The organism is Halobacteriovorax sp. YZS-3-1 (assembly GCF_047084945.1).
Lineage (GTDB): Bacteria > Bdellovibrionota > Bacteriovoracia > Bacteriovoracales > Bacteriovoracaceae > Halobacteriovorax_A > Halobacteriovorax_A vibrionivorans.
Genome location: NZ_JBKIYI010000001.1, coordinates 518,509 through 576,179 on the forward strand (window position 1 = coordinate 518,509; position 57,671 = coordinate 576,179).

Here is a 57,671-nt window from a genome sequence, read left to right on the forward strand (position 1 = left end):
ATGCTGACTCATTTGATACTGCTAAGGAATTTATGACAAGTGATTCGGACCTTGAGGACTTTTCGTCATACGAATTGTCTACTATGTTAACAAGTCATTATGATACCCAGACAATTTATGGAATCGACTTTGAAGAAATGGTTTGGAATAATGGTATAACTGCTGCTAAACGCTCAAATGGACTCATCTATGCATATATTCAGTCATCAATCGGATTTCAATTCTAGGTTTTTTATGAAAAAGATACTACTTTTAATTACTTTTTTACTTTCATTAAATATCAATGCGCAAACCATTAAGGATTTTACTCTTCCTATATATGACAAGAAAGAAAGTTTTCAACTAAAGTCTGCAACTAAGAAATATAAAAAGATTTATCTAAACTTTTGGGCATCATGGTGTACGGCGTGTATCCAAGAATTAGATGAACTCGAGGCCTTAAAGAAAAAATACGAATCTAAAGGTATCCTCTTTGTTGCAGTTAATGCAGGAGAGAAGAAAAAGAAAATAAAGAGATTTATGAAAAAATATCAATTCTCTTTTTTGATTCTTGAAGATCGCGATCGCAGTACTTCAAAGATGTTAAATGTAACAGAGCTTCCACGCTCTATTGTGATTGATAATAATATGAATATACTTTATAGCTCAGATAAGCCACCCAAGGATTTATAGTGTCACTAAAAATTGAAGGGGAAAGTGCCATTCGCTGTGAGCATAAATTTAGAGCAATGGGAGGCGAGTTTCAATTACTCTGTTTTCCTCAAACTCATTTATCTAAGCATGATGTTATAAGCATCTTTAAAAAAGCTGAAGAGGAAGTACATCGGATCCAAGCTAAGTTAACTGACTTTTGTGACAGTCCATTCAATAGGGTCAATGATTTTGCTGGAATAAAACCAGTAAAGGTTGATAATGAAATATTTAATCTAGTAAAAAGATCCCTTCAAATATCGAAAGCTTCGAAAGGTGTTTTCGATATCTCTTTTGCAAGTGTGGGACATATATGGAGAAAAGCAAAAAATGATGGAAGGACTCTATCTTTTTTAGAGAGAACACAGGCTCAAGCACACATCGATTATCGAAAAATTAAATTAAACCATCTAACAAAGACTATCTATCTACCACATGAACAAATGCGTATTGGGCTTGGCGGTATTGGGAAAGGGTATGCGGTAGACTGTGTTTATGAATTTCTTAAAAAAGAAGGAATTATTAATTTCTATGTAAATGGTTCTGGTGATATTCGGGTTCATTCACATAATAGTGCTCCAAGGTCATGGCGAATCGGAATTCGAAACCCCTTGTCTAAAGATAGTTCAAAATCAATTGGCGTAATTCAATTATCAAAAGGAAGTGTTGCTTCCTCTGGTGGATATATTCATTTTAATGAACATGAAAAGAACCAAGCTGACCACCATATAATTAATCCTAAGAATGGATGTAGTAATGATGAAATTATTGCTACTACAGTAATTGCTGATGATGCAATTACATCTGATACAACGGCCACTATTTTAATGAATCTTTGTGTTAAAGATGCTCTTCTTTATCTCAATAAACATAAATTTATTGGATTTATCATAGACAAGTATGGCCAATCCCATCTATCGCAAAAAGCTTTGAAATCATTTGGACTTTAGTGATCGTGCAAAACTGAGTTGGCAGAATGGATGTTTTCCCAAACTAGCTAATGTTAATAAATAATAGTTATTACATAATTAATTCAATCTCTTACAAAGTTGTCTATAAAAGTCGTTTGTGAAAATGAGTCACGAATATATTCTGTTTATTAGGGAAGGGTTTATTTAGTAAGTGCTTGTAATTATGCTTTCTTCATTGAAGTTTTTTCGACTGTATAGCCTAAATATTCTTTTTTTGTAAATAAAATGTTTTTTTCTCGCCGAGATGTAAAAACAGATCTTGTGAGTGAAAAAATTGGAGTGAGAGTTTATGTTTGCCAACCTAAGTTTTAAGAAAAAACTGGTATTATTATGTGTATTTATGTCTTGTGTAAGTTTAATCATTGGGGGAGTTGCTCTCTATGGTTTTATAACTTTTTCAAAAGTTTCAGATGATGTAGCAAAGAGAGTTATTCCTAGAACTGCTCTTCTTAATACAATGGATGTTAATTATCAGAAAATACGAATTCAAGTTAGAACATTAGGGCTTGAGAATCTCAGTTTAGATAATCGTACCAGCGCAATTAATAATGCTTTGAAATATGTTAATAATTATGAAAATGCTTCAAAAGAGCTTAAATCATATGTAACAAGCAAAGAAGAGTTAGAGCTTTATAATAGGCTCGACAGGCAGTGGGAAGATTTTAAAAGTGTTGGTGTTAAGGCGATTGAATTAGGAAAGGTTTATGATGCAGATGCACGAGCAAAGCTATTAGAAATCTTTTTAGTTCATTGCCCAGAAGCCGCAGCTAATTTTCAACAAGCCTTAGATGAATATACTGATAGTATTAAAATTGAATTAAAGAATGCTGTTGCTCTTTCAAATGATGTCTCTAAAGAAATTGAATTCATTGATATGTTACTTGTTGTTGTTATGATTTTAGGAACTGGAATTGGATTAACTGTGGGAGTAACATTTGCAAATAGAATGTCTAATTCAATTCGCGAAACAATAGATAGTCTTACAAAGAGTTCTTCTGTTTTAACTTCTAATGCTTCTGATATTTCAAAAACATCTTCAGAGTTATCAGAGGCCAGTCAGGAACAGGATGCTGCATTACATGAGTCTTCAGCATCATTAGAAGAAATTGGCTCAATGGTTAAAATGACTGCTGATAATGCAATGAAGTCATCTCAGCTTGCGACGGAAAGCTATGACCGTGCTTCTAAAGGTAAGAATATTGTTGTGGATATGAATCTATCGATGAGTTCAATTAATACAAGTATTGATACGATTGTGAATGAACTTGATTTAAATAACGATAAAATGAAAGAGATTGCTTCTCTCATAAGTAGTATTGATGAGAAAACTCAAGTCATTAATGACATTGTTTTTCAAACAAAGCTTCTCTCTTTTAATGCATCTGTTGAAGCGGCAAGGGCCGGTGAAGCAGGTAAGGGATTTGCTGTTGTTGCAGAGGAAGTAGGTAAACTTGCCCAGATGAGTGGTGGTGCAGCTGTTGAAATCACTGAAATGCTTTCTTCAAGTGTTACACAAGTTAATAATATCATCGAAGATACAAAGAATCGTTTTTCTAAAGTAGTTGATGAGGCAAGATCAAGCGTCACAACGGGAACGGATATTGCAAAAGAATGTGAAGAGATTCTAGAAAGTATTGTTACTAGTGTTGAAGGAGTTTCTTCTTCTGTAGGTGAGATCTCATCGGCGACACAGGAACAATCAAGTGGAATCAATCAGCTACAAACTGCGCTTTCACATGTCGATGTTCTTTCAAAGTCAAATACTGGTATTGCTCAAGATTCATCATTGGTCTCAACTCAACTTCAAGGGCAAGTCTCGATTTTAAATAAGTCTATCGGTGATATTAAAGGCCTTATCCTAGGTGTAAATGATACGAAAGCGAAAGTCGTATCATTGGAAAAGAAGGTTTCTAGTATTCAAATTCCAGATAGTGAAGACTTTATTAAAAAGGCTGCCTAATATAAGTCAGTAACTTAACTTTGTTTATATACTGCCGATAAGTTTTAAGTGAGGGAGACAAAAAGCTACATTCTTTTACTGAGCTTATTACTTTCGGTAGTTTACGCATCAGAGCATTGTCTTAATAGTCCAAATGAAATTCGGGATAAGATTAATTATCTGAAGGCCCAAGTTATTTGTTCTAATTCAGATGATTTAGCTCAATGCCATAGCTTATTTGATGATAGTAATTTTCAAGAGAATGAAGATTTATCACCTAATGACTTATCTATAGGTGTTTGCTCCCAAAGTGAAACTTCTGCAAAGATTCCTTATACACTGATCTTTTCAACTCAATATCAAAATGTACAGGCCATCGCTCAAAGATTATCAGGACGTGTTAATGTTAATGATGCACTCGACTTTCACGAGCATATGTCCAAGCATAAAAAGAGAATTGTGGACTTGGGAGTAAAGCTACTTGAACGATATCCAGAACGTTTTAAAGAAATTGATAAGGAGACATTAAAAATCGTTTTAGAGGCCCACGATAATGCTAAGGTTACACCTTCTAGTCAATATAATGGACGGCCATTTTATAAGGTTCTTTTTGAAGAAGGTTATGGAAGAAAATTAAATAGAGAAATTGTAGATTCTCTAAATGATGTTGATGGAAAATGGACAGAGGATGCATTTAAAAAAGCAGGACTTTCTCTTGAGGGACTTACTGGCAAAAGAAAGCAGAATGTTTTAAAAAAACGAAAGTTAATACTAAAGATTGAAAAGATAGCAGACTTTGTTGATCGTGGAATGAGTCCGGTCACAAAAGAAGAATTTGGACGAAAAGTAGTTAAAGCAAGTGATAGTAAATTCTTTTTAAAGAATAAGAAAGACCGATTAGCTGCTGAGTTTTTAGAACAAAATTATAATGAATTTACAAAAGGCCATGAATATCGCCCGCTCTCTGCCTTTGATAAGGCTCGTCTTCACAAACGACTTCTCATACAGGAAAACTTCCATAAAATAACACCTAGTAACGTAGCAAAAGCTAGGCTGAGTTCTCGTGCCATTGCAAGTCAAGTGAAGAATAAAACACGAGATGGCCTCGGTCTTATGTCGAAGATACTTTCAAGTACAAAGTTTTTAAAAGCAGCAAATGCAGTCGAATTAATGGGGTACTCACCCTCTACGGCCTGTGCAACACTTGGCTACCACGATTGGATCAAAGATCCACAATGTAAACCTCTTTTGGCATTAAGCCCCAAAGTCATTTCTTTCTTAGGTGAAGATTGGCCAAGACAAAAACAGGCCCTAATTAATGGTGAACATATGTGTCGTGTTGTGGAAACAATCTATGATGATCTACAAACAAATCGATATTCTAATATCTCATGCTCTCAAGATCGATCAGTTGATATCAGTGGAATCGATGGTAAGAGCTTAAAGCTTAATAAGTCCAATGAGGGAGTCATTGATTCGGTCGAATTTTCTTCAAAGGGTAGGCATCGTGGAAGAAGTCTATCAAGTATCGTAAAGTCGATTGATTTTGGAGATGATGGTACTCCTCAAAAGATATGCTTTGAAAAAAAGAAATCTGCACGTCGTGCACAACTTGTTCAAACCTGTTATTCAGACTTCTCTAATCTAAATAATCATCAAGAAGTTTTATTCGAGCGTGCAAAAGAGTTCCTTCATAAGAATTCATTTGATCTTACTCGTGCTTCTTTGTGTTGTGGCACTCCTTCAACTAATAAACATATTCAAGACTTCTGCACCAGTGGTTCTCGTTTACAGTAGAGCAAAGATATCTATTTGATTTCCATCTGGATCTTTGACTGAAGCATATCGTTGGCCCCAAAAAGCATCCCAAGGCTCTTTTTCAATAATTACATCTTTATCTTTTAGCTTATTAACTAAGTTATCAACACTTTGTGGATTGTCTTGTTCAAAACAAAGAGTAATACCAGGAAAGATTGGCCTCTCCCAACTTGAATTGATTTTTTTCATTAGATCATACGAATCGAGCATAAGGCGAAGTCCTGACTTTGTTGTGGCCTCATAATGTTCATCCCCAATTTGGGTAAAATTTAATCCAAAGTTTTCGTAGAATTTTATAGAGTCTTCGAGACTTTCACATGCAATTCCAATAGCACTAAGATTCATAATGGTATCCTCTAACTAGTTGATTTAATTATTTTAACTCATGAACATAGTTAAGGAAAACCATAGTTTAGCCGATAAAATTGCTATGATAACAGAACGCCAAAAAGTTATTCGAAGCTTTGCAGCTATTGCCATTTCCTTTACAGCTGTATGGTATTCAACAAATTATAATCCTACGTCTTCTCGTTCAACAGCTTCATTTTTCCAAATTGGCAATTGCTTTAGTGCACTTAAGAAAATCATAAAAAATTATGAAGTAAGAGTCGGTGGTGATGTGTCTATTATCAATATGAAAGGTGATAATATCCAAGGAAAGATACATAGCTATGCACGTGGTGGCCTTCAAATTAATAATTCTAAAGGTGCATACCTCATTAGCTATAGTGATATACAAAGTATAAATGATGAAGTTTTAGGTGAAATTGAAATTTATAAAAAACTCTTAGAAGGGGAAGTGGAAAATCTAAAGAATAAAGATGTTAATGTTCACTTCTATAATGGAACCAATCATACTTCAATTGCTGGCCGTGATCTCGAAATTGGTGATGAAACACTTAACTTCACCTCTATTGAAGACGGACGACGCATGACATTTGCTTATGAGAAAATTTACGGCCTTGATGTCATTGATGCGGCAAAGGAAACTAAGAAGATCAGAAAAGATGTTAAACTACTTGAAGGTGAATTTGTTACCGTTGAATTAAAAAGTGGTGAAAACTTAGATGGTACAATTTCTCTTTCTCTTGATGGTAGTCGCGTTGAAATAACAGACGTGGATGATGCTGATGAAGTGATGGCCATTCCTATTACTGATATCAAATCTATTTATCAGTAAATCCATAACAACTGGGCTTTATGGACTTTAAAATACATCAACTAAAAGGCTATATCCAAACAATCTATCTCGTAGAAGAAAACGGCTCGTTTCTTCTTCTGGATGGTTGTTGTCGGCCTGATGTTGAAGTTGTGGAATCATATCTTGAAAGCAAATTAAATAGAAATTTAAGCGATATTAAATTAGTTATAACAACACACGCTCATCCTGATCACATGGGAGGAGTAGAACTTTTTAAAAAAAGAGGAATTCCCATCGCTGGCCCTCGAGATCTTAATCTAATGTACTCTGGCCTCTTTGGTATCGTTACTTATTGGGTTGATATCCTACTTACTTATCTTGTGGCCTTAAATAAGAAGAGAGGATTTAAAAATATTCTTTTTTCACGCAAAGTTAAGCTCGACTATATCCTAACTGATCTAATGGAAGTTCCATTCTTTAAAAACTGGAAAGTCTTAGAGTGTCCAGGGCACACAATAATGGACTTAAGTATCTTTCATGAAGAACAAAAGCTTGCATATATTGCTGATAATTTCGTCAGTACCAAAACTAATGTCTTTAGGCCTTATCCAATCTGGAAACCACAAGAGTATCGAAGCTCACTTCAGCGCTATATCGATCTTGGTATCAATGACTTTCTTATCGCCCATTATGGACAAGTCAAAGTAAGTCACGAACGTATTAAAGAATTAATTGATTCAACACCGGATATCCCACGAAAGCACCATAATAGTTTACCTGCTATTTTGATGAAGTTATTAAAGTCTGTATTCAAATAGTATTTAACGATCTAAGATGAATTATCTGATAAATGAGGGTTCTTAAATGCAAAAGAAAGAGATGAAGATTTGGGTCGATGCTGATGCATGCCCTAAGGTTATTAAAGAGATACTTTTTAAAACATCCATTCGTTTACAAATCCCACTCATACTTGTTGCTAACTCCTATATGAATATCCCACATCACGAGTTAATCTCTTTTGTTAAAGTTGATAGCGGAGATGATGTCGCTGATATGTATATTGCTGAACATGTTGAAGTAAATGATCTCGTCATTACAGCTGACATTCCATTGGCCGCTGAAGTTGTTGGAAGAGGAACTCTTGCTATTAATCCTCGCGGTGAACTCTACGATGAAGAGAATATAGGAGAGCGACTATCAATGCGAGACTTTATGAAGGAGCTTCGTGATGGAGGAGTCGTTACAGGAGGCCCTGACTCATTTAATGCTAAAGATAAGCAAAACTTTGCAAATTCACTGAACAAAATACTCTCTAAGAAGGGATATCACTAATATACTTTACATAAACGCGATTAAAGGTTGACTTGTATCCTAATACAAGAGATGAAGGGGATTGATCTAGATACATTTTAAATATTCGCCTGTGCTAGTATTTGGATTAAGCATTGGCATTAACGCTTATTGAGCAAGGATATTTATTATGTCATCAATCAATTCATTTGATTCCCTAAAACTATTACCTGAAATTCTCTCAAGCCTAAATAAAAAAGGCTATAAGAAACCAACTCCTATCCAGGCACAATCAATCCCACACTTATTAACAGGTGGAGATATTCTTGGAATTGCACAAACTGGAACTGGAAAAACTGCTGCGTTCTCATTACCAATTTTAAATAATCTAGGCTCAAATAAAATTAAAACTAAGCCAAGACATATGAGAACTTTAATTCTTACACCTACAAGAGAGTTAGCATCTCAGATTAATGAAAATATTGAAGAATATGGAAAAGGCCTAGGCATAAAAAGTACGGTTATTTTCGGTGGAGTTAAACCAAGGCCACAAATCCTACAGCTTAAAAAAGGGATGGATGTAATTGTTGCTACTCCTGGTCGTTTCTTAGATCTTATGAGTAATGACCAAATTCAATTTGGCCAACTTGAAACCTTTGTCCTCGATGAAGCGGATCGCATGCTTGATATGGGATTCATTCGCGATGTGAATAAGATCATTGCGAGACTACCAAAGAAGAGGCAAACGTTACTTTTTTCTGCGACGATGCCACAAGATATTGTAAACCTTTCTAAAAAGCTTCTAGTAAAGCCTAAGAAGGTTGAAGTAACACCTGAATCAACAACTGTCGAAAAGATTGATCAGAAAATCAATTTTGTCCACAAGACAAATAAACCAAAACTCTTAATTAATATTCTAGAAGACCAATCAATTGAGCACGTACTTGTTTTTACAAAGACAAAACACGGCGCTAATCGAGTTGTTAAGCATCTTGATCAGGTTGGAATAACATCTGCTGCTATTCATGGAAATAAATCTCAAGGTGCACGTGAAAAGGCCCTTGGTGGTTTTAAAAAGGGAACAATCAGAGTCCTCGTTGCAACTGATATTGCTGCTCGTGGAATTGATGTTTCTCATATCACTCACGTTATCAATTATAACCTTCCAGATGATCCTAAAAGTTATGTTCACCGTATCGGAAGAACGGCCCGAGCTGGACGTGATGGAATCGCTATTTCATTTTGCGATGACACAGAAAAGAAACTTTTAAAAGATATTGAAAAAACGATTAAGTATCAGATCCCACAAGATAAGGATCATCCTTTTCATGGAGTTGCTGGAGCACCTGCTCAACCTCAAAATCACAGGCGCCCAAGTAAGAAAGCATCTGCTAATAAAAGCCGTAATGGAAATAATCAGCAACGAAGTGCTCGACGTAGGCCTGCTAAGAAGAAGCCTACTACTTAAGATGTAAGTGAAGATGCAGAGTTGGTGACCCCGCTTTGCGGCCATCGTGGCTATTTGCTTAAGATGAGATCGATACAAGTGCGAGGGCTCCTCCTCATGCTTTCGCGTCACGCTCAAGCAATCGTCGCCGGTTCACTCGCTTCCGCTGGCCGTCCGGGCCAGCTCTTCGCTAACGCGCGCTCGTTCACTTCTCGCCCCATCGGTCTCTTTATGCATAAATTTGGATTTCAGGAATACAGAAGTTTCTCTAGGTGCTTTTTCACGACACGTAGTCAATGAAAAAACACCTGGAACCTAAACTAATGACACACTACCTAATTTTCTTTTAAAAGGTAACAGTACTCAAAATAGTAAAAATCCTTTAACATCAATTTATGAAAATATTTACTTACTTTATATCAATCGCTCTAAGTTATAACGTATTTGCTTCTGGTTGCATGGGGGCTCGTTTAAAAGGAACAGTACCAAGTTGGAATAAACCAGCAGTAGCTTCCTCTCTCTTTACATCATTGTCAGCGCTCGTACTTTCAGAGGAGTCTGACATAACTGATAAGCAGGATAAGATCGCTAAAGAATCTTACATTGTGCCTGCAATATATTTTTACTTATCTGTAATGACGACCTGTCATGCAGTGTCCTTAGAAAAATATAAAGAGCTTAAAAAAGAGAATGATAAGAAAGGACCTAAAGCAGCTTGGATGTATCCGCCTGTACCTACTAAAGCACAATTAGAAGATAGTATAAAATCTTGGAGAAAGCTTTCAAAAATAACGATAGCAACTGTTGGAGGGGTAAACCTTTATTCTCTCTCTAGGATTTATGATGTAGCTAGCGAGCAATCCACTAAAAATATTGCTCTCGCATCGGCTATATTAACTATTGCTACAACTGTTTATGATTATGATAATGTTTTTAGTAATAAACCACCACCATGGGCCGACTTTGATATTGTAACAACAGAAATAGGTAATTCATTAGTTCCTTCAGTTCGATACACTTACAACTTCTAGTTTACTAAGGTTATTATTTTTCATCGTTAAATTCTTTTATTCATTTAAATAATCTTTAGAAAATATAAAGTTAGTTCTACTAAGTCACTGAAAATAAGCATTTGAAATTTCTTTCCAATTTTTTCTTAATATGTCGATAAGTTAAGTAATATCAGACGTTTATGTAAGGATTGTGGGGTAATGGAAGAGAAGTTACTGAAGACATATGAGTATGCCACTCAAAAGTTGATGCTTGTAATTAGTGTGTTAGTTTTTGGAGGACTTGGAGTCTTCACCTTATACAGGGCTGCAACGGAAGCAAATATTTCACTTATTTTTGTATCCCTAGTATTTTTTGGATTTGTCTTAATTGCATTCATAGGTTCTAGGATAAAGAAAAAGATTGAAGTCTACGAAGACAAGATGATTATCCCAAAACTTCTCTTTTCTAAAAAAGTTCACGTCGTTTTAGTAAATGAAATTGTTAATGTCACTGAGATAACAGGAAGTGGAATTCCGTCAATTAGAATAGATCTTAGCAATGGAAAGAATGTTGAAATTCCATCTACAGTAATGAAAGAAAAAGAGTTTTATGACCTCCTAGTTTATCTTGAAGGATTACTTCAAATAAGACCAAAGGAATATGTTGCACCTGATGTTATTGAAAAAAAGAAGTCGAAGCAGAAGATTTTCAACTTCGTAATTGCTGCAATTGTACCATTCCTTATTATTGCCCCAAGGCTTTACAACGATGAATTAAAAACGATTGGTGATTGGTCTCTTGTACTAACTCTTATCGCTATTATTTACTTTGGTGGCTATATACAAAGTAAAATAGCAAAATCTTCATCCAAGCATGCAAAAGAAAATAGAGAATCACTTTCTAGGCCCGAAATGAAAAAAGCTAAGAGAAAGTGGACGCTAATTGTTAATATACCCACGGTATGTTCTATCTTTGGTATGGTTGCACTAGTAAATGTACAAATTGATGGGGTAATCAATTTTATTCCATTATTTAGCTACGCTCTCACTATTACATTTGTTTTCTACTATATTTACTTGAACTTTATTCCTGATGACAAAGGATCAATATCTCCTACCGAGAAAAAAGCTACGATAGTCATGTCTGGGATTTTATCCGTTTTTGTAGTCACTGGAGCACTTCTGGCTTTGAATATTAATATGGATGATACCGAAGGAGTAAAAAAACACTCTTATTTAACTGGTATGTTTGTTCCGCATAAGAATAAAAATCACAAGTGTTATTACATTGCAGACTGGGAGACAGGTGAGAGCCTCGGAATTGGTAGTTCTACATATTGTACTTATACCTACCCTAGAATCAAAGAGGGAGATGAAGTATCTTTCTCCCTAAAAGAAGGCGCTCTAGGCTCTCCTTGGATTGGACAAGTTGAAATTTTAAAATATCGTTCTATTGATGATCTAATTGCAAGCCTCGCTAAGCCCCAAGATTTAAAAAGTGTTGATATTATCTCTTTTAGTAATCTCTACGAAAAATCTGTATTAGATACTTATTTTCAAAAATGGAAAAACACATGTTTGAATGAAGATACTAGTTACTGTCGTTTAGCTTCTTATATTTCATACGTTAATAATAAATATCAGGAGCAGAAGGAGCTCATTTCACTCGGTTGTGAGAATGGAGACTTTAGAGCTTGTTATAACTACTTCTATATAAAAGAGTTTAAGAAAGAAGAGAAGGCCATTGCGAAGTCTCGAATCCTTAAGGAGTGTCCGAAGTTTCGTGGTGGTGATGAGAAATATATTTGTGATTATGTGAAGTCAGTAAAACTGTGAGGGAATAATATGGGGAAGTTTTTAAAATTTGTAGGAATCGTATCGTTAATAATGTTCACATTAGTCACCGTTGGTCTTGTTTATTTGTTTTCAACAGGATCAGGCTTAGATGATAGCTCTCAAAAATATGCAGATAGTATTATAGAGAACAATGTAAAGGGGTGGAAGACACCCATTCCGTATGATCAATTAAGTCTCGAGTTTAAAGAATCCATGTCCGAGGAAGATCTTAAAAAGTTTTGGACAAAGCTTTCAACTGTTGGTGATGCCACAAATATAACTGAAGGTATTGGTGAGGCTAAAGTTAATTATATTTTTGATAAAGGAAAAAGTGTTACGGCAAGTTATAAATACGTCGCAGATTATGAAAGCTGCAAGGCAAATATATACGTAAATTTAAAGCAAGAGTCGGAGATTTGGAAAGTCTATGGATTCAAGTTCATGTCTGTGAATAATTTGGATTGTTTTTAAGTGTATTTGAAAAAGTAAAATTAATAATGTTCTCAGGTGGCTTTTTTTGACTTTGCGTAATGAAAAAGCACCTGGCACGGCGTTGAAAAACTCAAAGAGGGGAATAGGATACAAGGAAAATTTATCAAATTTTAAATAAGCACTAAGGTAAAAACTTTTACTTGTCTTGATTCCTGATTTTTCTATAAGTATCAAGTCCATAACTTTAATAAATAAAAAAATAAAACTGTAGTGAGATTCAGCGTTTTATTTTGAGGAGATGTCTATGGGAATCCGAAAAGAAGTCGAAAGCTTTATTTTAAAAAATAATAAAGCTCTTTCTAAATTAGAGAGAGACTCGAAGATAATATTACATTACTTTGGGATGGGTGAAGAACAACTACCAACACTTCAATCAACTGCTGATTTTTTTGACGCAGGAACAAGAGAGAATGTACGACAAATAGTAAAAAAAAAGTTTACGCAGAAACTAATAGACTCAAATAGCACAATTTCAAATCTCGAAAGTATTTACCGTTATATTAATGAGAAAAAGCATATTGAATACGAAAAGTTAAACTCAGGGCTGATGAAAGAGGGATTGATAACAGAAGATATCTTTATACAAGGTATTCTAAACTTGTGTGAGGATATCGGAATTGGTGATGGTTACCTTATTGTTAATTCTAATTTCGATAAAGCTGGAAAGTCTGAATATGAGGCAGGTGATCCTCTTTATATCACGAGGAAAGATTCTTTAAATTACTTAAAAGGTGTGTGGAAGCAAGTTAAAACAGCACCAGGTCAGGTTGGCTTGGCTCCCGTAGAGTATTCTCTATCTGGTATTAGTGACGAATATAAAACCGTCATCAGGGAGCATATATATTCATCGACTGACTCATTGGTTATTTCTTTTGATAATCAGGAGTACTACATTTTTGAATCTCGCGATAACTTTTTAGAAAATAATCTAGAAAAGATGTTCTCGTTAAAAGACTCTTATTCCATCGAAGCACTTCTGCATGGTATTTCTTTAGTAATGAAAAAGCGTACTCAAAGAGAGCCACCTTATCCTAGCTTGAAAATTGTTGATAAGTATTTCATGACAACAGATAAACTTATTGTGGAAGATAGGGGGAGGGTACTTTTTCATAAGGATGTTGAGGCAAGCATTTTATCAGCCGAAGAAAGTAAATTAGTTGAATACCTACGTGAACATAAGAAAGTGAAGTATCCTGAGATAAGGGAAATGTTTAATGAAAAGTCGAAGGCTTTTGCCTCTGTTCTTCTCAAGTCACCCTTCTTATATAAAGATATTTCAGCCGGAAGGAAAGGATATGAATACTATCTATTGAAAGACTTCCCAATCGCTAATGAGTCTACGGGTTCAATATCACGGATTGATGTTTTAATTAATAAATTAAAAGCATTAAAAGGAAAGGGGACGGATCGCCTAGTGGATTCGAGAAGTCGTAAAGAGCATAAAATCTTAAGTGACATAATATTCTCGGGAAAGTCATCAGAGGTATGTGCTATTTGTTTAAAAAAATTACCAGTGGAACTTTTGTGTTGTGCTCACAAGAAAAAAAGGTCTGATGCTACTGAGGATGAAAGACTTAATCCAAACATAGTTATGCCTTTATGCTATCTAGGCTGTGATAAGTTGTATGAGAATGACTTTATCAGAGTAGAAGATGGGCAAGTCGTTAGAGGGGAGAATATGAATCACTCTGAGCTTCTCCAGGATGCTTTGGATAAAGTATTAGGTAATGAGTTAGATTCAAGATGGCTTACAAATAGTGAGTTTTTTAAACGCTAAGAATGTTAAAATATTCTTTCAGGTACTTTTTCACGACACGTCGTCAACGAAAACACCTGGAATCTAAGCTTTTGCCTAAATGCTAATTAGGTGAGTGTTTAGACCTTCAAACTTAGAGCCGTCGTAGTCGGTTTATATGGTACGCTACTAACTAACGAGACTCATTAACGTATTAAAAGGATCCATTATTAATACCTGAAAAATGGACAAACAAATAGGGCAACGAAATCAAGAAATGGGGTAACACGTCTACATATTACCCCATTTAGAAATTACGACAGTAGGTTGTCTACACCTTCAGTGAGTTTATTCATCATTGATTTGGCGGGAACATACTCTTTAAATACTTCCCATTTTTCTTTCATCTCATCAGAAGATTCTTTTGACTTTTTGAAGACTTCCCTCTTCTCAATAATTGAGGGATTATCAATTAACTTTGCTTTTTTTAGATTAGCTAAAATATTAGTTAAGTTTTCTTTTTTTATATCTTTAGTTATTTTTTTAGAAATTTTTCTTGTTAAGATTTGTATCTGCGATGAGTTTAGATCAAAAGAAATAGCTTCTAAAGAACTACTTAGTATCACAATGTCGTTTATAGCTCCGTTCGAAAGCATTGAAAAAAAATTGTTAATATTTGAACTTTCCTTTTTTGCCCATTTAGTAGTAAACTTAGAAATTGGGATATCTGTCTGATTATTCCAATCATCTGCAAGCCTTTCAAATAATTTTTCAGAAAGTTTTTCCAAATACTCTTGACTACAACTTGTATTAATTTGTTCGAGATAACTATTTAGGCAATCATTGTACTTTCTGGCCAGTTGAATAATCGTTTCAGCCTGTTCATCAATTTTTACTGAATTATTTTGCAAGCTTATCTCACTATAAAGGTTTGTGATATCATGATTCGTGTAAAGTGATATCAGTTCTAGTCTTTGATTTTCGTTTAGATGAGGCCATATAATGTTAGTATGCTTAATAGAGTCTTGAGGATGTGCTTTTGTTAAGTTGAACAAGTTTATTAAAATACTAGAAAATTCTTCACTTTGAACAACTTTGTTCCAGGTCTTTTTATACAAGGAGGCGATATCTATATTTGCAGGATGTTTGTAATGCGCCCAAAGTCTTGTTATTTCTGAGATTGATTTTTTTATTATTTCGTCTGACTGATCGCAAATAAATTCAGAATATAGTGTTGATGCCCCCGATATCCAACTTGTTTGTGCATGATGAGTCACGAGATAAGTATTTATTTGTTCAGAGCATTTTGTAAAAAAACCTTCAGATAAACTATTTTTGAATGAAAGGATGATGTCGACTTTCGCCTCGTATTTGTCCCAAGACTGGCTAGTTGCAATATCACTTAACTTTTCTTCTAGCATATATTGCGTATTTTTTTCCCACGAGGGGGTCTTTAGGAAGTTTTGAATTATTTCCTTGTCTTTATCTATGAGTGTTGTATTTTCATCAATAGGAGATAAGAAAAATGCAATTGTAGATTTCTGCGTCTCTTCATCGAAATTATTATTTAGAAAGAATGGAATAATTGTTTCTTGGCTCTCTTTAAGAGAATCGTATTTATCGTTTTTATTATAGCGAATAGATAATTTTTCTCCCATTGTTTTCCAGGAAAGAGATAAGCCTGTTGATGAATTTTGTTCTAGAAAGTTTTTCAAGGCATCTATGGTCCCTTTTTTTATACTAAAACTTTTTGGCGAGAGACTTCTTTTAAAAGAGCTATCTAACTTCGAAATCTGTGCTTCTGTAAGGGAGAGATCTTTTTCTTTCGATAGTTTTAAAGCTAGATCGATTTTTTCAGTTGTATCACTAACGTACTTTTCTTCTATTGATTGCTCGATAAGCTTAGAGTTTATCTGACTAATAGTGTTGCTGCTCATGTCAGCAATATTGTTCTCTATGAATTGTAGTTCTTGCGTCTTAAGTAATCGAGCTTGAAATAATTTTAACAACATCAAGGTTCTATTTTCTATTGTAAATGAACTCCAAAGTTTCTCAATTAAATTAATCCTTAGTTCTAAAAATTGTTCAACTTTGACTTGAATCGATGATTCTTCATTCTCTTCAGGCTCAGAGGTATTCTCAACAATAGTATTGAAGCGATTTATTAATGATGTATTAAACATAGCTAATGTTTTTTGGGAATAATCATTTTCAATGATTTGATTTGCCCAAAATATTATTTCATCTAGCTCCTCATCCTCCTCTTCTAATGGAATTGTAAAATGAGTTTTTAAATAATCAACGCCCTTTCCAACTTGTAAAACTTCATCCTCGTCAATTATAGAGAGAAGTTGGTCGTTTGATAAATTAACTAAACCTTGCTCATCGGTTCTTATTAGTAAGGATAATACTTTTTGGGTAGTTTCAGATAAACTCACGTACTTTAATATATCAACAATCTTCTTAATGTTTTCGTGTTCATCAACAAGTTCATTATCATGCAAATATTTAAGACATAGACTTGCCCACTTGTTTGCGATTACACTTTTATATTTTTCTGATAACTTCGAAAATATATTAACAACGGTATGAATAATATTTCTATTGCTGAGTGTAGAGAGTGATCTTTCTTCAAAGATATCTGAAATATAGCTTGATATAAGGTTTAGTCTGTCTTCATCTTCCTCAGAGTCTTTAAGTGTGGAATTTATTTGAGCAGCTTGTCCAGAAGTCAATGAAGAGTACATTAGTCGATAGAGTGCATCTCCACCAAGACCTCCTTCTGCATATTCATTTAGGAAAATAAATGGCCTTGATGATGTTGTCGAATAGAAGTACGTTTTTGATACAAAGGTAATAAACTTCTCATAATCTTGGTGTGGTTTTTCATTTTCATAGAATTGTTCACAAGCTTCAAGTTCCTCTGGCTCTAATGATTTTCTACCATCTCTTTCAATCGTTGCAATCCAAGAGAGTAAATCAGGATTATTCTGAATGTGTGGAATGGACCATGAAAAGTCCATTTTTAAAACAGTTATTCTTGCAAGAAACCATGGATTAGAGGTCACAGTTCCCTTGTTGAGTCGATGAGTTTTCTCCATCTCAAAAGCCGATAAGACAGAATTACAAAATTCATTAACTAATCGGCCAACTTGCCTAGGGGTTTTAACACCATCATGGATTAAAACATCAATAATTTCTTCAAGAGGGAACTTGTTTTCTATCTCTAACTTTCTCAATATATGATTGTTTTTTTCGTTTCTAATAGCTCTAATCGCAAAACCTTTCATGTCTCGCTTTTCAAAAGGAGGTAATCTGTAGGAGTGAGGAAAGTATCTTTGGACAAAGTCATCAAAACTTGTTGGTCCAGGGACATTATCCTTATAATCAATTTGTTTTAATTCGGCTAAGGACTTTTTAATTTTTCTTTCATCACATGTAACGACAAAAAGACAGTCGCCGACCTCCATGAAAGAGCGTAAAGAGTTTAAGCTATGAATAATCTCAGTGGATTGAAGACGATCTATATCATCAATAAAAAACACGGGGGATTTTTTTGTACTATTGAACCATGTTGAAACCATATCATGAAATACAACTTCGAGCGCTTCTGATGAGTGGTTGGGTTTTTGACTTTTTGTTTTTTTAGGAGGAACACTCCACTGTTTAATTTGTTCTTCAAAAAAGATAGGCATTTTTTTATATAAGAAGAAAAGAAAAATTAATGTAAGAGAAATATTTCCAATGATTACTTGAGACTCTAGTATTAATCCGAAGAGTTTTAAAGCCTGTGTTAGAAGCAGAATTAATACTATATAAATACCGAAAGCGATCAATACAGTAATGAAAGTACCCTTTAGCGCAGCAATGTTGTTCTTAAATGCGTTAGCAAATGAGTAGTCATCTGGAGAAACTTTTGTTGTACTCGTAGCCTTGAATAGCCTTTCTTCAAAATCATTATTAATCTCAGAAATCTTCTTCTGATCAATTTTATTGTTATCCCAGCCCTTGGTTCTGCAATACATAAGAAGATGAATTTTTCTTAGTAATGCTATCCTTAAGTCACCAGATTCATATTTCCAAGCAGTGAGATGAACTAGATCTAAATTTGAAGATGAAATACTGTTATCTTTTAATAACAGGCTATGAATTGACGATTTACCAACGCCATAGTCTCCAAGAAGAGCTATCGTATTATTTTTTTGTTTGGAGTTGTCTGTTTGGCCCTGATTAGAATTTAATACTTGAACAAGAAGTTTCGCAAAGTTTTTTGAGTGGATATTATGGTGTAACTCATCTTGTGAGGAATCCTGAATAGGAGCGGACGGTAAATGCCAGTTTGAGTCATTCGGGATTTCATTTGGAAATTGATACTTTGAGTTCTTCATACATACCTACTAATTTTTATTTATAACCTTAATAAGATGGTTGCTAAATAAATAATGTCAAGGCGAGTTAATTAATTTTTTTTAATAAATTGGTAGACAGCATGTAAACGGATTGTAGACATGCTTAGCAAGTTTGTGTTTCTGGAGAATTGGGCTTTTTATACTTGAGGTATAGAGATGCAGAGTTGGTGACCCCGCTTTGCGGCCATCGTGGCTATTTGCTTAAGATGAGATCGATACAAGTGCGAGGGCTCCTCCTCATGCTTTCGCGTCACGCTCAAGCAATCGTCGCCGGTTCACTCGCTTCCGCTGGCCGTCCGGGCCAGCTCTTCGCTAACGCGCGCTCGTTCACTTCTCGCCCCATCGGTCTCTTTATGCATAAATTTGGATTTCAGGAATAAAAAAAGCCTTCGCAAAGGAAGGCTTTTTTAAATGGGGTGACCGATGGGGCTCGAACCCACGACAACCAGAATCACAATCTGGCGCTCTACCAACTGAACTACGGTCACCATAAGAATGTGGAATTATTTATAATTGATTAGGCCTTATGAGTCAACCTGTAATTCTTTTGTGTGTAAGGATTGTGCGAAGTGTCTTAGGAATTCCTTGCATATAGTTAGGACAAGGCATTAAAATGATTAAAGAGTTTACTAAAAACTAGGAAGGAATATATGAAAAAGGCGTTTCTATCATTAATGATGCTGTCACAAGCTTCAATCTTCGCTTACGGGATCGGACAATCGACAATGCCAATGCTAAGCGGATCAAAGACAATTGCTACAGAACTTACTGGAATTACATCAGATAAGGGTGGAATGGGGATGCAAGTTCGCTACACTCATAAATTAGACGAGAAATTAATCGTAGATGGTGGTCTAGGGATTTCTGGTGGTGATCGTTCACAAAGACTATTTGTTGGTGCGGACTATGAACTGTATCCAGATTATATGCAACAACCTCGTGTTTCTGTAAAAGGGATGATTGAGCGTTCTACAGAGTTTGATGAAGGTGTTACAAAGCTTTCAATTGCTCCAACAGTAACGAAGGGATTCTCTTTTTGGGGTAAAGAAGCTTATCCATATGCTTCAATTCCTCTAGGACTATCACTAAATGGTGATACTCAGAGATATGAAACAACAATGAGTCTTAACACGGGGATTAACGGACAATTACCAATTGAAGGCTTCAAGCACCTAAACGGTACAATGGAAGTTCAAGTTGGCCTAAAGGATTCATTTACAGCTTTCTTAGCTGGTGTTTCTTTTCCTCTATAATTACTTACAAAAATTTTATATAAGAAAGGGCGGCTTAATGGCCGCCTTTTTTACATGAGGCATTCGATGACAACTCCAAAGATTATACTTTCAGACTTTGACGGTACGCTAACTCACCATACAGAAATGAGCAGTGAGCTTTTTGATATTTTAAATCTTGCTGAGAGTAAAAAGATCCCATTTGTTATCGTAACAGGCCGAAGTATCTCTTGGGCACATTTTCTAATCACTCACTTTTCAACACTTCCTATCGTTATCTCAGAAGGCGGAGGAGCTCTTAGTTGGCGTGATAAGAATGGACTTATTCAAAATGAATTCTTAGTTCCAGAAAGTGAGCTTGCAAAGCTTGAAGCTTTTTGTGTAAAGCTTAAAGAGAAGTATCCTAATTTAAATTTAACAAGTGATTCTTTGGGGCGAGTATCTGATCGCGCGATTGAATTATGTGATCTTGAAGATGAGAAATTTAAAAATGAAATTTGTCACCTTATGGATGAAGAGGGGATTAATTACTCAACATCTAATGTTCACTTAAACTTTTGGTGTGGAAACCTATCAAAGGCAAATGCAACAAAGGTTCTCTTTAATAAGTTCTTTTCACATCTAAATATGGAAGAAGAATCTATCTACTTTGGTGATAGTCTAAATGATCAATCAATGTTTGATAAGGTTAAGACTTCAATTGGTGTTTCTAATATTGATTCAGTTATGGATCGCTTAAGTGTAAAACCACACATTATTTTAAAGGGAAAAGAAAACGCTGGGCCAAGTGGTGTTCTTAATTACCTGAAAAATAATCTCTAGCTTTATCTTTAACAGTTTTTTCAATCTCATCTACTGGTGTCGAAAAACGCTCTTTAATTAGCGGGATGAAGTCCTTTGGAAGTGATGAAATATACATGCGATCTTCACCCTTGTAGTGAAGCTTTAGACCGATGGCATGGAGGCAGTGACGATTGTGTTCCATCTGGTCAAATTCTTCTGGTGCGGCCAAGTTATCTTTAAAGCGTTGAAACATTTCAAATGATCCAAGGTAAAGCTTATCACCTAATAGTGGCAGGCCTCTAAGCATTGCGTGAACACGGATTTGATGCTGGCGTCCAGTTTGAGGAAAGGCCAGTCCAAGTACATAATCACCTTCTTTAAAAAGAATTTTAAAGTCAGTATAGGCATGCTTTCCTTCATGAGAGTCCACGGGAAAAGAATCGATATAAACTCGCTTTAACCCTTCTTCACTAGCTCCAAGTCTTTCATCTGAAAAGAATTCTTGTGCTCCATTGTAATCTTCATTTGCTTTTGCAATAAAGAAGTAGCACTTCTTAACGCGATCATGGATGAACTCTTCACCCATTAGGTTTGCTATCTGTGGATCTTTTCCAAGCATCATCACACCTGATGTTTCACGATCAAGTCTGTGAATTGAGTGGATGGTTTTCTCATACTTTTCTTCAAACATTACTGTGGCACAGTAAAAGAGGTGGCGGCCAGTTGGGTGACAGGCCATATATGGAGGCTTATTCATGACAATAAGCTCCTTATCTTCAAAAATTATTTCAGGCTTTTCATCGAGTTCAATAAGTTCACCACGCCAATATTCGTCTTCTTGAGTTGTTCTTGTGATTCGAAAAAAGATTTTTTCTTTATAGTGGAGAGTCGTTGATGGCCTAGGCTTTCCTGGACGGTCAATGATTTGAACATCACCGGCTTTGATTCTCTTTTTCACTTCTTGACGAGACCACGTTTCAAGATAGATCTGCATAAATTGATCCAACCTCATCCCTTGATGAGTTTCTTCAACGTAATACGTCACCTCATAGACTTGAGTCGTGAATTTCTTATTTAAGATGGCCATGTTTATCTAAGTTAATTAGTACTAGTAACGTTCTTTAATTAGATACTTTATTAACTCAAATGAACCATTCTGTGAATAACCATATGAAGATTGAAGATTATCAATAACAACCTTAATTTCTTTTTTGATATCTTCTTTCAATGGGATATGGCCTTTTACTTCTTTTCCAGACATCTCTGCTTCAAAGAAAACAAGATTCTTAGCAATCTTATGAATTACCTTCTCTTGCTCTTTTCTAAATGATTCTTTTAGACGATCCACAACTTCTGGGAAGATTTTAGTATAATCGACTTCTTCGCCTTTATTATCCAGATACCAAGCACCTAGTTTAGAAATAAGGTGAGAACGGAAGTTAACAGCATCTTCTTTTAGATTGATATTATTTTCAAATTCTTTAATGAAGTACTCATCTGCATCTTCATACTTAGAAGTTACAACGTTTTTAATCTTTTCACCTTTAATCATGGCGTTGATATTTTCGATATATCTCTTTAAGTAATCTTCATAAGAGCGATCATCCACAAGACCTAATGACTCTCTTAACTTCTTATCAAAGTCATCAAGAGCTGATTCGTTGATTAGCTCAATGAACTTTGGTGGATTATGATAATCTCCGTGAGCAGACATATTTAGAAAGTCATATTCTGACTTCTTATTGATAATTCTTTTAAAGTAGTCCAGAACTTGAATAAAAGTAATTGCCTTATTCATATCTGCCAGACGATAAATAATATTTTTAATATCCCTTGGTGAGATACCAAATTTACCTTCGTAGAGATTATCGAATTCAAATTCTGATTCGATACGCTCAATATTATGTTTTAAGATTTGTGCTTGTTCTACGTCTAATCGTCCAGGGATGATTCTATCTTCAGAGTAGAGTCCGGCCTTCTCAAGTGGATTAAGAGTTGTTACGATAGCTGAAAGTTTCTTCGTATCTTCGTAGTGCTTTGTCATACAAGAGCGAATCCTAGTCATAACGGCGAACTTTGCAATGGCATCAAGAGCACCCGGCTCAAAATGAGTACGATCTTTAATACTATTGATTTGTTTTTGATAGATCTTCATTTCACTCTTATAGTCTAAGAGATATGGTACGCGGATAAATGTAAAACGTCCTTTAAATGAATTAAAGTCAGGGTGTTGCTTAAAGGCCGTTAAATGTACTTCATTTGATGTACCAATAAAGAAGATATCAAGCTCAGTTAAAATACCACCGAGATTAATTGATCCGGATTCCATTGTCATAAGTAGATACTTAAATGTATCCAATGGCCTTTTAAGTAGATCTGAATATTCTAGAATACCGCGATTGGCATGAATTGTTTCACCAGACATTTGAAAGAGATTTAATGACTGAAGTGAAGGTGGAAGAGAAGCAAGTCTCTGATCCATTGTGATTTGTTGCATCTTTGCATCAACATGTAGTTGAGGCTCAATTGTAACAGCACTTCTCGAATAACGACGAGAGATAGTGTAGCGCTCAACGCGAATATGTTTTAAGACTTCTTCATGCTTTCCTTTGTAATTCTTAAGTAGAGCATCGTAAATCATACGATTTCTTTTTGAGAGATCACCGCGGACAAGGTAAGACTTTTCAATTTCTTCCTGCTTTTCTGGATTCTCATTAAAAGCTGAATGGATTAAATCCTTTCTAACTTCTTTTGGGATAAGTAGTAGAGGGTGATCTTTTAATTCAGATGTTAAAATAGCTGAGATATCTTTATCTTCTAATTGTGCGTAAGAGCTTAAATCTGAAGTTGTCGATGCTTGGTTTAATCCAAGATTACCTTTTATGACTGTATTAATTGGAAAGATCCAACTAAATGTATAAAGAGCACCTTCATCTGTTTTAGAATAATCCTCAGCACCTTTCATAAGGCGCTTAACAAGTGAGCTCTTTGAAGAACCATTTGGCCCAATAAGAAGTATGAATTTATTATTAAAACCTTCTTCTGCAAAATTTCTTAGTTGCTCAATGATCTTTTCCTCAATCTTATACTGGCCAAATACTGCTGGAGCGTCTTGGTCATCATGTGAGAAAACATTTAAATGTTTGTGATCATCACGGCCAAAGTAATTAACCATGTCTTGAAGGTAAGCAGAAGTTGGCCTTAATTCCTTTTCAGGAGACTTCTTAAAGAGTTCATAATACTCAAAAAATGACATGATCTCATTGCCGTTAACTTCTAAATTATTTAAGCTATCTATCCAATCCATAATAATCCTTTGAATCCTTTTAACATAAGGAAATTCTATATATAATTTTACCATTGATTGGGTGTTACACATAAGTGAGAAATGTTTAAAAAAATAATTTTAACTACTATATTAATTCTGAGTGTTGGTGTCGGGTATTGGGGCTTTACAAAGCTGCAAACAAAAAAGACTTTAAGCCCGGATCAAATCGAAGAAATAGCGTCTACTTTGAAGTTTGAGTGGGAAAATGCACGTCTTGATAAAGAAGGTCAGTGTAAAACTCTTAGTTATGTAGATGACCAATATTATCAATGTTTTCCTGAGTATCTTCAGTGCCTATTAGAAAAAAAGCTGGTGAATGTTTATCTTGATAAAAAAGTTAAGACATTATCTCTCGTTCAAGGTTATTCGTATCATCAGATGCCAAGCTTTCGTTACTATGATTTTGTTGTAAAAGCTCAAGATTATGATCAAGAATTACAACTTAGCTTTGTGGATAGTTGCCAAGAAACCTATGTGCCACAACGTTACTATCCTTTTATGGCCAATAAAAGAGAAGTTACAATTTCTTGGGATAACTTTAATCGCAATCTCTTTGTGGATAAATTTCATGTACAAAATTGGGAAGTAAAGAATTGGAAGAACTTAGCAAATGATAAGCTCTCAAAGTCTGCTTATAAAAAAATCAAGGACAAGAATCTCTACTCGTATACTTATGGATTGTCAGTTGAGGAGATGGAGGCCTATTGCCGTTTTCAAGGAAAGAGTTTACTCACTGCAAGAGTTTTTGATGCAATTTCAATTCATCCAGAAGATTTAACAGATAATACAACTAAGTACTTAAGGGCACCGCTCTATCCTTGGACAAGAAAGAATACAAAAACACTACTTAATAAGATTCAACGAATGAAAGAGTTTCATGTTGAAGAAATCAAAGAAGAAGAACGATTCTCTCTTTGTGAAAAAAGTTATTCAAGTGAGTGTTTAGATCAAAATTATATACAAAAAGATAGTCGAAATGTTTCATGGGCCGGTGTTTACCAGATCTTTGGCGGGCCATTTGAATACTTAAGAAATATCATCCACCCAAGTGAGAACTTAAAGCTCTCTTCGTTTTATTTTAGCTGGCATTCTAAAGCACACCAAAATGGTATGCGCGGATATTGGGATGGTGAAGGATATGGTTTAAATAATATAGCCTTTGATCCCCTAAGAGCTGATAAATTAACTAATGACTATCGCATTGCATTTCGTTGCATGAGGAGTCTATAGTGAAATATTTAGTATTTATTCTGCTTTTTATTTCATGTTGGTCACAAAAGTTTGATCTTGAAGAAAGATTGTCTCTTGCAAAGAAGATTGAATTTAATAATCAATATTTAAATAAAGGTAATATCGAACAACCAAAGAATACTTGGATTAAGATTTTTGAATTCGATAACTTTTGTGCATTTTATAAAACTCCTTTTAATAAAAAAGAGGGGATACTTCGCTACGTTTCTAAAAGTGGTAATAAGTGCCAATTTGATGAAAAAATAAAGCTTCAAGAGAATATCTCCTCTCTTAAATTCTCACTATCAGCTGTTGATAAAGTCAGCCTCGATCTATTTCTTGGCGGTGAAAGAAGAAGTTATCATTTATTCAACTACCGAATGCCAAGAAAGTTTAGTGCCTTTCAAAATCAGTTAAAAAAGTCCTACTTCGATAATGTCTTCATTAGTGGTGGCCTTGAATACTTAAAGGATAAAGTCTTAAAAGATGGCCAACTCTGTCACGGAGTTAATATAGAGTGTAAGGATGTGGTGGCAAATATTTGTGATATGTGTCCTAGTGGAAGTTACGAAGTCGTAGATTTCAACTGTAAACAAGGTGGAAGTAAGTACTGTGGAGTTAATAAGTGTGGTACAAAAAACCAACCAGCTTGTCCTCGTGGTTATAAAGTTTTAGATACAAAGCTTCCAAGCCTCTGCTTTAATGGATCTCCTGCTGGCTTTTGTGAGCCTGGCCTTGAAACATTTTGTAATGATGATGGAATTCTAGTTTGTTTGTAGGATTTTTGTCTTAAGTACCTGAGCTGGCCTTAGTTTTAGACGACTTTTTCTCACTTCTTTAATGGCATTAATGTCATCAGGAGAAATATAACAACTATTAGTTACATCATAGAAATCAGAGCAAATTCTTACTTGTTGCGCTTCTATCTCTTTCGTTTTTGGAAAGTATCTTAAAAGAGTAATGAATTCCCCATGCCCAAGGTTAGAGACAACAGGATACTCTAGGATCTTTGTTACAGGCTCAATACTACTTCCACTAAAAACGATATCAATGGTATCTGGAGGTAGGCGCGTTAAGATTTTTTTAATGAAACTACGATCAATTTTGCAGTCTTTAAATCGGTAATCGATTTTATCACTACACTCATCATGAGCATGTAAGATAGCAATATTTATATCAGTCTGACCTTTGATCTTTCTTTTTATATTAAGGATTCTTGCAACGACATCATCAAAGAGGATTCCCTCTAAACCATCCTCATCTTTAAGTATCGGTTTGTATGGAGTTAGTCCAAAGATTCCAACCTTTACACCATTTATCTCCTTAATGATTACTTCTTTATTATTAAAGCTTGAAAGGGATTCATTTGTATCGAGTGATAAGAGATTTGAATTAACAAATGGAATATTGATCTCTTTATTCTTCTGATTCTTTAAGCTAATGAGGTCATGATCTGATAAGAGAACGGCATCGTATTCTAATTCATTTATATGCTCAAGAACTTCGTCACCATCTTCTTTTGATTGACCTGCTAGAATCTGCCCACCATCGATTAATAGAATATTTCCAAGTTCACTTCTAATGGCACTGAGGTATTTTCTCTGTAGCTGTGCACCACCAAATTCTATTTTTGAACCATTTATTAGCTCGTCTTTGTGAGGTGTGAGTTGCGACTTTAAATTACCAGTATAAGCGATAATAATTGAATCTTTAGTGTTCTTAGAGAACTTCTTAGTAAGCTTTAAGGAATTATATTTTTGAGAACTCTCACTACAAGAAATGAGAGTTCCCAAAATTAAAAATATGATGAAAAGGTTTTTTGTCTTAATAACTTTTTATCTTTGATAGTTTTTCGTAAGCGTTTATTAATGCACTTTCGATTCTATCATAGAGGGCAGGATCATTACAAAGCCCTAAAGAAATTCTCACAACACCTCGACCAATATCGTCAGTTACTCCCATGGCCTTAAGAACTTTAGAAGTTTGAGGGTTATTGTCAGAACAAGCTGATGATGTTGTTACATAAATTCCTTCAGATTCAAGCTCCATTTGCACGGCCTGGCCATGGATTCCTGGCATTGAAAGGTATGATGTTGAAGAAAGCCTTGGGGCATCTTCACCAATGATAACAATTTGTGGAAACTTAGCTTTAATATTTTCTTCAAATTGTTGGCGTTTAGTATTAATGGCTTCATATTTTGGTAGATTATTCATTGCATATGTTAGGGCAACGGCAAGAGTTTCATTTCCGAGGTAGTTTTGAGTTCCACCACGAAGACCTTTTTCTTGTCCTCCACCAATAATGAGAGGTTTTAAAGTTGCTGGATCTTTTGCAAGAACTAAGCCTGAGCCTGTCATGCCACCAATTTTATGTCCGGCCACTACAGCGTAATCAATTCCCGAGTCAGCAAAGTTAAATTCAGTCTTTCCTACAAATTGAGTTGTATCACATAGGAAAGGAACACCTTTTTCTTGGCATATTTTTGCAACGTCTAAGTAAGGTTGAATAACACCTGTTTCATTATTTGCTGCCATCACCGCAACAAGTGCAGTGTCTTCATCGATATGATTAATGAGGTCTTCTACATCAACAATTCCATTTGGCTTCGTTTGTAATGTATAGACTTCATGGCCGTGATTTTCTTGGTAGAAAAGAGCATTGTTTGTAACAGCTGAGTGCTCGATCCCAGAGATGATTATTTTCTTTTTTGGATTATTTAAAAGTACAGATTGAAATACAGTTGAGATACCTTCTGTCGAGCCAGAGTTAAATACAAGTTGACTCATTTGAGCACCGAGAAGCTTTGCACATACAGAGCGTGCATTTTCCATGGCCACCTTCACGCGTGTTCCAACATGGTGTGTGGCATTTGGGTTAGCAAATGGCCCCTTGTTTAGGCGGTTAATAATGTACTCCTTTACTTCATTGCAAATTGGAGCACTGCCATTGTAGTCAGCGTAAATCTCTTGCATGTTTAAATCCCTCTCTCTCTTGTGTGTAAAACCTATTTACTTAACTCAAGCATTTTATTTAATGCTTTCAGTGAGTATTCCTTAGTCTTGTCATCTACTTTAATTATATTAATAGGTTTATTTTCCTTAATCGCTCTAAAGCTGGCAAGTAGCCAACGCGGTCTTACTCGATACATTGTTGTACATAAACACTGGTAAGGTGACAGTGAAGTGATTTCTTTATCAGGAAAATCATTTGCTAAACGATTAACAAGGTTAATCTCTGTTCCTACTGCAAACTTTGAGCCTGCTGGTGCTTCTTTAATCTTATTGATGATGTAAGCAGTTGAGCCGTTATCGTGTGCCGCTTGTACAACATCAAAGTTACACTCAGGATGTACGATAACAGTTGTATCTGGTTTTTCTTTTTTTATTTGTTCTACTTGTGTTGCTGTAAAGCCTTGGTGAACTGAGCAGAATCCGTACCAAAGAATAACTTTGGCCTTATCGATTTGTTCGCTCGTTAGCCCACCATTAAGCATATTAGGGTTGTAGACAACCATTTCATCAAGTGAGATTCCTAGGTCATGACAAGTATTTCTTCCTAAGTGTTGATCTGGAAAGAATAATAGTTTTTGACCTTGATCAAAGGCCCACTTGATAATGTTTTGTGCATTTGATGAAGTACAGATTGTTCCATCGTTTTCACCAACAAATGACTTTAAAGTTGCAGCACAATTAATATAAGTAATAGGAATAATTTTATCGTTAGTTGATTTGCGCATGAAGTCCCATGCTTTATCAATCTCTTCTCGGTTTGCCATGTCGGCCATTGAACAACCTGCTTGCATATCTGGAAGGATGACGTGCTGGTCATCTCCTGTAAGCATGTCAGCAGTTTCTGCCATGAAGTGAACGCCACAGAAAATGATATATGGCTTATCCTTGAGTAGGGCCGCATCTTGAGCAAGCTTTAGCGAGTCACCTTTATAATCAGCAAACTCAATAACGTCATCTTGCTGATAGTGGTGGCCAAGAACAACAACTTCGTCCTTAAGCTCCTCTTTAATCTTTCTGAGTTCAACTAGCACTTCTTCGTCTGATAATTCTTCTTGAGAAATTATTGGACGGTGAACTTCCTCTTTTCCGAAAAGATCTAACATATTTATTCCTTTAATTTATTGATTAAGCCTTAATTGGGTAACCACTTTCTCCCCAAGCAAGGATTCCACCTTCTAGGTTGTATAAGTCTTCAAAACCTTCTTCCAGTAGAAATTGGCAAGCATTTAAACTTCTCTTTCCACTACGGCATTGAACAACAATTTTTTTACTCTTATCTTTTAAGTGATTCGCATATTGATTAGCGAAGTCTGATAGTGGAATAAAAATAGCTTCTTCAATATGACCTGCATCCCACTCATCTTGCTCTCGGCAATCCACAAGAATAAGGTCTGTATTCTTATCCATTAAATCCTTTAATTCACCAACTTCCATAAAGTTAATCATGCGTTACTCCTTTTATTAATACGACGTTTGGGAATTTAGAACATTCCTCACAAGCTGTCACCTTATGAGTAATTTACCATGTGCGTCTAAAAATAGATTTGATGGGGCTCAAATTGTTTAATCAGGTATTTGACGTTGCGTGATACTTTTCTTAACATTTTATATAGATAGTTTTTTATATTGGTCAAATGGATGACCAGGGGAGCTTACATGGAAGTTATAACGGTTGCAAATAACAAGGGTGGCGTTGGTAAAACAATGCAGTGCTACCAATTAGCGACTCACTTGGCCAATAAAGGTCACAAGGTACTTGTTATTGACCTAGATTCACAGGCCAATTTAAGTTCAACATTTAATTTACAGATTCACAGAACTCTTATTCCTGAGTGGTTAATCGGTGACGTTACTATCGAAGACGTTATGGTGCCTTCAGAAGGTAAGGGTAAATTTCATAAGAATATTACTGTTATTCCATCAAGTCGTCATATGGCCAATCTATCAAAGCTTCTGATTCTTTCAGAAGGTGAGATTAGAAAAGAAGCTGGCCGTAAGGAGAGACTGATGAGGCTAAGACTTGAGCAAATTCCAGAGGGAATGTTTGATTACGTTGTAATCGATACACCTCCAATGCTTGGTGATGAACTTATTATGGCACTTGTTGCAAGTAATAAGATTCTAATTCCAACACAGGCTCAAGATTACTCTATTGATGGTCTAGAAGAGTTAATGGATACTTTTGAAATTATCAAAGAGACTGAGAACTCTTCATTAGAATTCTCAATCATTCCATCAATGGTTAATGCGAGAAGAAAGATTGAAAAGCAAAGACTAGAAGAACTTGCTCAGTCTTTTAACATTACACCACCAATTCGTAATCTTGTTCAGATGCAAGAATCGATTTCATTAAAGAGACCTATTTGTAAAATGGGGAAGAAGTCGCGCGGACATCAAGATTACCAAAAGCTTTGGGAATCATTAAATCTATAATATTTTGAGACACACGGATGTGTTTCGCTTTTAAAGGGGCCATGTGTGTGTGACTGGCCCTCTTTAAAAGAAAATAGTCTCAACATAGGGAAGAGGAATTTATGGCAAAAAAATTTGCTCCAAGAGTTTCTAAGAAAGAAAGAAAAACTTTAAAATTAACAGATAATCTCGATAGCTCCGTAATGGAGAGACTTTCTGGTGATCGTCTTCTACAAGGAGCGAAGCTAGATGAAGTTTACTTAAAAGAGATTGTTGTAAAAGAGCAGGTAAGAACTAAATTTAATGATAGTTCTCTAAAAGAGCTTGCTGAAAACATCAAACAAAATGGTCTAATTCAACCACTTGTTCTTCATAAGGATAAGCTTGGTCGACTAACATTAGTTTGTGGTGAGAGACGTTACCGTGCCATGTCTCTTATTGAAAAAGAGAAGTGTCCTTGTTTTATTCTTGATAAGAAGAATGAACAAGAGCTTATGGCAATTCAATTCTCTGAGAACTCATCACGTGAAGCACTTCACTATATTGATAAGGCCGATGGTATTTTAAATTACCAAAAAGCAACGAAGGCGAGTGAGAGAAAAATTCAAGCTGCTCTTGGTATTTCAAAGTCTGAAGTTCACAGGTCTTTAATGATTGCCAAAATGGGTAAGAAAATTAAAGAAGCGGCCAAAGCTCATAATATTGAAAAGTATGTACTTCTAGAACTTGATGCTCTTGAGAAAAGCCCACTTAAAACAAAGCTCACTAAAATGCTTTATAAAGGTGAGTTAACAAAAAGAGCTGAACTTAAGAAGGCCATCAAAGATGGTGGTGTTATTAAGCCAGGTAGAAAGAAGAAAAAGCCAACTGTTCCAAAAGGACTTACGGCAAATGCATTTATTAAGACATTAAAGTCACAAGCTAAAGGTAAGAAGCTGGATAAGAAAACTCAGTCCTTACTTAATGAGCTCCTCAAAGAAACACAAAATATCGTCGATATGTAAGACATAAGCATGGCCAAGGGTGAAGCTATTCATCCTTGGCATGACCCTTGCAACTTATATTAGTAACTGAATAGTTTATTAATGTAATTTGAGGGACTTAACATGCTAAACACAGCGAAAAACAAGAGTAAAATTTCTACACAGTGTTCAAGATTTATACAGTTATCACTGCTTCTGTTCACATGTAATACACTTGCTAAAGGCGAAGTGAAAAAAGATTTAACTCTTTTTAAGTCTTTTAACCCTCGAGTTGAAGTCAAACTTCAAGAGCGTACCCCACAAAGTTTTTACGCTGATGTGGACTTTGCTCCAAAACCAGAAGATTATAAAACATTTCTCGACTATGTTTTTGTATATGATCACGCAGGTGTTCTAAAGAGGATGTCGAATCATTATCATCAAATGCAGGCAAGAGATGAATATGTTAGAAATTGGGATCTAACTTCCACAACATTTCATAAGCTCTCAACTATTGATGAGAGAAAGCGCTACTTTAATAAGAATTTTTTAAAGTATATTGATAAGAGAATTTCTGGCTCAATTAAAAGGGCAAAGAAAGGTTCAACAATGGCCCAAGTTGGTCAGATGAAAGAAACGTTAACACCAGAGTCTGAAGCACAAATTTCAGATAACTTTAAAGTTAAATTTAGAGCAAAGGTACTTAAGGGTCTTGCTATTATTAAAATCGAAAACCCATTTGTCGATGCTAATACATTTCTATCTCTATCTGATGGTCTAATGATGCAAGTAAGAAAGAATTTTAATGAAACTCGCACGATTGCCTCAGTTGATTACTATACTGCTGGAACAAATATTGAGCTTTATGTAGAACAAGGTTTAACAGATAGACTCTCTGCTAGAGCTTCGGCAAAAGATATTGTTGGAGGAAGTAATGCGTCGCACGAGTTACGTTTAAATTACTCAACTCCATTCAATTTCTAATTAACCGAATTTGGCAAAAAAAGTCAGTAATTGCCCCATGCATTTACTAGCTCATCCGTTATAATTGGAGTAAATTAGGAATTATTTTACGTATAACGGAGTTAAAAAAAATGAGCAATCTTCTAGATAATCCACTATATCAGGATGCCATCGCGCAATTAGAAGAATCTGCCGCAATTATGGGACTCGATCCAAACGTTGCCGACAGACTTAAACACCCAAAAAGAGCACTTCAAGTTGCAGTTCCAATTCGTCTTGACGATGGTACTGTTAAAACTTTTCAAGGATTCAGAGTTCAACACAATATGACTCTTGGACCTGGAAAAGGTGGGGTACGTTATCATCCAGGCGTTGACCTGGCCGAAACTGCTGGTCTTGCAATGCTAATGACTTTCAAATGTGCACTTGTTGGTCTACCTCTAGGTGGAGCAAAAGGTGGAATCTGTGTTGATCCAACAAAACTTTCTCGTCAAGAACTTCAAGGTTTAACAAGAAGATACACAACAGAAATTAATACATTCATTGGTCCACAAGTAGATATCCCTGCTCCAGATATTGGAACAGACGGACAAACTATGGCGTGGATGCTTGATACTTATTCACAACTAAAAGGTTATACTGTTCCAGGTGTTGTAACAGGAAAGCCAATTACAGTTGGTGGATCTCTTGGTCGTAGTGAAGCTACAGGTAAAGGTGTTGCCTTTTGTGTAAACTTTGCTGCTAAGAAATTAGGAATGAAAATCGATACAAGCACAACTGTTGCTATTCACGGTTTTGGTAAAGTTGCCGTTCCTGCGGCCCATGATCTTGAAGCACAAGGTGCAAAGATTGTTGCGGTTTCAGATGTTTCTGGCGCAATCTATAACCCAAATGGTTTAAACATTAATGCTGCACTTGAATGGACTAAGAAAGGTGGCCTACTAGCAGACATGGATGGAGTAGAGAAAATTTCTAACGAAGAACTTTTCGCTCTTGATGTTGATATCTTAATCCCAGCTGCAATTGATGGTGTAATCACTGAAAAGAATGCACATAAAGTTAAGGCAAAGATTATTGCTGAAGGTGCTAACGGTCCACTTAATAAAGCTGCAATTGATATCGTAACTAAGAATGGTTGTTTCTTAGTTCCAGATATTCTTTGTAACGCTGGTGGTGTTATCGTTTCTTACTTTGAATGGGTTCAGGGACTTCAGAATTTCTTCTGGGATCTATCAGAGATCAATAGAAAACTTCACGATATTCTAAAAGATGCTTTTGAGAACGTTTACGAAGCTCATCAGAAATATGATATCGATATGAAAAAGGCCGCTTTCGTTGCTGCTCTAAAAAGATTAGAGAGAGCAATGAGATTTAGAGGGCTCTTCCCAGGTTAATATTTTTCTTGTAAGATAGAGGGCACTTATAAGGTGCCCTTTTTTATGCGATATATCTTACTGCTTATTCCATTCTTCGCTTTTGCCAATGTGACAAGTGAACTTGTTACGGGGGCAGACCGCAAGCTCTTCTCATACACGCAAGTATGTGAATTCTTTGGCGTAAAGGATGCCTTACTCGCTAGTAAAGAATCTTCTTCTAAAATTGACTGCATGGGCAAGTCATTTGAAATCTCTAATTTTTGTGAAAAGAAATACACAGGTAATTTAAATTATACTAAGGCGCGCTTTGATCTCGTTGATGGTAAAATTGCATGTCACTTCTCTGATACTGTCATCCTTGAGCTTGTATGTAAGGGGAAGTATTCGAAGTTTTGTAAGAATACTAATGAATCTTGTAATGAGTTAAAGTCTGAGTTTGCTCACTCTCTTGATCTTTCCACTTCTATGATTCTAGAAATTTACCCTCCTCGTTTAAAATGTTTCTTTCAATCAAAGTCAAAGATTCCTAATTCTACTAATTTATAACTTCCGTTAAATTTCATTCCTTGCATATATTCATCCTAATCGGAGGAGAGTATGCACAAACAAATGCTTGGGTTACTGCCATTGGGAAGTAAGGCCCATTTAACAGAGATGTATGGCTATTCATCTAAGGGGATACCCGGCCTTGAAATAGTGGGGCTTGGTTCAAAGGGAAAGGCCATTAAAGAAAAATTTATCTTTCTATCAAAGAAGTATAATTTGAAAATTGCTCCTAAACGCTATGTTCTTTGTATTGATGATAATACGGTTCTTGGCTCTCTTAGTTCTAAAGAAGAACTTTATCGCTGGCTTGAGTTACCACTTCTTATTCTCTATTGGTCCATGGCCGGTGTTCTTCCTATTCAAAACTTAAGTGATTGTCTTTGTGCAGGAAGGATTTCAACACGTGGTAAGATTGAGCCCTTTCGCTTTGATGAAACATCATCAGACTTTCTTCATCGATTGGATGACTTAAAACTTAAGGTGATCGCCAGTTACAATGATGACTTAAGAGGACTTACGTACTTTATTCCCCTTGATGAGATCATTAAGTTCCCAGATGCATCATAAGTTGTTGAATTTTAATAGATTAGGAAAGGTTTTCTTTTATCTTGTGCGTAAGTTATGCGTAAGTTATAATGAATCTTATGAACACGCACAAGAAACTTCCAGTAGCAAATTGTGGCCTCTTTGGAATCAGTGAGGACCACATTGAAAATTATCAGTCTTTAGATGAGCGCTTTGTCCAAAATCGTTCAGCGACTTTCTTCTTTGAAGCTCAAGGAGACTCGATGGAGCCATTGATTATTCCTGGTGACGTTTTGGTCATCGATCGCTCCTTAGAAGTTAAAAGTGGAAGAGTTGCTATTGTCTACTTAGATGGAGAGTTTCTATGTAAGCGTTTCATTAAGCAAGATGGGAGAGTCATCTTGCGCTCACACAATCCCTTGCATCGAGATATCACCATCACTGATGAGATGGACTTCTTGGTGTGGGGGCCAATTGTAGCAGTGGCACGCGATATGAAGGAACTTTAAATGGGAAGTCATAATAAGCAGAAGGTTTATGCTCTTGTGGATTGCAATTCATTCTTCTGTTCTTGTGAAAGGTTATTTCGGCCAGAAATTAGAAATAAACCAGTAGGGGTTTTATCAAATAATGACGGATGTTTTGTCTCTCGTACACCAGAGCTAAAGGCCCTTGGTGTAAAAATGGGAGACCCTTATTTCAAGGTAAGGAGGCTTTGTGAATCACACAATGTTCATGTTTTTTCTTCTAATTTTTCTCTGTATACAAATATCAGTGATCGGGTGATGAATGTCTTGGCCCGTTTTGCACCTTCTTTAGAAATATACTCTGTTGATGAGGCCTTTCTTGATCTAACGGGGATGGATGAAGACCTTGTGGCCTATGGCCATCGCATTAGAGAGACGGTTTTACAGTGGACTGGAATTCCTGTCAGTATTGGGATTGCACCTTCTAAAACACTTGCAAAGATTGCAAATCATATCGGCAAGAAATCAGAAAAAGCCAATGGCGTTGTCTGTCTTCTCGATGAAAGATTACAAGATGTAGCCCTTAAAAGAGTTTCTATTGAAGATGTTTGGGGGATAGGAAGAAAGAATAGTGTAAAGCTTAGGACCTTGGGAATAAAAACGGCTTATGATTTTAAGGCCTTTAAGAATATAAAAGTTATACAGCGAACTTTAACTAAACTTGGTCGTATGACTCAAGATGAGTTAAGGGGAATAACCTGTTACGAATTAGAGGAATGTCGGCCAAAGAAGAAAGAGATCCTCTGCTCTCGTACCTTTAGTGGCAGTGTTGTTGATCTTAAAAGCCTGCGAGAATCAGTTGCAAATTATGTAACTAATGCAAGTGAGAAGATGCGAGCACAGCGTAGCTTGTGTGCAACAATTGAAGTTTATTGTCATAGTGATCCACATAAATTAAATGAAGTACCTTATTACGGTAAGGATAAAGTTAAGCTTCTTGGGCCAACATCTGATACAAGAAAGATTATCAAGTATGCCTGGTCTGCACTCGATGATCTTTTTAAAATGGGTGTTTGTTTTAAAAAGGCCGGAGTTAAGCTTGGAGACTTTTCAGATGATGAGGTAATTCAACAAAGTCTCTTTGAAGAGTTAGATGATCCACGTAGCGCAAAGCTTATGAAAATTGTTGATGAAATTAACCGTCGTGAGGGGAGCGGTATGATTCGTTCAATGGCCTGTGGGGTTGATAATGATTCATGGAAGATGAGAAGAGAAAAATTATCGAGGCGTTATGTGACAGGTTGGGCCCAGTTACCAAAGTGCTCTTAACCAAAGAAATTACTGAGTGCGTTATCTTCTCTATATTGCCATAAGTCTAGGAGCTGACTATAATGGCCAAATGAGCGTATTTAAAGATCAAGTTGGAAAATTAGAAATTATAATCATGACATCAATTGCCCATATGGTTTTCTTTGGGATGTATTTTGCTGCTTCAAACCCGAATTGGTTTGCTGGAGTTTATACAGTAGAAGATGGTTTCTTGGAGATGCAGCAAGCTATTTATTTATTACTTGTTTCAATTCTATGCCTATGGCGATTCTTTAAATTAAAGGATAGTAAGTCTAAGTTATTTAAGTTTTCACTCTTGGCCTTTGCCGCTTTATTCTTCTTCGGTTTTGGAGAAGAGATTGCTTGGGGGCAGAGAATATTCGATTTAGGTTCTCCAGAGTTCTTTCAGCAATACAATACGCAAAATGATATTACATTACACAATCTAAAATTTGGTGATTTCAAAATCAATAAAGTTATCTTTGGTTTAATTGCTGGAATTATATCTGGTGTTTACGTTCTAATTTTACCAGTCCTTTATCGCACAATTGGTTTTGTACAATATATCATTGATGACTTTGCAGTACCCGTACCAAAGCTAATTCATACATTCTTCTTTCTTGCGATGTATCTTCTTTTCTTAACGATTGATCATGGTAAGAAGGGTGAAGTTATTGAGCTAGTAAGTTGTGCAATGTTCTTTGTTATCTTCTTATCCCCATATAATATAAAGACTTTTCAAAGGTAGCATCGTGAAAGACTTCGATGAGTTACATGCCATAGGTGAATTAACAAAAATCGAAGACCCACTTGTTAGATACCAAGAAATCACGAGAATTAACCACAACGGTGATAGCTTTCCGATCCATAGTTTTGAGATTGGAAGCGATGACCCAAGCGCTCCGGTATTAGCTTTATTTGGAGGAGTTCATGGACTTGAAAAAGTTGGGACTCAAGTTGTGGTAACTTACTTAACATCTTTGTTTAAGCAACTATCTTGGGATGAAGAGTTAAGAAGAAGTTTAGAAAAATATCGAATTATTTCAATCCCGCTCATTAACCCATGGGGGATGTATCATCATAGAAGATCCAATGCTAATGATGTTGATCTTATGAGAAATGCTCCTGTAAAAGCATTAGAGAAAAAGAAATTTCTCCTTTCAGGGCAAAGGCTGACGCCGAGGCTTCCTTGGTATCAAGGGCAAGAAAATGCTGCAATGGAAGAGGAGCTACAGGCCCTCGTTAATTATTGTCGTAAGAATATCTTCCAAGCAAAGAGGGCCATCTCTGTTGATTTCCACTCTGGCTTCGGACTCAAAGATCGTTTATGGTATCCCTACTCTAAGACATTGACGCCATTTAAAAATATAACGGAAATGGAGAATTTAGAACAGCTTCTAAATGAGACACATCCACACCATATCTATCAGATTGAGCCAACATCAGAAAGTTACACTATTGAAGGTGACGTATGGGATTACCTATACGATGAGTATATACAAGAAAATCCTGATGGAGTTTATATACCCTTAACATTGGAGATGGGAAGTTGGATTTGGGTTAAGAAGAATCCTTTGCAAATCTTTAGAAGAGAAGGACTTTTTAATCCGATAAAATCTCATCGTTATGATCGAACTATGAGAAGACATATCATGTTAATTAAATTCTTATTTCGCGCTGTCGGAAGTTCAAAAGCATGGGTTAAGGAGAATTCACTGTGAACTGGTTATTACTTAGAGGACTCGCTAGAGAGAGTCGCCATTGGTATAAGTTTCCTGACTATCTTCACGAGATGGATGAAACACAAAATGTTTTTGCTCTAGATTACCTTGGAGTAGGAAGTAAGAATGAAGAGAATTCACCGCTTAAAATCTCAACGTATGTTGAAGATTTAAGAAGTGATTGGCTCAAACTGAAAGAAGAGCACCCTGGAGAGTGGGGTGTCATCGGTATTTCAATGGGTGCAATGATGGCATTGGATTGGTGTGATCGCTATGAAGATGATTTTAAAAATCTTGTCCTTCTTAATACATCAACTAGAGACACTGCAAGTATCTTCCATCGCTTATCTTTTGAGGCAATTGGAACATTTTCAAAGTTAATCTTTAATAAAGACACAAGAGATCGTGAGAAGAAAGCCTTATCTCTAACTGTAAAAATGAAAGAGCTACCAGAAGATTTACTTGATGCTTACGCTGAGTTCTTTGAAGATAAGCCTTTAAGAAGAATTAATTTTTTAAGACAAGTGTTTGCAGCTTCTCACTACAAACTTCCTCAAAGTATTAAAGCAAAAACATTAGTCTTGGCCGGTAAAGAAGACAAGCTTGCTCATTATAAATGTAGTCAGGAAATTTCTCGTAAACTTGGTGCCCCACTTGAATTACATGAACAAGCAGGACACGATTTACCAATTGATGATCCAGACTGGATCATTGAAATGATGAGAAAGCATTACTTCATAAGTAAGTAGACATCTTCCTTTAGAGGCTCGTATGAACGTTGTGTCAGGGCCGCTTTTATATGACGCCATCTAGCTCGTCTTACCCATTTATTCCACTTTGCAATAACTCTGTGAGAGTCTCTTATCTCAGGTGTGATTCTTGAGATGGCAGCAATTACAACAGCGTTTTCTTTATTTAGGAAATCTTGTACTTGATGCTTTTTAATCGGTTCAATATTCATCTCAAGAGATTGTTCGTAGAAATAAGATCTGCGATCAACAAGGGCAACCCTCTTGTCTTTGAAGAGACTTTTTGCTCCTTCAGGTACTGCTGGAATATAGAATTGTGAAATAACAATAGACCAAAGAAAGATTAAATAAAGTCCAATTGTATTGAATCCAATTAAGACATTCTTCTTTGCAATAGCAATCATTGAGGTAACGATTAGAAGTAAAAAGATAAGATTAACAGCAATCATTACACCATTTGAAAAGTATACAAGAATACAGCTGATCACTAAAAATAAAAGATTCAATGGTGTTACAAGAGCTAGAACATACTTTGATTTTTCTCGAAGAGTATCTAGATCAACTTGTAATAACAGAAATGTCATAAAAAATGGCACTGCTGGAATTGCATAGTGATGAGATCTCTGTGAAGGTATAAGCCATACGACAAAGAAGCACACAAAGTGAAAGAAGAAATAATATGTTTCTTTATTAAGGCCTTTAAAGCTTTCCTTTAATTTATTCCAAGTCAGAGGAAGAATTAATACCCATGGTAGAGTATAAAGAAATAGCCCTTGAAATACCTTATACATTGGCATTGGAACTTTTCCGAATTTTCCAAGGTTCTCCCTTACAAAGAAGTAGTTAAAGAATTCTTCCTTGTAGCTTAGGTAACTTGCAAAATACCAAGAGCAACTAAGAATCGTTATGGCCAAGAAGTAGAAAAAGCATTCTTTGATAATGAACTTTTTATCTTTCTTGTATAGAAATAGTTGATAACAGCTCATCGCAAGAAAGCTCATGACAATAGTTACGGGGCCTTTTATTAAAGCACCAGCTCCACCAAATAATATTGCTAAGATAAAACTCTTTTTAGATTTGTCTTTTATATAATCAAAAAGAAAAAGCGAACTAATAAATGGAAGCAGTGAAAGTGATGTCTCCATCATGAAAGTACGGCCAAACTTAATTGCACCATAGCCTCCTAAGAAGAAGGCGAGGGTTAAGAGCGGCTCAATTCGAAATCTTCTCTTTAACCAGCCGGCAGTAAAGACTGCTAGAATAATCGTTAAGATTGCTTGAGAAGCGCGGGCCCCCGTCAGAGATGATTCACCCATTAGTGCATAAAGTGGAAATGGCATCCAAAAATGAAATGGCGGTTTTGACCAATGTCTTTCTCCTCTATAGTGAGGTGTCATTATATTATTGGTGTCATACATCTCTTGTGAAATTTGGACATATAATGATTCAGTTCCCTGGCGAGGTGCACTGAGGTTTCCAATATCCCATAGGTAAAAAATTGAAAATAAAATAGTAAAGATAATAAATAAATTCTTGTTTGATACTTTTTGCATATAATTACTTTGATAGAGTTTTTACAATTTCAACATACTTTTCTTCAACTTCAAACTTCTTACCAAGACAGTTTTCAAGTTTTTCTAGTACAACTTGTCCATTTTGCTCTGCCGTTACACTGGCCTTCTCACCAGCAAGAAGTGACTTCACAGCAAGATGTCCCATTTGGGTTGCAATGAAACGATCTCTGGCAGTAGGGTTTCCACCTCGTTGAATATGGCCTAGGATACATACTCTTGAATCGAGCTTGTGCTTATCAAGGAGTTCATTGTGAACATAATGTGAAAGGCCTTCTGTTTCACCTTCTGAGGCAATAATAATTGAAGAGCCTTTGCCTCTTTTAAGACCTCTTTTAATATCATTAGCAATTGTGTCGATATCAACTTCTTTTTCTTCTTGAACTGGAAAGATAATATTTTCAGCACCAGTACAAAGTCCCACATGAAGAGCGATGGCCGGAGACTTTCTTCCCATAACTTCAACGATAAACGTTCTATCGTGAGAGTGGGCCGTATCGCGGATCTTATCGACAGCTTCGATTGCAGTTTGCACTGCTGTATCAAATCCAATTGAATAGTCAGTTCCTTCGATATCATTATCAATCGTTCCAGGGATTCCAACGACAGGAATTCCATGCTCCTTATGTAACTCCCATGCACCATTGAATGATCCATTACCACCAATAACAATTAGCGCATCAATATTCTTCCTTTTTAGTATATGTGCAGCTTCAGCTCTAATCTCTGGTTTAATAAACTCTGGACAGCGTGAGGTTTGTAGAATCGTTCCACCTTTTTGGAGAATATTTCCAACACTTGCTGTATCCATTTGATGTTGTGAACCTTCGAGAAGACCTGCATAGCCCCGACGTATTCCAAATATTTCTATATCATTAGCTAGACAAGTTCTAACTACAGCGCGAATTGCACAATTCATTCCTGGGCTGTCACCGCCACTACATAGTACTGCAATTCTATTTATATTATTATTTGATTTTGTTTCTTCACTCATAAAATTTCCTATTCAAAGATATGATGTCCAGTAAAGCTAGGTGCTTGATGAAGTCCCATAATATAGAGACAAGTAGGAGATACATCCATTAATGAATGTTCACCCGGTGCAATTGTAAAAGCTTTATCTTTTAATTTTTCGTTAACGACACAAAATGGAACAAGAGCTCCAGTGTGAGCTGTGTGAGGAGTTCCATCTTTATGAACCATTTGATCACTATTTCCATGATCAGCTGTGATAATCATTGTTATCCCTTCCTCTTCACACTTCTTATAAAGTTTTGCGAGACACTCATCAAGAGTCTCTATCGCTTGTACAGCAGCTTCATAATTTCCTGTATGGCCGACCATATCTGAGTTTGCAAAGTTAACAACAGAAAAGTCATATTTTGATACTTTTGCTAAGAGTTTTTCAGTAACTTCTGGAGCACTCATTTGTGGCTTTTCATCATATGTTGAAACTTCTTTTGGTGATGGAATAAGAAGATGGTCTTCTCCTGCAAAAGGCTCTTTTTCACCACCATTAAAAAAGAAAGTTACGTGAGCATACTTCTCTGTTTCGGCTATTTTTAATTGTTTTAGGCCTTGGTCACTTAAGTACTCTGTCATTGTTCCTTTAAGTTTCTCTTTATCAAAGAGAACCGGTAAATCCATTTCATCAGGGATATAAGGAGTCATGCAAAGAAACATTGCAGGAAAGAAAGGCCTTTCAAATTCACTGAACTCTGGATAATTGAATGCTAAGGTTAGCTGGATTGCACGGTCTGGTCTAAAGTTTGTAAAGAAGACACAATCACCTTCTTTAATAGCATAGTCTTTATTAAATAATGCTGGTGCAATAAATTCGTCAGTTCTTCCAGCTTCATATTCGCTATTAAGATATTCCATAGGAGAAAGATCTGTAATGTCCCCGTTACCTAAATACATATCGTAAGACTTTTTAATCTTTTCCCATCTGCGATCACGGTCCATTCCAATTGAGCGCCCTTGCATTGAAGCAAAGTGGCTGCCTTCATATCCAACGATATCTTTTAAGTACATATCACCACAGGCCGGAGGAGTATCCCTTCCATCCATAAAAGCATGGACGAAGACTTCAATACCACTTTCTTTAAGACATTTAATGATCTCTTTAGTGTGTTCTATATGTGAGTGAATCCCACCATCAGAAAGAAGTCCTAAAAGGTGGATGCGATTATTATTCTTCTTTGCTGTATCAATAAGCTTTTGAAGTTGATATTGACTACAAAGGTTGCCCTTCTTTATCGACTCATTAATACGAACCAAGTCTTGCCTAATAGCACGACCTGCTCCTAGGTTCATATGCCCAACTTCAGAATTACCAACAACACCTTTAGGGAGTCCAACAAGTACTCCTCCTGCTTGAATATTTGTATATGGATAAGTCTTAAACAACTTATCAATCGTTGGTGTTTTTGCGTCTCTAATAGCATTCTTTTCAGTGTTTTCACTAATTCCGAAACCATCAAGGATAACTAAGAGGGCCTTTTTACTTATATTTTTTATCGACATAATCACGATCCTAGCAAAGTGTTTGTACAAAACACATTTTATAACTACTTAAAGTTTATACAAAATACCCCAATGTGTTCACTTTTTATACACATGGTGCTTTCTAATTACTTGTAATCTCATCTTAAAACTTGGCACGCAACTTGTATATATATAGGCAAATTGTTTAAAACACACACAAACACGGAGAATATTATGAAACTTAACTTAAAGAACTCGATTGTATCAGTCATTGTTCTTGCTTCACTAGTCGGATGTGGATCTGACGGCGGAGGAGGCCTAAATGGTAGTGGCTTCAATTACAATGTAAATGTAAACAATGGTACAACTAATGGCCTTGCATCTAGTCTTGTAACAGCACAGCAACTAGCAAATGCAATCGCCAATAATAACTTTGGTCAAAGCTCGCCTCAAGGCCTTTATGCTTTCCAAAAGTCTAACTCAAGCTATGGTTCTCAAGATTGTGAAGAAAAATGGTATGGAACAATTTGTACATATTCGTCATCTTCATCAAGTTATAATAACCAAGACATTGGTTTTAGAGAGTTAGGTGCAAATGGAGTTATTAATCGTAATGTAAATTACTATGGTACTCAATACACATACTCAGAAGATGCCCACTTTGGAAGTTCATTATCATCTCTTGCAAATAATCTTGCATCATATGTAATGTCTGCCAATGCAAATGGTAATTTATATAAAGTTGATCCTTACGGACGCTATTATAGATATTCAGATAATATGAACTGCACTCAGTTCTATTCTTTAGGATATGGCTCACAATCCGATTGTGAGTATGTTAAGAGAATCAGTTCTCGTCGCTGGGTAATTAAGATTAACGGCGCTGCTAATTTAATTGATATGAATCAGGCCCTTATTAGACAACCTGTTTCAAGAGAAGCAACAACTGTTAATGCTACTCCTTACTAAGATTTAAATCCCCCAAATACATACCTGACAAAAAAGCGCGGCAATATCCGCGCTTTTTTATTAAATTAAACCTAATTTACGCCGGCTAAATTTGTCTTTACGTGCATGAAACCTGAACATCATTTATAATAATAGTGTTTTAGTATTAAAAAAGGACTATTATATGGCAAAGTATCGTACAGACTTAATGGATGTAAATTTCAATCTATTTAAAACGTGCAAAATTCAAGAACAGGCCGGTGAACTCGGCTACGGTGAGGCCGAATTAAAGGATATCCTCATCCAATTTGATAAATTTGTAGAAAACGAAATCTATCCAACTCGTCAAGAAAGTGATGAGATTGGGGTAAAGCATGTGGACGGTAATGTTATCGTTCCAGAAATGTTTCACAAAGTTAATAAGAACTTCTATGAAAATGGTTGGTATGCACTTGGCTATCCTGAAGAAGTTGGTGGGATGCCAGCTCCACATGCTTTAAAAGTAGCATGTACTTCAATGGCAATTGGTTCAAACGTTGCTTGGTCAATGTATTACGGACTATCTCAAGGCGCGATGAATGTAATTCTAAAAGTTGGATCTCAGGAACAAAAAGATCTTTTTGTAACGAAGATGATGACTGGTGAATGGGGTGGGACAATGTGTCTGACTGAGCCAGGAGCAGGATCTGATGTTGGGAATGCAAAGACAACGGCAAAGCCACTTGATAATGGAAAATATGCAATCAATGGCGTTAAGATTTTTATCTCTTCTGGTGAGAGTGATCTTTACGAGAATAATATTCACCTCGTTCTTGCAAGAACTCCTGGAGCACCTGAGGGAACAAAGGGACTTTCTCTATTTATCGTTCCAAGATTTAACGTTGATTCAGGAGAATCAAATAATGTTAAATGCACGAAGATCGAACATAAAATGGGAATTCATGCTCAGGCAACTTGTGAGCTAACTTTTGGCCAAGACGGAGAATGTGTTGGTGAGCTTATTGGTGAAGAATTTGATGGTATGAAAAATATGTTCATCATGATGAATGAAGCAAGACTACTTTGTGGACTTCAAGGTGAAGCGCAGTCAAACCTTTGTTATGAACTATCTGAGCAATATGCAAGAGAGCGTTCACAATTTGGTACTGAAATTATTAATATGCCAGATGTTAAGAGAATGCTACTTAAGATGAGATCGACGGCAAGAGGGCTAAGAGCTCTTACTCTTTATACTGCCAATCTATTTGATAAGGCAGAGAAAGGAGATGAGGTTGCAGAAAAAGAAATTGCTCTCTTTACTCCAATCTGTAAAGGGTACTGTACAGATGAAGGTGTCAATATCGCAAGTGAAGGTGTTCAAGTTCACGGTGGTTATGGTTATTGTACTGAATACGGTATTGAACAATTCATGCGTGATACAAAGATTGCAACAATCTATGAGGGAACTAACGGAATTCAAGCAATTGACTTTGTTATGAGAAAGATCCTTATGGATAAAGGTGAGACATTCTTTAATGTAGGAAAAAAGATTCAAGCAACAATGAATAAAGAAGAAGCAAAGTCATTTCCTCATGAAATTTCAATGATTGGAAAATCAATGGAGATGAGTGAAGAAGTTGTTAAGAAGTTTGGAAAGCTTATGGCCGAAAAGAACCAAAATGGTGTTATGGCATATGCAACTGACTTCCTAACTTATTGTGGAAACCTTGTTGTTTCTTGGCTTTTACTTGAGCATGCTTGTATTGCTCAAAATGAATTGAAAAACGCTTCTAGTGAAGAAGAGAAAAAGTATTATCAATCAAAAATTGATGACTTTAAAGTATTCTGCCAGTATCAGCTAACACGCAATATTGGTCTTGCACATAGTGTTTTAAATTTTGAAGAAGATCTAACTTCAATCAATGTTTAATTTTGAAGTATTAAAAACACGGGTGTGAGTAATGGAAAGTATGATTAAAGGAGTTGATCTCTTTAATGAATCAACTCATGGTAGTAGCAACTACTATAAAGACAATATTTATGTCATGAAGAAGAAAGGGGAATATGCACCCTTAAGCTTCATGGAAAAGAAAGTAGAAGAGTTTAATGAGTCAGAGTTATTGAGCAAGGGATATATTTATGACTCCCTTGATCTCGTTGGTGATAAAGAGTTTACTCAATGGTATGAGAATCAATTTTCTCGTAAGCTTAAGAGAACTCAGGCCAAGCAGGTCATGATTATCCATCTTCCAGATAATAAGAGAATCTTTGATGCAATTGAAACCGTTAATAAGGTTTATGACATTTTAAGAGATGAGCATATTATTTTTAACGGTAAGAAGCTACCTGTTCAGTTAGGTGAATGGTATGCAAAGTGTATCTTTGGTTTGATGCAAAAGAAGTCAACTTCTCAAAGAGGATTCGATTTTTATACGACTGATAATAAACGTGTTGAAGTCGTTGTACACTGGGGAGATCAAACTTCACCTAAAGGTGTTAAGGTTAGGAAGTCATTTTGTGATCTTTCAGATCAGGTCATTATCATCTATATGGCACGTAACTTTATGATCCGCGATATCTGCTTACTTGATTCAGACTTTGTATTAAGAAAGTTTGCAGGAAAAGGACATACAATGTTTCTTAAAGATTCAGATATCGGAACATACTTCTTTTCAAAGTCGGCAAAGCACAAGGATAAAGTTGCAAATAAGAACTCGCTTCTTAAATACGCTTTACCTAAGCTTGCTATGAATCTAACGGAATTCTTAGAAAGTTAAGATTACATTAATTCATATTTTAAAAGGCGGCATTCTATGTCGCCATTTAAAAATTCTGTCTTCTTAGAAGTTTTTAGGCGAATATTCTTTCTTAGTGGCCCATGGGCAGTAAGAATATATGCAGTTGATCCTTTAAAATTATTCTTTAATGTCTCACCAATCTCATAGTAGAAATCGTTGATATCTTCAAAACCAATTGCTTGAATTCTCTCTCCATATGGAGGGTTGAATAGAACAATACCTCTTTCAAACCCTGCAGGTACAGATGCTTTAGAAAACTCTTCACAATTGAAATTAACAAAGTCTACACGGCCGAAGCAGTCGAGTAAGTGAGCTCTTGCAAGCTTGAAGTTCTCAACATCTGCATCATTATAAAAGAATTTATCACTTGGGATAGAATCAATCTTCTCTTGTGAGTCTGTCATTACTTCATGAACTTTATCAAAGTACCAATCCACAAGATTTGAATCTTGAAACCATGGATGATTAGTAAATGAATATGGAGTCGTGTTCTTCTTAAGTCTAAAAAATGCTGGTGATAACTTTAGAAAATAAATTATCGATTCAATAAGAATCGTTCCAGAACCTGCCATTGGATCATAGAAAGGTCCTTGGCAGTCCCACTTTGTTTCCGCAATAAGTGAAGCCGCTAGGTTTTCACGTAAAGGTGCACGGTGACCTGATTCACGATAACCTCTTTTATCAAGAGACTCACCAACCATGTCAGCGTAAACGATTACCTTACAACCTTCTTTAACTTTTTCAACTCGTTGTAGGAAAGTTACTGTAGGCGTTGTTGTTTCAACATTTGGACGCTTGCCAAATTTATCTCTCATATAATCAACGAGAGAGTCTTTTAGAGTTTGTGATAGGAAGATTGAACTCTTAAACAGCTCCTTACTTTCACCATCTAAAAGAGTATTGATTTTAAAAGTCTGCTCTGGTGTGATGTAGTCTTCCCATGGAAGCTCCCCAGCTCTTTTATAAATCTGCTTTTCATCACGGATATAGAAATACCCAACTTCTTTAAAAACACGAGAAGCAATACGGGCATTTAAAATATATTCTACAGTGGCCTTATTTCTGGCCTTGAAAGCCGCTCCACCACGGCCGGCCTTTCCTTCAATACCATTGGCACGAAGCTCATTGACGAGGTATTGCTCACAACCACGAGGGCAAGAAGCAAAATAAAAACTCTTGTCATTAATGACTTTATTGCTATTTCTTTGATTATTCATAGGCTGGATTTATGCTTTATTTTGGCGTGTGTCAAAGAAAATAACCTAAGTTAGTAAAATATCGTTCATTCTTTGTCTAAAAATACCCATAAAAAGGTGATTATTAAGCCGTATAGACTTCAAACTTGAAGAACTTACTGATATAGTTTCCAACATAAATATTTTAATAATTTAGTTAAACATACAAGTGAGGAATTCATGAGCTTTACAGACTACAAAGTAGCTGACATTTCCCTAGCAGATTGGGGAAGAAAAGAAATTAAAATTGCTGAAACTGAAATGCCGGGACTAATGTCTCTACGTAAAGAGTTTGGTGCTTCAAAGCCACTTAAAGGTGCAAAAATCGCTGGTTGTCTTCACATGACAATTCAAACAGCTGTTCTTATTGAGACTCTAGTTGAACTAGGTGCTGAAGTAAGATGGTCATCTTGTAATATTTATTCAACTCAAGATCAAGCTGCTGCGGCCATCGCTGCTGCTGGAATTCCTGTTTTTGCTTGGAAAGGTATGAACGAAGAGGAATTTGACTGGTGTATCGAGCAAACTCTTAAGTGGGCAGATGGATCAGCTCTTAACATGATCCTTGATGATGGTGGTGACCTTACAAATATGGTTCACGACAAATTCCCAGAATTAATCGATGGAATCAAAGGACTTTCTGAAGAAACAACGACTGGTGTTCATAGACTATATGAAAGAGTAAAAGCTGGAACTCTTAAGATGCCAGCAATCAATATCAATGACTCTGTTACAAAGTCTAAATTTGATAACCTTTACGGATGTAGAGAGTCTCTAGTAGACGGTATCAAGCGTGCAACAGATGTAATGATCGCTGGTAAGACTTGTGTTGTTGTTGGTTACGGTGATGTTGGTAAAGGTTCTGCTCAGTCTTTCAAAGGTCTTGGAGCAAGAGTTATCGTTACTGAAATCGATCCAATTTGTGCTCTTCAAGCAGCAATGGAAGGTTTCGAAGTAATGAAGATGGATAAAGCAGCTCTTGAAGGTGATATCTTCGTTACAACTACAGGTAATTACCACGTAATTAACGCTTCTCACTTAGATAAGATGAGAGATGGTGCAATTGTTTGTAACATCGGTCACTTTGATAATGAAATCGATATTAAGCACCTACATAACAATTATGAAGAAGATAATATCAAGCCACAAGTTGATCTATATACAGCAAAAGATGGTAAGAGAATCATCCTTCTTGCTCAAGGTCGTCTAGTTAACCTTGGTTGTGCAACAGGACACCCTTCATTTGTTATGTCGAACTCATTCTGTAACCAAGTAATTGCTCAAATGGAACTTTGGGAAAATGCTGGTAAGTATGAGAACAATGTTTATATGCTACCTAAGCACCTTGATGAAAAAGTTGCTCGTCTTCACCTTGAGAGAATCAATGTTGAAATCGATGAACTTTCTCCTCAACAAGCTGAATACATCAGCGTACCAGTTGAAGGTCCATACAAACCTGAACATTATCGTTACTAGCCAATACGCGCTATTAATTTATAAAAGCCTCCGAAAGGAGGCTTTCTTATTTGAGGTAAAGTCATGAGTAAGAAAATATTCCTAGCAACAGATCACGGTGCATTTGAGCAGAAAGAATCTGTTAAGAAATTCTTAATAAGTGAAGGCTATGATGTTGAGGATCTTGGTACTCATTCTACTGAATCTTGTCACTATCCCGAATATGCTATTGCACTTGCTAAGGCCGTTCAAAAAGAAGGGCGTGGAGTTCTTCTGTGCGGATCGGGGATTGGTGTGAGTATGGTTGCTAATAAGTTCAAGGGAATTCGAGCAGCTCTATGCCATACTGAGGATGATGCAAGATTGTCTCGCGAGCATAATAACTCTAATGTTATCTGCTTTGGTGGGCGTATTTCAAATAGTGAAGAGATTATTGCCATGACTAAGATTTGGCTGGCCACTGAGTTTGAAGGTGGCAGGCATAAAACCCGCATTGACATGTTTTCAGACCTCGGTGAAAATTAAAGATATGTTTAAAATTAAATGGACAGAATATATCTCGTTTTTCGTTATTTTTGTAATTGGAATTTATAGTCTCTATATTTCAAGAACAGATTTAGCTTATTTCGATAATGTGCTTAGTACACATAATGGCCTACTTGAGTGGTTTACCTTTGCAGGCCTTTGTCTAATCTCATTCGGTTACTTCTACCGCCGTAAAGTTCTTACAAATTTCCGAGATAAAAAGTTTCTTACGATGCTCATTGTTTTGGGGATCTTCTATGTAATCTGTGCATTAGAAGAGGTTAGTTGGGGACAACGTTTATTTGGTTGGCACTCACCTGAGATGTTTAGAGATGCTAATAGTGTTTTATTAGAAACGAACTTTCAAAATTGGTTAATTGCCCGTGGTGTTAGTCATGAGTCTTGGAACCTCTTTCTTAGAGGAGTTCTTTTCTTCTATTTATTTGCTGTTCCAGTTTTTTATTTAAAGGTTGATAAGTTTAAGAACGTAATCGACGCTTTTGCACTTCCTGTGCCGAAGGCAACTCATATCATAATCTTCTTAATCCTTCTTATTATTACTCTGTTTATACCAAGTGATAATAAGGTTCAATTTGCAGAGTTTTGTTTAACTTGGGTATTAACGGCCCTAACTTTAGAGCCGTATAATCGTGGAATGTTTTCTCGTAAAAGTCTTGTTCGCTAGATTAAGCGTGTTTCATACAATTAGGACATTTTCTCTTTATCATTTTGCGATAGGCATTAGTTGTTTTGTGAAAGTAGTCTGTTGCTTTCTTTCCCATGTCACTTTCTATTAGCCAGCTAAACTTGTGTACAAGAGGATAGAGTTTCACTAGGTGAGCAATTACATCTTCACCTTTTAGAACCTTTTTATCTGAAGTGATGTAGTGAACCACATTTTGGCATTCCTCTTCATTTAGTCCAAGTTCTTTGAATTGTTCATACACTTTTTTATCATTTACTGGGATGAAAGAGATCTTTTTAGCACCTTCTAGCCTTGCTAGAGAGTCTTTAAAGCGAATGCAAAGAGGGCATTCATCATCAAAAATGAGAATTGGTAACTTGTAATTTTCTTCCATGAAAATTCCTTTAATTAAATATTTCTTTATTGAATTCCTAATTTCTTTGTTGCTGAATATCGATATCGTCTTGAAATAATCTCAAAGATATTTCTCGATTTATCTTTTGTGATACCAGCGTTTTTTTGTGCCTTTATTGAATAGTCTAAAATATCAGCAGTTGCTCTTGCGTTTTTCTTCTTCTTTTTCTTTAGAAGGTGAGCATAAGGGTTTACAACCTTTTTATCTGATTTCTTTTTCTTGTTAAGCCCATTTCCACCTTTAAAATAAAGTCCGTTATCTTTTTTCTTATAACTAGCATACTTTCCTTTATACTTAAGGCCGCTTCCATAACGCTTTCTAAGTGTTTGTTCTGCTTTCTTGCTTTCTTTCGTCTCTGGTGCAGCTGACATTGCATTTGCAACCGTACCATTTAGTCCAAAGTCTCTTAGGGCATTGGCAACTTCTTCATTCTTCTTTTCATATGAACTTGGAAGTTCAACCTTATCAAGTGCATCTCTTACTTTATCATTGGCCATTGCAAAGATCTTACCTGCAGTTGCGCGGTACGAGTCAGAGGCTCCTTCAGGTTTTGAAACTCCATTTGTCATTTTATAGAAGTTATCAAGGCTTGATCCAAGTCCCCCTGGAATGTACATATCATTGATCTTTGCTGAGATTCTCGTATCAAGACATGTATTAGTTTGGCGACAACTACAACCAACATCTTCTTTCACATTATTATCAACACAAGATACTTGGTAGTTTCCATTTTGGGCCTTACGTTGAGCGATTTGTGGGTAACAGTAAGTTACATCATTTTGTGTTTCTGGCTGACTACAGTAACAGTCTCTATCTGAAACAGGATTACATTTTCCTTTTCCACTTAATTTCTTACCAACTGAGTTTAGCTTGTCCGCAGCATCACCATGCATTCCATATTCCCACATATAGTATTTTGTCATGAGTGCTGAAGCTCCAACCTTTAAAAGATTTGTTGGGCTTGTAAAAGCTGACGTACTACCTGTTGAAGCCATCCAAGCAATATAGCAGACAGTTGTTGCTCCCCAACCTTTTCTTTGAATATCTACTGACTTTTGGCGGTCACGGTGTGATCGCGCTTGTTTAAAAAGGGCCGCACTTTGTGCATTTTCAATATCTGGCTGAGATGCTAGTGCAAATTCATCGCTTCGCTTTTGAGTTGCGCGCGCGATAATCTCTGTTCCCATTGGGATGTATTGACAGTAATCAGAGTCTTGCTCTTCAGGAGCATCAGCTTCCTCTTTTTTCGCTTCCTCTAGAGGGTCCTTTCCTTTGTTACCTTCTTTATTTTGCCATTCACTTAACTTTTCTTGCTGAGCTTCTGAAGGGTTTTCAACAGCTTCATAAGTTCCATCTTCTTTTCTTGTAAATCCTCGTTCACTCCATTTGCTTTTAACGTCTTTTTTAGTCGCCTCATCAATTTTTCCAAAGGTTCCGCCACCACCAGCTTGTGAAATTGCCGGCATAATCATTGAGTAGGCTTGAGCAACGGCTTTAAATAGTTGTGGGGACATCCCTAAGAATTTCTCACCTTCAGTGGCATCTCCACCATTTTTAATATTGTCACAATAAGCATCGGTACCACATTCTTCTGCCCACGCTTCCTCCGCCTCACGCTTCTGATAACCAGCATGAGTGAAGTTTTCCATCTTCATCTTATCTTGATCTGTAAGATTTCCCGTTCTCACATCTTCTTGAGTCGGAGCTGTATATCCTGCTGACTGGGCCAAGGCATCTATATTCATAGTGGCCCAAATAGCTAGAATGATGAGTTTATTTATCTTTAACATTGATTTCCCTCAATAATTTAGATTCCTTTTAATTTTAACACGCTGAGGCATTGCAAGGGAGGACTGTAATATGTGCCGTCAGTATATTGATGTAATTACAGTGAGTTATGGGGATTGTTACTCTAAATAAAGGGGAATTTCAATGCACCAAAATTTGGGCACATTGCGCTGTGGTATTTGCCAAAAATACCTGAAATTGCTAGATTATAGCTATAACCTAATTTGTGAGAAATATCATGGCCAATTTAGATACGAAAGATAAAAAACCACGTGAAGCAGAACTGTCACATTCAATGGTCCACTACCTGTTGGCCATCCATAAATTGAAGGAAGAAAAAGGTTATGCTCGTGTAACTGATATCGCCAAAGATTTAGGACTGACAAAAGGTTCTGTATCAACAGCTTTAAATAATCTTAAGAAAAGAGAACTTGTTAAAGAAGAAGACGATACAAAGTTTCTTCTTCTAACAGATAAGGGTCATGATGAAGTTCATCGCACTCTTACATCAAGAACTCTTCTTTACTATTTCCTAAAAGATTTTGTAGGTGTTTCTGAAGATATTGCTGAAAAAGATTCATGTATGATTGAGCACCTCTTAAGCGAGGAAACTAGTACGAAATTCTTCGATTTCATGAAGACACTTTCTTGCTCATGTGACGATTTAGCAAAAGATGGTAAACTACCTAAAGGTTTTAATTTTAAAACAACTTTAAGTCTTTGTGACTTTAAGTCTGCTGAAGAGTTCATGGAAGGGCAGAAGGGTGATACTTACTTACAAGAGGACGACCAAGATTCTTAAAATATTTACAATAGCTTTCATTGCATTATCAGTTAATGCAATGGAGTTTTGTTTTAAGAAAGGTCCTTCTATTCACGCAACTCGTTTAAAAATTAAAGAATATCTAATTGAGGGTGAGTCCATAAAGATTCTTCCAAAGTCTCATTGTTTAGATGTAAAAGTTAAACCCACTCGTCAAATCTTTATTTCTAAAATTATAAAATCTCATTTTCGCTCTGATATTGAAGTTAATACGATACCTATTTTTAATTCTGAATTTTGTAAGTTTAAATTAAAAGAAGAAACAACTATCGAAGATAAAGTTTCTGAATCTATTTCAGAATTAATCTCAATGAATGGAGATGAATTTGATTTAGATCTAAGTGGCACTCAGCTGTCTATGATCTGTCATAAAAAAGCAGGATCATATTCATTAGATCTCATTAGTAAAAACACTCGTAAGGATCTTTTAAATATTAAATTAGAGACAGGTAAGTGGTTTGATCTTTCGACTCTTTCGTCTTTAGAGGGGAAGAAGTTCTCTTTAATGGTGATTGAATAATGAAAAGTCTTATTACTGCTGTTAAAGAAATTCATCACGGATTTCTTTCATTAAGTGTCTCTGAACGAAAAAATATTTTTGTCGTAACACTAACTCTATTTTTAGCTTTCTTCTCCTATCCTATGATTCGCTCAAGTGCTACGGCATTATTTATTGATAGCTATGGTGCAAAAAGCACTCCATGGATCTGGTTAAGCTCTGTAATGTTCTTAGGAATTAGTGTTAGCATCATCAATATCTTACAGACTCTTTATTCAATTGGTGCAATCTTTAATACAATTGTTGCAACGTCGATTGCCTTAATGGGCGGGGCCCTTATTGCTTCATTTAATGGAGTTGCATTTGGTAGTGGTGTCTTTGCAGTATGGAAAGAAGTTTATATTATTCTCGTTGTTCATTTGTCATTGGGTTATTTAAACTCTGTAATCAATATTAAAACAGCAAAACTTGTCTATGGCCCTCTTGGCGCTTTAGGTTCTATTGGTGGTGTCTTTGGTGGTCTATTAACCACAAATCTTATGAAGAACGTCGGTGTTTTTTATGCGGCAAGTGCAGGTTTATTTGTTTTGGCACTCGTGATTTTAATTTTTAGTTTTACTCAAAAGCAGTTTCTTGAAGCAAAAGATAAATCTCCAATAACTTCTCTAGAAGGAAAGAAGGCTTACGTCTTTTCGATTTGTGGATTAATTATTTTATCTCAATTCGTTATTAATCTTGCTAATTTTAAGTTTAATCTCGGCCTAGAGGTTTTTGAGAGTGCTGATGCAAAAGGTGCATATCTTGGAAATATATATTCTTCCATAAATATTCTATCTCTTGTTGTTCAACTCTTAGTTATTCCAATTGCCTTTAAGTATTTAAAAATACCAATGGTACATATTTTGGTTCCAGTAGTTTTCCTTGTCTTAATAATATTGGATCGCGGTCAATTCTTAGGTCTTCTAGGAACGGCAATCCTCTTTGTTGGTTTTAAGGGGCTCGACTATTCTATATTCTCTGCAGCAAAAGAGATGCTCTATTTCCCTTTAACGCAGAAACAAAAGTATGGGGCCAAATATATTGTTGATATGATTGTGTATCGTGCGTCAAAAATGGGGGTTTCAGCATTATTATTAGTCTTTACAAGTTTAGCTTTCACTCAGAATATGCTACTAATATCAGTGTTACTCTGGATATCTCTGGCTTCATTTATGGCCTATAAATTTCGTTCAGCGTAAAAATATTCATAAACTATATTTAGGAGTCTATATGTCTAATCCATTATTAGAGAAATTTACGAATCCATATGGCGCAAGACCATTTGATAAGATCAAAAATGAGCACTATATGCCGGCCATTAAAGAGGCCATTAAGATGCACAAAGAAGAAATCGAGGCCATTAAAAACTTTGATGGAGAGCTTACATTTGCCAATATTATTGAGCCATATGCAACTTCTGGAAGTGCTATTGAAGATATTTCAATGATCTTCTTTAACCTAAAGTCTGCAAATACAAATGATGAGATGAATGAGATTGCAAAAGAGTTCTCTCCTCTTTTAACTGCACATGGAAATGACGTTAACCTTGATGCTGACTTATTTGCAAAGGTTAAAGTTGTTTTTGATAACAAAGAGAATGAAGATTTAAATGCTGAGCAAACAACACTTCTTAACAAAATCTACAAAGGCTTTGTAAGAAACGGTGCTCTTTTAAATGAAGACGATAAGAATAAGGTAAGAAAGATTGATGAAGAACTTTCTAAGTTAGGTCTTGAATTCTCTGATCATCTTTTAAAAGAAACGAATCGTTTTGAAATGGTAATTGATAATCAAGAAGACCTTGCTGGACTTCCTGAAGGACTTATTGAAGCTGCTGCAATGACAGCTACTGAAAAAGGTCATGATGGTAAGTGGGTTTTCACTCTTGATTATCCAAGCTTTGGGCCATTCATTACTTATGCCCAAAATCGTGAGCTAAGAAAGCAGATGACAATCGCTTCTGGGACAAAGTGTGCTAAGGGTGATGAACTTGATAACCAAGAAATCGTTAAGAGAATCGCTATGCTTAGACATGAAAGAGCTGGGATTCTTGGTTATAAGAGCCACGCGGACTATATTTTAGAAGAGCGTATGGCAATGAGTGCAAAGAATGTTTTTGATCTTTTAAACCAATTAAAAGACAAAGCCATGCCAGCTGCACTTGAGCATATGGATGAAGTAAAAGCATATGCAAAAGAAAAAGATGGTATCGAAGACTTCGCATCATGGGACTATATGTACTACTATGAGAAGTTAAAGAAAGAAAAATATAGCATTGATGATGAAATGCTTAAGCCATACTTCAAATTAGAAAATGTTCTTAATGGAGTATTTGAAGTTGCAACAAAATTATACGGACTAAACTTTAAAGAAGTTAGTAATGTTCCAAAGTATCACGATGATGTAATGACTTATGAAATTACAGATCGCGATGGTAACTTTATTTCATTATTCTATGGTGACTACTTCCCACGTTCTTCAAAGCGTGGTGGAGCATGGATGACTGCATTTAGAGAACAATATGTTCAAAATGGTGAGGATATCCGTCCACATATTGCTAACGTTTGTAACTTTACAAAGCCAACGACAACAAAGCCTTCACTTCTAACTTTTAATGAAGTGACGACTCTATTCCACGAATTTGGACACGCACTTCATGGTATTCTAACAAAATGTCAGTACCGTATGCTTTCTGGTCCAAATGTATTCTGGGACTTTGTTGAACTTCCTTCTCAAATTATGGAAAACTGGGCATTTGAAAAAGAATGTCTTGATCTATTTGCAAAGCACTATGAAACAGGAGAGCTAATCCCAGAAGAATTAGTTCAAAAGCTAAAAGATAGTTCAAACTTTGGTGAAGGACGTCACACGATTCGCCAACTAAGCCTTGGGCTTCTTGATATGGCATGGCATTCAGGTGATCCTTCAAATATTACAAATGTAGAAGAATTTGAAACTCTAGCAACTAAGGATGTTCAACTTCTTCCAAAGATTCCAGGAACAATGACTTCTACAGCATTTGGACATAT

52 protein-coding genes and 1 tRNA gene (2 of these 53 only partly in view) are annotated in these 57,671 nt (G+C 35.9%); 38 read left to right on the plus strand and 15 right to left on the minus strand.

What is annotated here, in order from left to right:
* The 5 genes from ACMAZI_RS02645 to ACMAZI_RS02665 form a co-directional block, all read left to right on the plus strand.
* A protein-coding gene (locus tag ACMAZI_RS02645) for a DUF3570 domain-containing protein (RefSeq protein WP_412473826.1) crosses the window boundary here: on the plus strand, positions 1-227 show its end. 937 nt of this gene lie to the left of the window's left edge; only the last 227 of its 1,164 coding nucleotides appear in the window; its start codon lies beyond the left edge, outside the window; it ends in the stop codon at positions 225-227.
* A gap of 7 nt (positions 228-234) precedes the next feature.
* Entirely contained in the window at positions 235-672 is a 438-nt protein-coding gene (locus ACMAZI_RS02650; RefSeq protein WP_412473825.1) for a TlpA family protein disulfide reductase, read from the plus strand.
* Positions 672-1,640, plus strand: coding sequence for an FAD:protein FMN transferase (locus ACMAZI_RS02655; RefSeq protein ID WP_412473824.1), 969 nt, complete (start codon positions 672-674; stop codon positions 1,638-1,640). Before ACMAZI_RS02650 ends, ACMAZI_RS02655 begins: the two co-directional genes overlap by 1 nt.
* 310 nt (positions 1,641-1,950) lie before the next feature.
* On the plus strand, positions 1,951-3,621 hold the full coding sequence (locus ACMAZI_RS02660) for a methyl-accepting chemotaxis protein (protein ID WP_412473823.1): 1,671 nt from the start codon (positions 1,951-1,953) through the stop codon (positions 3,619-3,621).
* A 48-nt stretch (positions 3,622-3,669) separates the two neighbouring features.
* Positions 3,670-5,397 (plus strand): hypothetical protein, encoded by a 1,728-nt coding sequence (locus tag ACMAZI_RS02665; RefSeq protein ID WP_412473822.1) that lies wholly within the window; start codon positions 3,670-3,672, stop codon positions 5,395-5,397.
* Here the strand turns inward: ACMAZI_RS02665 and ACMAZI_RS02670 are convergent.
* Positions 5,389-5,763 carry a VOC family protein gene (locus ACMAZI_RS02670; protein ID WP_412473821.1) on the minus strand — a complete coding sequence of 125 codons (375 nt, stop codon included), beginning with the start codon at positions 5,761-5,763 and terminating at the stop codon, positions 5,389-5,391. The genes ACMAZI_RS02665 and ACMAZI_RS02670 overlap by 9 nt on opposite strands.
* 85 nt (positions 5,764-5,848) lie before the next feature.
* Here ACMAZI_RS02670 and ACMAZI_RS02675 point away from each other — a divergent pair, with 85 nt between their 5' ends.
* The 8 genes from ACMAZI_RS02675 to ACMAZI_RS02710 all read left to right on the plus strand — a co-directional run bounded on the left by ACMAZI_RS02675 (position 5,849) and on the right by ACMAZI_RS02710 (position 14,393).
* The gene (locus ACMAZI_RS02675) at positions 5,849-6,598 is read left to right on the plus strand and encodes a hypothetical protein (RefSeq protein ID WP_412473820.1); all 750 of its coding nucleotides are present in this window, start codon (positions 5,849-5,851) and stop codon (positions 6,596-6,598) included.
* A 20-nt stretch (positions 6,599-6,618) separates the two neighbouring features.
* Positions 6,619-7,377, plus strand: a complete 759-nt coding sequence (locus ACMAZI_RS02680) for an MBL fold metallo-hydrolase (RefSeq protein WP_412473819.1) — start codon at positions 6,619-6,621, stop codon at positions 7,375-7,377.
* Between the two features lie 61 nt (positions 7,378-7,438).
* A complete protein-coding gene (locus ACMAZI_RS02685; protein ID WP_114706241.1) occupies positions 7,439-7,891 on the plus strand; it encodes a YaiI/YqxD family protein in 453 nt (150 codons plus the stop codon).
* 148 nt (positions 7,892-8,039) lie between these two features.
* Positions 8,040-9,317 carry a DEAD/DEAH box helicase gene (locus ACMAZI_RS02690; protein WP_162929703.1) on the plus strand — a complete coding sequence of 426 codons (1,278 nt, stop codon included), beginning with the start codon at positions 8,040-8,042 and terminating at the stop codon, positions 9,315-9,317.
* A gap of 437 nt (positions 9,318-9,754) precedes the next feature.
* A complete protein-coding gene (locus ACMAZI_RS02695; RefSeq protein ID WP_412475106.1) occupies positions 9,755-10,327 on the plus strand; it encodes a hypothetical protein in 573 nt (190 codons plus the stop codon).
* A 180-nt stretch (positions 10,328-10,507) separates the two neighbouring features.
* On the plus strand, positions 10,508-12,124 hold the full coding sequence (locus tag ACMAZI_RS02700) for a hypothetical protein (protein ID WP_412473817.1): 1,617 nt from the start codon (positions 10,508-10,510) through the stop codon (positions 12,122-12,124).
* 9 nt (positions 12,125-12,133) lie between these two features.
* Positions 12,134-12,595 carry a hypothetical protein gene (locus ACMAZI_RS02705; protein WP_412473816.1) on the plus strand — a complete coding sequence of 154 codons (462 nt, stop codon included), beginning with the start codon at positions 12,134-12,136 and terminating at the stop codon, positions 12,593-12,595.
* Between the two features lie 265 nt (positions 12,596-12,860).
* Complete coding sequence (locus ACMAZI_RS02710) at positions 12,861-14,393, plus strand: hypothetical protein (protein WP_412473815.1); 1,533 nt, start codon at positions 12,861-12,863, stop codon at positions 14,391-14,393.
* 272 nt (positions 14,394-14,665) lie between these two features.
* Here the strand turns inward: ACMAZI_RS02710 and ACMAZI_RS02715 are convergent, their stop codons facing one another.
* Positions 14,666-18,739 carry a P-loop NTPase fold protein gene (locus ACMAZI_RS02715; RefSeq protein ID WP_412473814.1) on the minus strand — a complete coding sequence of 1,358 codons (4,074 nt, stop codon included), beginning with the start codon at positions 18,737-18,739 and terminating at the stop codon, positions 14,666-14,668.
* 433 nt (positions 18,740-19,172) lie between these two features.
* Positions 19,173-19,248, minus strand: a tRNA-His gene (locus ACMAZI_RS02720).
* Positions 19,249-19,410: 162 nt separating this feature from the next.
* Here ACMAZI_RS02720 and ACMAZI_RS02725 point away from each other — a divergent pair.
* Complete coding sequence (locus tag ACMAZI_RS02725) at positions 19,411-20,013, plus strand: hypothetical protein (RefSeq protein ID WP_114705722.1); 603 nt, start codon at positions 19,411-19,413, stop codon at positions 20,011-20,013.
* A gap of 66 nt (positions 20,014-20,079) precedes the next feature.
* Positions 20,080-20,814, plus strand: coding sequence for an HAD family hydrolase (locus ACMAZI_RS02730; protein WP_158536762.1), 735 nt, complete (start codon positions 20,080-20,082; stop codon positions 20,812-20,814).
* Here the strand turns inward: ACMAZI_RS02730 and ACMAZI_RS02735 are convergent.
* Entirely contained in the window at positions 20,789-21,862 is a 1,074-nt protein-coding gene (locus tag ACMAZI_RS02735; protein ID WP_120405468.1) for an RluA family pseudouridine synthase, read from the minus strand. The genes ACMAZI_RS02730 and ACMAZI_RS02735 overlap by 26 nt on opposite strands.
* Before the next feature lie 21 nt (positions 21,863-21,883).
* The gene (locus tag ACMAZI_RS02740) at positions 21,884-24,082 is read right to left on the minus strand and encodes a hypothetical protein (protein ID WP_162929696.1); all 2,199 of its coding nucleotides are present in this window, start codon (positions 24,080-24,082) and stop codon (positions 21,884-21,886) included.
* Between the two features lie 81 nt (positions 24,083-24,163).
* On the opposite strand from ACMAZI_RS02740, the gene ACMAZI_RS02745 reads away from it, so the two are divergent.
* Both ACMAZI_RS02745 and ACMAZI_RS02750 read left to right on the plus strand, forming a co-directional pair.
* A complete protein-coding gene (locus ACMAZI_RS02745) occupies positions 24,164-25,333 on the plus strand; it encodes a hypothetical protein (protein ID WP_412473813.1) in 1,170 nt (389 codons plus the stop codon).
* Complete coding sequence (locus ACMAZI_RS02750) at positions 25,333-26,112, plus strand: hypothetical protein (protein ID WP_334677950.1); 780 nt, start codon at positions 25,333-25,335, stop codon at positions 26,110-26,112. Before ACMAZI_RS02745 ends, ACMAZI_RS02750 begins: the two co-directional genes overlap by 1 nt.
* Here the strand turns inward: ACMAZI_RS02750 and ACMAZI_RS02755 are convergent.
* From ACMAZI_RS02755 to ACMAZI_RS02770, 4 genes are read right to left on the minus strand one after another with little or no spacing between them, the layout of a single operon-like run.
* Positions 26,098-27,126 carry a hypothetical protein gene (locus tag ACMAZI_RS02755; RefSeq protein ID WP_412473812.1) on the minus strand — a complete coding sequence of 343 codons (1,029 nt, stop codon included), beginning with the start codon at positions 27,124-27,126 and terminating at the stop codon, positions 26,098-26,100. The two genes, ACMAZI_RS02750 and ACMAZI_RS02755, sit on opposite strands and share 15 nt — an antisense overlap.
* Before the next feature lie 31 nt (positions 27,127-27,157).
* Positions 27,158-28,306: a cysteine desulfurase family protein gene (locus ACMAZI_RS02760; protein ID WP_412473811.1), complete on the minus strand. Its 1,149-nt coding sequence runs from the start codon at positions 28,304-28,306 to the stop codon at positions 27,158-27,160.
* A gap of 32 nt (positions 28,307-28,338) precedes the next feature.
* Positions 28,339-29,448, minus strand: coding sequence for a quinolinate synthase NadA (gene nadA, locus ACMAZI_RS02765; protein WP_120405463.1), 1,110 nt, complete (start codon positions 29,446-29,448; stop codon positions 28,339-28,341).
* A gap of 22 nt (positions 29,449-29,470) precedes the next feature.
* Positions 29,471-29,791: a rhodanese-like domain-containing protein gene (locus ACMAZI_RS02770; protein WP_114705713.1), complete on the minus strand. Its 321-nt coding sequence runs from the start codon at positions 29,789-29,791 to the stop codon at positions 29,471-29,473.
* Between the two features lie 210 nt (positions 29,792-30,001).
* Here ACMAZI_RS02770 and ACMAZI_RS02775 point away from each other — a divergent pair, with 210 nt between their 5' ends.
* From ACMAZI_RS02775 to ACMAZI_RS02825, 11 genes are all read left to right on the plus strand, one after another.
* Positions 30,002-30,778: a ParA family protein gene (locus tag ACMAZI_RS02775; RefSeq protein ID WP_158536760.1), complete on the plus strand. Its 777-nt coding sequence runs from the start codon at positions 30,002-30,004 to the stop codon at positions 30,776-30,778.
* Positions 30,779-30,879: 101 nt separating this feature from the next.
* The gene (locus tag ACMAZI_RS02780; RefSeq protein WP_114705711.1) at positions 30,880-31,761 is read left to right on the plus strand and encodes a ParB/RepB/Spo0J family partition protein; all 882 of its coding nucleotides are present in this window, start codon (positions 30,880-30,882) and stop codon (positions 31,759-31,761) included.
* A 207-nt stretch (positions 31,762-31,968) separates the two neighbouring features.
* Positions 31,969-32,703 carry a hypothetical protein gene (locus tag ACMAZI_RS02785; RefSeq protein ID WP_120405461.1) on the plus strand — a complete coding sequence of 245 codons (735 nt, stop codon included), beginning with the start codon at positions 31,969-31,971 and terminating at the stop codon, positions 32,701-32,703.
* A gap of 110 nt (positions 32,704-32,813) precedes the next feature.
* Positions 32,814-34,076: a Glu/Leu/Phe/Val family dehydrogenase gene (locus ACMAZI_RS02790; protein WP_114705709.1), complete on the plus strand. Its 1,263-nt coding sequence runs from the start codon at positions 32,814-32,816 to the stop codon at positions 34,074-34,076.
* A gap of 45 nt (positions 34,077-34,121) precedes the next feature.
* The gene (locus ACMAZI_RS02795; protein WP_114705708.1) at positions 34,122-34,604 is read left to right on the plus strand and encodes a hypothetical protein; all 483 of its coding nucleotides are present in this window, start codon (positions 34,122-34,124) and stop codon (positions 34,602-34,604) included.
* A 51-nt stretch (positions 34,605-34,655) separates the two neighbouring features.
* Positions 34,656-35,171: a hypothetical protein gene (locus ACMAZI_RS02800; protein ID WP_120405459.1), complete on the plus strand. Its 516-nt coding sequence runs from the start codon at positions 34,656-34,658 to the stop codon at positions 35,169-35,171.
* A 77-nt stretch (positions 35,172-35,248) separates the two neighbouring features.
* The gene (locus ACMAZI_RS02805) at positions 35,249-35,638 is read left to right on the plus strand and encodes a LexA family protein (RefSeq protein WP_162929695.1); all 390 of its coding nucleotides are present in this window, start codon (positions 35,249-35,251) and stop codon (positions 35,636-35,638) included.
* On the plus strand, positions 35,639-36,925 hold the full coding sequence (locus ACMAZI_RS02810) for a Y-family DNA polymerase (RefSeq protein ID WP_114705705.1): 1,287 nt from the start codon (positions 35,639-35,641) through the stop codon (positions 36,923-36,925). It begins immediately after the preceding gene.
* Between the two features lie 70 nt (positions 36,926-36,995).
* Positions 36,996-37,673 (plus strand): hypothetical protein, encoded by a 678-nt coding sequence (locus ACMAZI_RS02815; protein WP_114705704.1) that lies wholly within the window; start codon positions 36,996-36,998, stop codon positions 37,671-37,673.
* Positions 37,674-37,677: 4 nt separating this feature from the next.
* The gene (locus tag ACMAZI_RS02820) at positions 37,678-38,646 is read left to right on the plus strand and encodes a DUF2817 domain-containing protein (RefSeq protein ID WP_162929694.1); all 969 of its coding nucleotides are present in this window, start codon (positions 37,678-37,680) and stop codon (positions 38,644-38,646) included.
* Positions 38,643-39,395: an alpha/beta fold hydrolase gene (locus ACMAZI_RS02825; protein ID WP_114705702.1), complete on the plus strand. Its 753-nt coding sequence runs from the start codon at positions 38,643-38,645 to the stop codon at positions 39,393-39,395. The genes ACMAZI_RS02820 and ACMAZI_RS02825 overlap by 4 nt, the downstream gene beginning before the upstream one ends.
* Here ACMAZI_RS02825 and ACMAZI_RS02830 read toward each other — a convergent pair.
* From ACMAZI_RS02830 to gpmI, 3 genes are read right to left on the minus strand one after another with little or no spacing between them, the layout of a single operon-like run.
* On the minus strand, positions 39,377-40,948 hold the full coding sequence (locus ACMAZI_RS02830; RefSeq protein WP_412473810.1) for an ArnT family glycosyltransferase: 1,572 nt from the start codon (positions 40,946-40,948) through the stop codon (positions 39,377-39,379). The two genes, ACMAZI_RS02825 and ACMAZI_RS02830, sit on opposite strands and share 19 nt — an antisense overlap.
* Positions 40,949-40,952: 4 nt before the next feature.
* Positions 40,953-41,960: a 6-phosphofructokinase gene (gene pfkA / locus ACMAZI_RS02835; protein WP_199506604.1), complete on the minus strand. Its 1,008-nt coding sequence runs from the start codon at positions 41,958-41,960 to the stop codon at positions 40,953-40,955.
* An 8-nt stretch (positions 41,961-41,968) separates the two neighbouring features.
* On the minus strand, positions 41,969-43,492 hold the full coding sequence (gene gpmI, locus ACMAZI_RS02840; protein WP_114705700.1) for a 2,3-bisphosphoglycerate-independent phosphoglycerate mutase: 1,524 nt from the start codon (positions 43,490-43,492) through the stop codon (positions 41,969-41,971).
* A 195-nt stretch (positions 43,493-43,687) separates the two neighbouring features.
* Here gpmI and ACMAZI_RS02845 point away from each other — a divergent pair, with 195 nt between their 5' ends.
* The 3 genes from ACMAZI_RS02845 (at position 43,688) to ACMAZI_RS02855 (ending at position 47,157) form a co-directional block, all read left to right on the plus strand.
* On the plus strand, positions 43,688-44,422 hold the full coding sequence (locus ACMAZI_RS02845) for a hypothetical protein (RefSeq protein WP_412473809.1): 735 nt from the start codon (positions 43,688-43,690) through the stop codon (positions 44,420-44,422).
* A gap of 163 nt (positions 44,423-44,585) precedes the next feature.
* Positions 44,586-46,310 carry an acyl-CoA dehydrogenase gene (locus ACMAZI_RS02850; RefSeq protein ID WP_120405452.1) on the plus strand — a complete coding sequence of 575 codons (1,725 nt, stop codon included), beginning with the start codon at positions 44,586-44,588 and terminating at the stop codon, positions 46,308-46,310.
* 31 nt (positions 46,311-46,341) lie between these two features.
* Positions 46,342-47,157 carry a hypothetical protein gene (locus ACMAZI_RS02855; RefSeq protein ID WP_114705697.1) on the plus strand — a complete coding sequence of 272 codons (816 nt, stop codon included), beginning with the start codon at positions 46,342-46,344 and terminating at the stop codon, positions 47,155-47,157.
* 2 nt (positions 47,158-47,159) lie between these two features.
* Here the strand turns inward: ACMAZI_RS02855 and ACMAZI_RS02860 are convergent, their stop codons facing one another.
* Entirely contained in the window at positions 47,160-48,395 is a 1,236-nt protein-coding gene (locus tag ACMAZI_RS02860) for a THUMP domain-containing class I SAM-dependent RNA methyltransferase (protein WP_120405450.1), read from the minus strand.
* A gap of 198 nt (positions 48,396-48,593) precedes the next feature.
* Here ACMAZI_RS02860 and ahcY point away from each other — a divergent pair, with 198 nt between their 5' ends.
* From ahcY to ACMAZI_RS02875, 3 genes are all read left to right on the plus strand, one after another.
* A complete protein-coding gene (gene ahcY / locus ACMAZI_RS02865) occupies positions 48,594-49,889 on the plus strand; it encodes an adenosylhomocysteinase (protein ID WP_114705695.1) in 1,296 nt (431 codons plus the stop codon).
* A gap of 63 nt (positions 49,890-49,952) precedes the next feature.
* Positions 49,953-50,393, plus strand: coding sequence for a ribose 5-phosphate isomerase B (gene rpiB / locus ACMAZI_RS02870; RefSeq protein ID WP_114705694.1), 441 nt, complete (start codon positions 49,953-49,955; stop codon positions 50,391-50,393).
* 4 nt (positions 50,394-50,397) lie between these two features.
* The gene (locus ACMAZI_RS02875) at positions 50,398-51,078 is read left to right on the plus strand and encodes a hypothetical protein (protein ID WP_162929693.1); all 681 of its coding nucleotides are present in this window, start codon (positions 50,398-50,400) and stop codon (positions 51,076-51,078) included.
* 1 nt (position 51,079) lies between these two features.
* Here the strand turns inward: ACMAZI_RS02875 and ACMAZI_RS02880 are convergent, their stop codons facing one another.
* Complete coding sequence (locus ACMAZI_RS02880) at positions 51,080-51,472, minus strand: thiol-disulfide oxidoreductase DCC family protein (protein WP_114705692.1); 393 nt, start codon at positions 51,470-51,472, stop codon at positions 51,080-51,082.
* 26 nt (positions 51,473-51,498) lie between these two features.
* The gene (locus tag ACMAZI_RS02885; RefSeq protein ID WP_412473808.1) at positions 51,499-53,283 is read right to left on the minus strand and encodes a hypothetical protein; all 1,785 of its coding nucleotides are present in this window, start codon (positions 53,281-53,283) and stop codon (positions 51,499-51,501) included.
* Between the two features lie 236 nt (positions 53,284-53,519).
* Here ACMAZI_RS02885 and ACMAZI_RS02890 point away from each other — a divergent pair, with 236 nt between their 5' ends.
* The 4 genes in view from ACMAZI_RS02890 to ACMAZI_RS02905 are tightly spaced (at most 31 nt apart) and all read left to right on the plus strand, a layout consistent with a single transcriptional unit that may run on beyond the window.
* Positions 53,520-54,083, plus strand: coding sequence for a metal-dependent transcriptional regulator (locus tag ACMAZI_RS02890; protein ID WP_114705690.1), 564 nt, complete (start codon positions 53,520-53,522; stop codon positions 54,081-54,083).
* Positions 54,046-54,624, plus strand: coding sequence for a hypothetical protein (locus ACMAZI_RS02895; RefSeq protein WP_120405446.1), 579 nt, complete (start codon positions 54,046-54,048; stop codon positions 54,622-54,624). The genes ACMAZI_RS02890 and ACMAZI_RS02895 overlap by 38 nt, the downstream gene beginning before the upstream one ends.
* Entirely contained in the window at positions 54,624-55,841 is a 1,218-nt protein-coding gene (locus tag ACMAZI_RS02900; protein ID WP_412473807.1) for a hypothetical protein, read from the plus strand. The genes ACMAZI_RS02895 and ACMAZI_RS02900 overlap by 1 nt, the downstream gene beginning before the upstream one ends.
* Before the next feature lie 31 nt (positions 55,842-55,872).
* Positions 55,873-57,671, plus strand: partial view of a M3 family metallopeptidase gene (locus ACMAZI_RS02905; RefSeq protein ID WP_114705687.1) — the 5' portion only. The gene runs 235 nt beyond the window's last position; 1,799 of the gene's 2,034 nt are visible here — the first part of the coding sequence; it begins with the start codon at positions 55,873-55,875; its stop codon lies off the right edge, out of view.

Coding starts and splice junctions, on each gene's coding strand:
- ACMAZI_RS02650 (WP_412473825.1), top strand. CDS start 235: ATGAAAAAGATACTACTTTTAATTACTTTTTTACTTTCATTAAATATC.
- ACMAZI_RS02660 (WP_412473823.1), top strand. CDS start 1,951: ATGTTTGCCAACCTAAGTTTTAAGAAAAAACTGGTATTATTATGTGTA.
- ACMAZI_RS02670 (WP_412473821.1), bottom strand. CDS start 5,763: ATGAATCTTAGTGCTATTGGAATTGCATGTGAAAGTCTCGAAGACTCT.
- ACMAZI_RS02675 (WP_412473820.1), top strand. CDS start 5,849: ATGATAACAGAACGCCAAAAAGTTATTCGAAGCTTTGCAGCTATTGCC.
- ACMAZI_RS02680 (WP_412473819.1), top strand. CDS start 6,619: ATGGACTTTAAAATACATCAACTAAAAGGCTATATCCAAACAATCTAT.
- ACMAZI_RS02685 (WP_114706241.1), top strand. CDS start 7,439: ATGAAGATTTGGGTCGATGCTGATGCATGCCCTAAGGTTATTAAAGAG.
- ACMAZI_RS02690 (WP_162929703.1), top strand. CDS start 8,040: ATGTCATCAATCAATTCATTTGATTCCCTAAAACTATTACCTGAAATT.
- ACMAZI_RS02695 (WP_412475106.1), top strand. CDS start 9,755: ATGGGGGCTCGTTTAAAAGGAACAGTACCAAGTTGGAATAAACCAGCA.
- ACMAZI_RS02700 (WP_412473817.1), top strand. CDS start 10,508: ATGGAAGAGAAGTTACTGAAGACATATGAGTATGCCACTCAAAAGTTG.
- ACMAZI_RS02705 (WP_412473816.1), top strand. CDS start 12,134: ATGGGGAAGTTTTTAAAATTTGTAGGAATCGTATCGTTAATAATGTTC.
- ACMAZI_RS02710 (WP_412473815.1), top strand. CDS start 12,861: ATGGGAATCCGAAAAGAAGTCGAAAGCTTTATTTTAAAAAATAATAAA.
- ACMAZI_RS02715 (WP_412473814.1), bottom strand. CDS start 18,739: ATGAAGAACTCAAAGTATCAATTTCCAAATGAAATCCCGAATGACTCA.
- ACMAZI_RS02725 (WP_114705722.1), top strand. CDS start 19,411: ATGAAAAAGGCGTTTCTATCATTAATGATGCTGTCACAAGCTTCAATC.
- ACMAZI_RS02730 (WP_158536762.1), top strand. CDS start 20,080: ATGACAACTCCAAAGATTATACTTTCAGACTTTGACGGTACGCTAACT.
- ACMAZI_RS02735 (WP_120405468.1), bottom strand. CDS start 21,862: ATGGCCATCTTAAATAAGAAATTCACGACTCAAGTCTATGAGGTGACG.
- ACMAZI_RS02740 (WP_162929696.1), bottom strand. CDS start 24,082: ATGGATTGGATAGATAGCTTAAATAATTTAGAAGTTAACGGCAATGAG.
- ACMAZI_RS02745 (WP_412473813.1), top strand. CDS start 24,164: ATGTTTAAAAAAATAATTTTAACTACTATATTAATTCTGAGTGTTGGT.
- ACMAZI_RS02760 (WP_412473811.1), bottom strand. CDS start 28,306: ATGCAAGAGATTTACGCTGACTACAATGGCAGTGCTCCAATTTGCAAT.
- nadA (WP_120405463.1), bottom strand. CDS start 29,448: ATGTTAGATCTTTTCGGAAAAGAGGAAGTTCACCGTCCAATAATTTCT.
- ACMAZI_RS02770 (WP_114705713.1), bottom strand. CDS start 29,791: ATGATTAACTTTATGGAAGTTGGTGAATTAAAGGATTTAATGGATAAG.
- ACMAZI_RS02775 (WP_158536760.1), top strand. CDS start 30,002: ATGGAAGTTATAACGGTTGCAAATAACAAGGGTGGCGTTGGTAAAACA.
- ACMAZI_RS02780 (WP_114705711.1), top strand. CDS start 30,880: ATGGCAAAAAAATTTGCTCCAAGAGTTTCTAAGAAAGAAAGAAAAACT.
- ACMAZI_RS02790 (WP_114705709.1), top strand. CDS start 32,814: ATGAGCAATCTTCTAGATAATCCACTATATCAGGATGCCATCGCGCAA.
- ACMAZI_RS02795 (WP_114705708.1), top strand. CDS start 34,122: ATGCGATATATCTTACTGCTTATTCCATTCTTCGCTTTTGCCAATGTG.
- ACMAZI_RS02800 (WP_120405459.1), top strand. CDS start 34,656: ATGCACAAACAAATGCTTGGGTTACTGCCATTGGGAAGTAAGGCCCAT.
- ACMAZI_RS02805 (WP_162929695.1), top strand. CDS start 35,249: ATGAACACGCACAAGAAACTTCCAGTAGCAAATTGTGGCCTCTTTGGA.
- ACMAZI_RS02810 (WP_114705705.1), top strand. CDS start 35,639: ATGGGAAGTCATAATAAGCAGAAGGTTTATGCTCTTGTGGATTGCAAT.
- ACMAZI_RS02815 (WP_114705704.1), top strand. CDS start 36,996: ATGAGCGTATTTAAAGATCAAGTTGGAAAATTAGAAATTATAATCATG.
- ACMAZI_RS02830 (WP_412473810.1), bottom strand. CDS start 40,948: ATGCAAAAAGTATCAAACAAGAATTTATTTATTATCTTTACTATTTTA.
- pfkA (WP_199506604.1), bottom strand. CDS start 41,960: ATGAGTGAAGAAACAAAATCAAATAATAATATAAATAGAATTGCAGTA.
- gpmI (WP_114705700.1), bottom strand. CDS start 43,492: ATGTCGATAAAAAATATAAGTAAAAAGGCCCTCTTAGTTATCCTTGAT.
- ACMAZI_RS02845 (WP_412473809.1), top strand. CDS start 43,688: ATGAAACTTAACTTAAAGAACTCGATTGTATCAGTCATTGTTCTTGCT.
- ACMAZI_RS02850 (WP_120405452.1), top strand. CDS start 44,586: ATGGCAAAGTATCGTACAGACTTAATGGATGTAAATTTCAATCTATTT.
- ACMAZI_RS02855 (WP_114705697.1), top strand. CDS start 46,342: ATGGAAAGTATGATTAAAGGAGTTGATCTCTTTAATGAATCAACTCAT.
- ACMAZI_RS02860 (WP_120405450.1), bottom strand. CDS start 48,395: ATGAATAATCAAAGAAATAGCAATAAAGTCATTAATGACAAGAGTTTT.
- ahcY (WP_114705695.1), top strand. CDS start 48,594: ATGAGCTTTACAGACTACAAAGTAGCTGACATTTCCCTAGCAGATTGG.
- rpiB (WP_114705694.1), top strand. CDS start 49,953: ATGAGTAAGAAAATATTCCTAGCAACAGATCACGGTGCATTTGAGCAG.
- ACMAZI_RS02875 (WP_162929693.1), top strand. CDS start 50,398: ATGTTTAAAATTAAATGGACAGAATATATCTCGTTTTTCGTTATTTTT.
- ACMAZI_RS02880 (WP_114705692.1), bottom strand. CDS start 51,472: ATGGAAGAAAATTACAAGTTACCAATTCTCATTTTTGATGATGAATGC.
- ACMAZI_RS02885 (WP_412473808.1), bottom strand. CDS start 53,283: ATGTTAAAGATAAATAAACTCATCATTCTAGCTATTTGGGCCACTATG.
- ACMAZI_RS02890 (WP_114705690.1), top strand. CDS start 53,520: ATGGCCAATTTAGATACGAAAGATAAAAAACCACGTGAAGCAGAACTG.
- ACMAZI_RS02900 (WP_412473807.1), top strand. CDS start 54,624: ATGAAAAGTCTTATTACTGCTGTTAAAGAAATTCATCACGGATTTCTT.